The organism is Microbacterium sp. (assembly GCF_046295495.1).
Lineage (GTDB): Bacteria > Actinomycetota > Actinomycetes > Actinomycetales > Microbacteriaceae > Microbacterium.
On the sequence record NZ_JBKBNC010000020.1, the window covers coordinates 1 to 49,533 of the forward strand.

General features: G+C 71.7%; 40 protein-coding genes and 1 riboswitch. Of the genes, 23 read left to right on the forward strand and 17 right to left on the reverse strand.

What is annotated here, in order from left to right:
- The 12 genes from cobA to ACK4LS_RS09310 all read left to right on the forward strand — a co-directional run.
- A partial coding sequence (gene cobA, locus ACK4LS_RS09255) for a uroporphyrinogen-III C-methyltransferase (RefSeq protein WP_409716375.1) occupies positions 1–779 on the forward strand: 779 nt, incomplete at its 5' end.
- Positions 776–1,915: a uroporphyrinogen-III synthase gene (locus ACK4LS_RS09260; protein ID WP_409716377.1), complete on the forward strand. Its 1,140-nt coding sequence runs from the start codon at positions 776–778 to the stop codon at positions 1,913–1,915. The genes cobA and ACK4LS_RS09260, both read left to right, overlap by 4 nt.
- On the forward strand, positions 1,912–2,616 hold the full coding sequence (locus tag ACK4LS_RS09265; RefSeq protein ID WP_409716379.1) for a sirohydrochlorin chelatase: 705 nt from the start codon (positions 1,912–1,914) through the stop codon (positions 2,614–2,616). Before ACK4LS_RS09260 ends, ACK4LS_RS09265 begins: the two co-directional genes overlap by 4 nt.
- 73 nt (positions 2,617–2,689) lie before the next feature.
- Positions 2,690–3,706, forward strand: coding sequence for a LacI family DNA-binding transcriptional regulator (locus tag ACK4LS_RS09270; RefSeq protein WP_409716381.1), 1,017 nt, complete (start codon positions 2,690–2,692; stop codon positions 3,704–3,706).
- Positions 3,707–3,874: 168 nt separating this feature from the next.
- A complete protein-coding gene (locus tag ACK4LS_RS09275) occupies positions 3,875–5,209 on the forward strand; it encodes an ABC transporter substrate-binding protein (RefSeq protein WP_409716383.1) in 1,335 nt (444 codons plus the stop codon).
- Positions 5,210–5,282: 73 nt separating this feature from the next.
- Positions 5,283–6,203: a carbohydrate ABC transporter permease gene (locus ACK4LS_RS09280; protein WP_409716385.1), complete on the forward strand. Its 921-nt coding sequence runs from the start codon at positions 5,283–5,285 to the stop codon at positions 6,201–6,203.
- Positions 6,203–7,156, forward strand: a complete 954-nt coding sequence (locus ACK4LS_RS09285) for a carbohydrate ABC transporter permease (RefSeq protein ID WP_409716387.1) — start codon at positions 6,203–6,205, stop codon at positions 7,154–7,156. Before ACK4LS_RS09280 ends, ACK4LS_RS09285 begins: the two co-directional genes overlap by 1 nt.
- Before the next feature lie 63 nt (positions 7,157–7,219).
- Positions 7,220–8,731, forward strand: coding sequence for an alpha-N-arabinofuranosidase (locus ACK4LS_RS09290; RefSeq protein WP_409716389.1), 1,512 nt, complete (start codon positions 7,220–7,222; stop codon positions 8,729–8,731).
- Between the two features lie 176 nt (positions 8,732–8,907).
- Positions 8,908–10,401, forward strand: coding sequence for a DUF6350 family protein (locus tag ACK4LS_RS09295; protein ID WP_409716391.1), 1,494 nt, complete (start codon positions 8,908–8,910; stop codon positions 10,399–10,401).
- A 60-nt stretch (positions 10,402–10,461) separates the two neighbouring features.
- The gene (purN, locus tag ACK4LS_RS09300; RefSeq protein WP_409716394.1) at positions 10,462–11,061 is read left to right on the forward strand and encodes a phosphoribosylglycinamide formyltransferase; all 600 of its coding nucleotides are present in this window, start codon (positions 10,462–10,464) and stop codon (positions 11,059–11,061) included.
- A 61-nt stretch (positions 11,062–11,122) separates the two neighbouring features.
- Positions 11,123–12,733 carry a bifunctional phosphoribosylaminoimidazolecarboxamide formyltransferase/IMP cyclohydrolase gene (gene purH, locus ACK4LS_RS09305; RefSeq protein ID WP_409716396.1) on the forward strand — a complete coding sequence of 537 codons (1,611 nt, stop codon included), beginning with the start codon at positions 11,123–11,125 and terminating at the stop codon, positions 12,731–12,733.
- Between the two features lie 312 nt (positions 12,734–13,045).
- Positions 13,046–14,020, forward strand: a complete 975-nt coding sequence (locus ACK4LS_RS09310; RefSeq protein WP_409716397.1) for a DMT family transporter — start codon at positions 13,046–13,048, stop codon at positions 14,018–14,020.
- Here the strand turns inward: ACK4LS_RS09310 and ACK4LS_RS09315 are convergent.
- Positions 14,001–14,522, reverse strand: a complete 522-nt coding sequence (locus ACK4LS_RS09315; RefSeq protein ID WP_409716399.1) for a DUF1697 domain-containing protein — start codon at positions 14,520–14,522, stop codon at positions 14,001–14,003. The genes ACK4LS_RS09310 and ACK4LS_RS09315 overlap by 20 nt on opposite strands.
- 170 nt (positions 14,523–14,692) lie before the next feature.
- Positions 14,693–16,120, reverse strand: a complete 1,428-nt coding sequence (locus ACK4LS_RS09320; protein ID WP_409716401.1) for a dihydrolipoyl dehydrogenase family protein — start codon at positions 16,118–16,120, stop codon at positions 14,693–14,695.
- Positions 16,121–16,312: 192 nt separating this feature from the next.
- Here ACK4LS_RS09320 and ACK4LS_RS09325 point away from each other — a divergent pair, with 192 nt between their 5' ends.
- From ACK4LS_RS09325 to ACK4LS_RS09340, 4 genes are all read left to right on the forward strand, one after another.
- Positions 16,313–17,974, forward strand: a complete 1,662-nt coding sequence (locus ACK4LS_RS09325) for an AlkA N-terminal domain-containing protein (RefSeq protein ID WP_409716403.1) — start codon at positions 16,313–16,315, stop codon at positions 17,972–17,974.
- Positions 17,971–18,468, forward strand: a complete 498-nt coding sequence (locus tag ACK4LS_RS09330; protein WP_409716405.1) for a methylated-DNA--[protein]-cysteine S-methyltransferase — start codon at positions 17,971–17,973, stop codon at positions 18,466–18,468. Before ACK4LS_RS09325 ends, ACK4LS_RS09330 begins: the two co-directional genes overlap by 4 nt.
- 296 nt (positions 18,469–18,764) lie before the next feature.
- The gene (locus ACK4LS_RS09335) at positions 18,765–20,627 is read left to right on the forward strand and encodes an ABC transporter ATP-binding protein (RefSeq protein ID WP_409716407.1); all 1,863 of its coding nucleotides are present in this window, start codon (positions 18,765–18,767) and stop codon (positions 20,625–20,627) included.
- Positions 20,624–22,441, forward strand: coding sequence for an ABC transporter ATP-binding protein (locus ACK4LS_RS09340; protein WP_409716409.1), 1,818 nt, complete (start codon positions 20,624–20,626; stop codon positions 22,439–22,441). The genes ACK4LS_RS09335 and ACK4LS_RS09340 overlap by 4 nt, the downstream gene beginning before the upstream one ends.
- 161 nt (positions 22,442–22,602) lie before the next feature.
- Here the strand turns inward: ACK4LS_RS09340 and ACK4LS_RS09345 are convergent, their stop codons facing one another.
- The gene (locus ACK4LS_RS09345; RefSeq protein WP_409716411.1) at positions 22,603–23,055 is read right to left on the reverse strand and encodes a GNAT family N-acetyltransferase; all 453 of its coding nucleotides are present in this window, start codon (positions 23,053–23,055) and stop codon (positions 22,603–22,605) included.
- 218 nt (positions 23,056–23,273) lie between these two features.
- On the opposite strand from ACK4LS_RS09345, the gene ACK4LS_RS09350 reads away from it, so the two are divergent.
- Positions 23,274–25,493, forward strand: a complete 2,220-nt coding sequence (locus ACK4LS_RS09350; protein ID WP_409716413.1) for an NADP-dependent isocitrate dehydrogenase — start codon at positions 23,274–23,276, stop codon at positions 25,491–25,493.
- Between the two features lie 97 nt (positions 25,494–25,590).
- On the opposite strand, the gene ACK4LS_RS09355 is transcribed toward ACK4LS_RS09350, so the two are convergent.
- From ACK4LS_RS09355 to ACK4LS_RS09370, 4 genes are all read right to left on the reverse strand, one after another.
- Positions 25,591–26,886: a hypothetical protein gene (locus tag ACK4LS_RS09355; protein ID WP_409716415.1), complete on the reverse strand. Its 1,296-nt coding sequence runs from the start codon at positions 26,884–26,886 to the stop codon at positions 25,591–25,593.
- Between the two features lie 328 nt (positions 26,887–27,214).
- Entirely contained in the window at positions 27,215–28,615 is a 1,401-nt protein-coding gene (locus ACK4LS_RS09360; protein ID WP_409716417.1) for a L,D-transpeptidase family protein, read from the reverse strand.
- A 128-nt stretch (positions 28,616–28,743) separates the two neighbouring features.
- Entirely contained in the window at positions 28,744–30,108 is a 1,365-nt protein-coding gene (locus ACK4LS_RS09365) for an FAD-binding oxidoreductase (RefSeq protein WP_409716419.1), read from the reverse strand.
- The gene (locus ACK4LS_RS09370) at positions 30,105–30,491 is read right to left on the reverse strand and encodes a YrdB family protein (RefSeq protein WP_409716421.1); all 387 of its coding nucleotides are present in this window, start codon (positions 30,489–30,491) and stop codon (positions 30,105–30,107) included. Before ACK4LS_RS09370 ends, ACK4LS_RS09365 begins: the two co-directional genes overlap by 4 nt.
- Positions 30,492–30,648: 157 nt before the next feature.
- A riboswitch (ZMP/ZTP riboswitch) is annotated at positions 30,649–30,734 on the forward strand.
- Between the two features lie 57 nt (positions 30,735–30,791).
- On the opposite strand from ACK4LS_RS09370, the gene glyA reads away from it, so the two are divergent.
- The 3 genes from glyA (at position 30,792) to ACK4LS_RS09385 (ending at position 33,944) form a co-directional block, all read left to right on the forward strand.
- Positions 30,792–32,066 carry a serine hydroxymethyltransferase gene (glyA, locus tag ACK4LS_RS09375; protein ID WP_409716423.1) on the forward strand — a complete coding sequence of 425 codons (1,275 nt, stop codon included), beginning with the start codon at positions 30,792–30,794 and terminating at the stop codon, positions 32,064–32,066.
- A gap of 366 nt (positions 32,067–32,432) precedes the next feature.
- Entirely contained in the window at positions 32,433–33,317 is an 885-nt protein-coding gene (locus tag ACK4LS_RS09380; protein ID WP_409716425.1) for a bifunctional methylenetetrahydrofolate dehydrogenase/methenyltetrahydrofolate cyclohydrolase, read from the forward strand.
- A 141-nt stretch (positions 33,318–33,458) separates the two neighbouring features.
- The gene (locus ACK4LS_RS09385; protein ID WP_409716427.1) at positions 33,459–33,944 is read left to right on the forward strand and encodes a cytochrome C5; all 486 of its coding nucleotides are present in this window, start codon (positions 33,459–33,461) and stop codon (positions 33,942–33,944) included.
- Between the two features lie 92 nt (positions 33,945–34,036).
- Here ACK4LS_RS09385 and hxlA read toward each other — a convergent pair whose 3' ends face one another.
- Positions 34,037–34,660 carry a 3-hexulose-6-phosphate synthase gene (hxlA, locus tag ACK4LS_RS09390; RefSeq protein ID WP_409716429.1) on the reverse strand — a complete coding sequence of 208 codons (624 nt, stop codon included), beginning with the start codon at positions 34,658–34,660 and terminating at the stop codon, positions 34,037–34,039.
- 34 nt (positions 34,661–34,694) lie between these two features.
- A complete protein-coding gene (gene hxlB / locus ACK4LS_RS09395) occupies positions 34,695–35,273 on the reverse strand; it encodes a 6-phospho-3-hexuloisomerase (RefSeq protein WP_409716431.1) in 579 nt (192 codons plus the stop codon).
- Positions 35,274–35,373: 100 nt separating this feature from the next.
- On the opposite strand from hxlB, the gene ACK4LS_RS09400 reads away from it, so the two are divergent.
- Positions 35,374–36,207 (forward strand): LuxR C-terminal-related transcriptional regulator, encoded by an 834-nt coding sequence (locus ACK4LS_RS09400; protein WP_409716433.1) that lies wholly within the window; start codon positions 35,374–35,376, stop codon positions 36,205–36,207.
- A gap of 59 nt (positions 36,208–36,266) precedes the next feature.
- On the opposite strand, the gene ACK4LS_RS09405 is transcribed toward ACK4LS_RS09400, so the two are convergent.
- The 6 genes from ACK4LS_RS09405 to ACK4LS_RS09430 form a co-directional block, all read right to left on the reverse strand.
- On the reverse strand, positions 36,267–37,079 hold the full coding sequence (locus tag ACK4LS_RS09405; protein ID WP_409716435.1) for an aldolase/citrate lyase family protein: 813 nt from the start codon (positions 37,077–37,079) through the stop codon (positions 36,267–36,269).
- On the reverse strand, positions 37,064–37,849 hold the full coding sequence (locus ACK4LS_RS09410; RefSeq protein WP_409716437.1) for a fumarylacetoacetate hydrolase family protein: 786 nt from the start codon (positions 37,847–37,849) through the stop codon (positions 37,064–37,066). The genes ACK4LS_RS09405 and ACK4LS_RS09410 overlap by 16 nt, the downstream gene beginning before the upstream one ends.
- A gap of 130 nt (positions 37,850–37,979) precedes the next feature.
- Positions 37,980–39,155, reverse strand: coding sequence for a 3,4-dihydroxyphenylacetate 2,3-dioxygenase (hpaD, locus tag ACK4LS_RS09415; protein WP_409716439.1), 1,176 nt, complete (start codon positions 39,153–39,155; stop codon positions 37,980–37,982).
- A 47-nt stretch (positions 39,156–39,202) separates the two neighbouring features.
- Positions 39,203–40,723, reverse strand: a complete 1,521-nt coding sequence (gene hpaE, locus ACK4LS_RS09420) for a 5-carboxymethyl-2-hydroxymuconate semialdehyde dehydrogenase (RefSeq protein ID WP_409716452.1) — start codon at positions 40,721–40,723, stop codon at positions 39,203–39,205.
- A 90-nt stretch (positions 40,724–40,813) separates the two neighbouring features.
- Positions 40,814–41,593, reverse strand: a complete 780-nt coding sequence (locus ACK4LS_RS09425; protein ID WP_409716441.1) for a GntR family transcriptional regulator — start codon at positions 41,591–41,593, stop codon at positions 40,814–40,816.
- Positions 41,593–43,329: a fumarylacetoacetate hydrolase family protein gene (locus ACK4LS_RS09430; RefSeq protein WP_409716443.1), complete on the reverse strand. Its 1,737-nt coding sequence runs from the start codon at positions 43,327–43,329 to the stop codon at positions 41,593–41,595. Before ACK4LS_RS09430 ends, ACK4LS_RS09425 begins: the two co-directional genes overlap by 1 nt.
- Positions 43,330–43,449: 120 nt before the next feature.
- Between ACK4LS_RS09430 and ACK4LS_RS09435 the strand changes: the two genes are divergently transcribed.
- Entirely contained in the window at positions 43,450–44,832 is a 1,383-nt protein-coding gene (locus tag ACK4LS_RS09435; protein WP_409716445.1) for an MFS transporter, read from the forward strand.
- A 66-nt stretch (positions 44,833–44,898) separates the two neighbouring features.
- Here the strand turns inward: ACK4LS_RS09435 and ACK4LS_RS09440 are convergent, their stop codons facing one another.
- Both ACK4LS_RS09440 and ACK4LS_RS09445 read right to left on the reverse strand, forming a co-directional pair.
- Positions 44,899–46,557 (reverse strand): thiamine pyrophosphate-binding protein, encoded by a 1,659-nt coding sequence (locus tag ACK4LS_RS09440; RefSeq protein ID WP_409716447.1) that lies wholly within the window; start codon positions 46,555–46,557, stop codon positions 44,899–44,901.
- A 204-nt stretch (positions 46,558–46,761) separates the two neighbouring features.
- Positions 46,762–47,466, reverse strand: coding sequence for an IclR family transcriptional regulator (locus ACK4LS_RS09445; protein ID WP_409716448.1), 705 nt, complete (start codon positions 47,464–47,466; stop codon positions 46,762–46,764).
- Between the two features lie 97 nt (positions 47,467–47,563).
- Here ACK4LS_RS09445 and ACK4LS_RS09450 point away from each other — a divergent pair, with 97 nt between their 5' ends.
- Positions 47,564–49,408, forward strand: coding sequence for an FAD-dependent monooxygenase (locus ACK4LS_RS09450; RefSeq protein WP_409716450.1), 1,845 nt, complete (start codon positions 47,564–47,566; stop codon positions 49,406–49,408).
- The last annotated feature ends 125 nt before the right edge of the window (positions 49,409–49,533 follow it).

Below are 49,533 nucleotides of genomic sequence, written 5' to 3' on the forward strand. Positions count from 1 at the left end.
CGACCGACCTGATGACCGTGCGCGCCCGCGCCCTGCTGGCCGAGGCCGACGTCGTGGTGCACGACCGGCTCGGCCCCACCGGCGTGCTCACGGAGTTGGGCGACGACGTCGAGCTCGTCGACGTCGGCAAGCGCCCGCAGCACCACCCCGTGCCGCAGCACGAGATCAACGCGATCCTCGTCGACCGGGCCGCGAGAGGCCTGCGGGTCGTGCGGCTGAAGGGCGGTGACCCCTTCGTCTACGGTCGCGGCGGCGAGGAGGTGCTCGCGTGCCGGGCCGCCGGCATCCCGGTCGAGGTCGTTCCGGGCATCTCGAGCGCGATCGCCGTGCCCTCCGCCGCGGGCGTCCCCGTCACGCACCGGGGCGTGGCCGGTACTCTGCACGTTGTGAACGGTCAGGAGACGCCCAGCGAAGCGACCCTCGCCGCGCTGCGCGACGACACGGCCACGGTGGTCGCCCTGATGGGCGTGAGCGCGCTGCCCCGCTTCGTCGCCGCCGCCCGCGCGGCCGGCGCCCCCGGTGCCCGCCCGGTGGCGTTCGTCGAGAACGGCCACACGCCGGCTCAGCGCACCATCCGCACGACACTGGCGACGGCGATCCAGGATGCCGAGACCCACGGCCTCGCCAACCCGGCGGTGCTCGTGTTCGGCGAAGTCGCGCGCGCCGATCTGCTGCTCCCGGGCGAGGGGACGGTCTCGGCGGGGATCGGCACCCCGGTCGGCGGGCCGGTGGCGATCGGCGGGCCGCTCGCGGTGCCCCGCGGCGAGGGCATCGGGTGACGGCACCCGCGCGGACGATCAGCACGGTGCTCCAGGGGTGCACCGTGCTGCTTCCCGTCGACCGGCGGTCGGGGGAGCTGTCGGCCGCGCTCGAGCGTCACGGCGCGCGCGTGCGGGTCGCCCCGGCGCTGACGATCGTGCCGCACATCGACGACGAGGAGTTGATCGCCCGGACACGCCTGCTCGTGGCCGATCCCCCCGACGTGGTGGTGGCCACCACCGGCGTGGGCTACCGCGGCTGGATGGAGACGGCCGACGAGGCCGGGCTGCACGACGAGCTCAGCGCCGTGCTCGGGCGTGCGCGGATCGTCGCGCGCGGACCCAAGGCGCGCGGCGCGATCCAGCAGGCCGGGTTCGAGGCCGACTGGGTGGCCGAGAGCGAGACCTCGGCCGAACTGCGCGACTTCCTCGTCGCCGAGGGCGTCGCGGGCCTGCACGTCGCCGTGCAGCATCACGGGTCGGGTGCCGACGGTCTCGACGAGGCGTTCGAGGCGGCCGGCGCGCGTGTGACGAGCCTGACGATCTACCGCTGGGGCCCGCCGCCGGACGCCGAGGTGGTCGCCGCCTCCACCCGGCAGGTCGCGCGCGGCGAGATCGACGCCGTGCTGTTCACCTCGGCGCCGGCCGCGCGCGAGTGGATCCTGGCCGCCGAGCGCGCCGACGCGCTCGACGCGGTGGCCTCCCGGGCCGGCGACGGACGCGTGCTCGTGGCGGCGGTCGGCCCGATCACCGCTGCCCCCCTGCGCGACGCCGGCATCGAACCGCTCGTGCCCGATCGCGGTCGCCTGGGCGCCCTCGTGCGCGCCGTCGTCACGCACTACGGCGGGTCCGACGCCCCGGTGATCCGCACGACGTCGGGGGAGCTCGGCATCCGATCGGCGGGCATCGTGCTCGACGGCGCATTCACCCCGCTGCCGCGCACCGGTGTCGAGATCCTGCGCGCGCTCTCCCGCCAGCCCGGGGCGGTGGTGTCGCGCTCCGACCTGGGCGCGACGCTGTCGAGCGCCGAGGCGAGCGGGCACGCGGTCGAGGTGGCCGTGGCCCGCACGCGCGAGGCGCTCGGCGGCATCGATCTCATCCGCACCGTGTACAAGCGCGGATATCGACTCGACGTGATCGACGAGGAGGACCTATGACGGCCGCGCTCATCGCCTGCGCCCACGGCACCCGGTTCGAGGAGGGTCGCGTGGTCGTGCGCGAACTGCTCGAGGTGCTGCGGGCGACCGCACCCGCCGGGGTGGAGGTGTACGAGGCCTACGTCGACGTGCACGGCCCCTACGTCACCGACGTGGTGGCGCAGGCACGACGACGCACGGACGACATCGTGATCGTGCCGCTGCTGCTGTCGACCGGCTACCACACCGAGGTCGACCTCGTGGAGGCGGCCGACGGCCTGCCGGTGGCCCCCGCGCTCGGCCCCCACCCCCTGCTCGCGGAGATCCTCGCCGACCGCGTCCGGGCGACGGGGGCGGGCCCCGACGACACCGTCGTGCTGGCCGCCGCCGGTTCCACCCGCCCCGGCGCGGTCGTCGACGTCGAGCGCATGGCGCAGCTGATGACGGATGCCGGGATCGACGGCCCCATCGTGACGGCGTACGCCGCGGCATCCGAGCCCCGCATCCCGGATGCCGTGCACGCGGCACGCGGCGCCGGGCACCGCACCGTGGCCGCGAGCTACGTGCTCGCGCCCGGGCACTTCTCGCGCGTGATCGAGAAGGCGGACGCCGACCTGACCTCGGCGCCGATCGGCGCCGATCCCCGCCTCGCGGAGATCGTGTGGGAGAGGTGGGGGCAGGCGCGCCGGGCTTCCGCGGAGCAGGAGCCCGCGCGCGGGTGACCGCGGGTGCGCGACGCGGCCTCGCGCCCGTCGAGGCGAGTACAACGTTGTACAGTGAGCGCATGGAGGCACGATGACGGCCACGCTGCACGACGTCGCGCGGTTGGCGTCGGTTTCGATCAAGACCGTCTCGAACGTGATCAACGACCGCCCCAACATCCGCGCGACCACACGGGAGCGGGTGGAGAAGGCGATCGCCGAGCTGGGATACACCCCCAATCTCACGGCCCGCAACCTGCGCAGCGGGCGCACCGGGGCCATCGCCCTGGCCGTGCCCGATCTGGCGTTGAGCTACTTCGCCGAACTCGCCGCGATCGTGATCGCCGAGGCGGAGCGTCGCGGGGTCGTCGTGCTGGTCGAGCAGACGGGCGGTGACCGCGAGCGGGAGATCGACCTGCTGCGTTCGCCACGGCTGAAGCTCACCGACGGTCTCATCTTCAGCCCGCTCGGCATGGGGCAGGACGACGTGGGCCGCCTGTCGGTGTCGTACCCGATGGTGCTGCTGGGCGAGCGCATCTTCGACGGACCGACCGATCACGTCACGATGCAGAACGTCGAAGCGGCCCGGGATGCGACCGCGTACCTGCTGGCGAACGGCCGCCGTCGCATCGCCCTCGTCGGCGCGCACGACGGGGAGATCATCGGATCGGCGGGGCTGCGCATGCGGGGCTACCGCGAGGCCCTCTCGGCCGCGGGGATCCCCTATGACGACGACATCGTGGGCTACACGACCATGTGGCACCGCGCCAACGGTGCGGACTCGATGCGCGAGCTGCTGCGCCGCGGCGTCGAGTTCGACGCCGTGCTGGGGCTGAACGACACCCTCGCCCTCGGTGCCATGCGCGCGCTGCAGGAGTCGGGGCGCCGCGTGCCCGACGACGTGTGGGTGGTCGGCTTCGACGACCTCGACGAGGCGCAGTACTCGATCCCCTCGCTGACCACCATCGATCCGGGCCAGGAGTGGATCGCGCGCACGGCCGTGGAGACCCTTCTCTCGCGCATCGCCGGGGAGGCCGCCGAGGTGGCCCCGCGGTTGCTGCTGGCCGACTACCGCCTGGTCGAGCGGGAATCCGCTCCCGCTGCGCGCTGAGGTCGCGACGACCTCTTGACAGGTCGCGGGCCGCAGGGCACCATTCATTTACAACGTTTACTTCCAACGTTGTAAATTGTGCAGTGCGGCACTCGAGTGGCGCCGGGCTGCGCCCATCCATCTCCGAGAGACACCGGTGTTTCGCCCCGCGAGAGGAACACACAGCCCATGAAGACGACGGACATCGCCGCCGCCGGCATCGCCGTCGTGGCGGCCGCCACACTGACGGGGTGCGGCGCATCCGGTGCAGCCGAGGCCTCGTGCACCAACGAGATCCTGCAGCCCGACGCCACGCAGGTGAGCGTGTGGGCCTGGTATCCCGCGTTCGAGCAGGTCGTCGACCTGTTCAACCAGACCCACGACGACGTGCAGATCTGCTGGACCAACGCCGGTCAGGGCAACGACGAGTACACGAAGTTCTCCACCTCGATCGAGTCGGGCTCGGGCGCACCCGACGTCATCATGCTCGAGGCCGAGGTGCTCTCGAGCTTCTCGATCCGCGACGCTCTGGTGAACCTGTCCGAGTACGGCGCCGGTGAGGTCGAGGCGAACTACACCGACGGCGCGTGGAAAGACGTCTCCAGCGGAGACGCCGTCTACGCCATCCCGGTCGACGGCGGCCCCATGGGCATGCTCTACCGCCAGGACATCCTCGACCAGTACGGCATCCTCCCTCCCACCACGTGGGCGGAGTTCGCCGACGCCGCCCAGAAACTGAAGGATGCCGGGGCCCCGGGCGTGCTCGCCAACTTCCCGCCGAACGGCCGGGCCTTCACGCAGGCCCTCTTCGCGCAGGCGGGCTCGAAGCCGTTCACCTACGACAACTCCGCCCCCACCGAGGTCGGCATCGACGTCGACGACGAGGGTTCGAAGGACGTGCTGGCCTACTGGCAGGACCTGACCTCGAAGGGGCTGGTCGCCACCGACGAGGCCTTCACCGCCGACTACAACACCAAGCTCGTCGACGGCACCTACGCCATCTACGTCGCCGCGGCCTGGGGGCCCGGCTACCTGCAGGGGCTCGAGGGCAGCGACGAGGGTGCGCGGTGGCGCGCGGCGCCCATCCCGCAGTGGGACACGGCGAACCCCGTCCAGGTGAACTGGGGCGGCTCGACGTTCGCCGTCACCAGCCAGGCCGAGGACAAGGAGGCCGCCGCCACCGTGGCCAAGGAGGTGTTCGGCACCGAGGAGGCGTGGAAGATCGGCATCGAGGAAGCGGCGCTCTTCCCGCTGTGGAAGCCGGTCCTCGAATCGGACTACTTCCGCGACCTGGAGGCGCCGTTCTTCGGCGGGCAGCAGATCAACAAAGAGGTCTTCCTCCCGGCGGCATCCGGATACAGCGGCTTCACCTTCAGCCCGTTCCAGAACTACGCCTACGACCAGCTCCAGCAGCAGGTGACCGCCGTGACGGTCGACGGCTCGAAGGACGCGTCGACGGCGCTGGACGACCTGCAGGCCACGCTCGAGCAGTACGCCACCGAGCAGGGCTTCACGCTCAAGTGACCGACGGGCGGGCCGGCTCCCCCCGGCCCGCCCCCTCCTTCACCTCTCCACCTTCGTCCCCACGGGAGAACCCATGGTCACGCACACCCTCGCTGCGCCCACCCGGCGCCGCGCCGACAGTCACTCGCGCCGACAGCGGGTGGGATGGCTGTTCATCACGCCGTTCCTCGTGGTCTTCGCCGCGTTCCTGATCTTCCCCCTCATCTACGCGTTCGGAATGAGCCTGTTCAGTTCGACGCTGGCGACCGGCACGAAGTTCGTCGGCATCGACAACTACCTCAAGGCCTTCACCGACCCGCTCTTCCTCGGCGGTCTCGGCCGCGTGGCGCTCTACGCCGTCGTCATGATCCCCGCCCAGCTGCTGGTCGCCCTCGTGGCGGCTCTCGTGCTCGACTCCCTGGGCACGTGGATGGCGAAGGCCTCGCGACTGCTGATCTTCGCCCCGTACGCCATCCCGGTGGTCATCGGAGCGCTCATGTGGAGCTTCCTCTACAGCCCCCGCTTCGGTCCGGCCGGGTCGCTCTTCGGCCTGTTCGGCCTCGAGGCGCCGAACTTCCTCGCCAGCGACGCCATCTTCGGCAGCCTCGTCAACATCGTGACCTGGCAGTGGTCGGGGTACTACATGATCGTGATCTACGCCGCGCTGCGTTCGATCGACCCCGCCATCTACGAGGCCGCCCGCGTCGACGGCGCGAACGGCTGGCACATCGCCACTCGGATCAAGGTCCCGATGATCTCTTCGTCGATGGTCATGGTCATCACCTTCGCCCTCATCGGCACCCTGCAGTTCTTCACCGAACCGACGGTGCTGCGCTCCATCGCCTCGGGGGCGCTGCCTGCGGAGTACACGCCCAACATGTACGCCTACGCCCTCGCGTTCAGCTACAGCCAGTTCAACTACGCCTCCACGATCGCCTTCTCTCTCGCGATCGTCGTGTTCATCGGATCGTTCGGGTTCCTTTTCCTGACCCGCAAGAAGAACGGACTCGCCTGATGGCCGCTCTCATCGCGCGCGACGACCGCACGCGCACCCTCGTCACCGCGGATTCCGGCCGTCTCGACCGCGCCGCCCGGCGCGACGCCCGTCGCTCGAACCGTCGGGCGCAGGGCGGGCGCCGCATCGGCTCGCACGTGCTGCTGCTGATCCTGGCGGTCTACTTCCTCATCCCGATCTGGTGGCTCTTCGTCTCGGCGACCAAGAGCACGGGCGGGCTCTTCTCGAGTCCGGCGTTCTGGTTCGACGACCCCGCGCAGTTCTTCGCCAACGTGGCCGGGCTGTTCGAGCACCAGGGCGGCATCTACTGGACCTGGCTCGGCAACTCCTTCGTGTACTCCTTCGTCTCCGGCCTCGGTGCGACGGTGGTCGCCGTGCTCGCCGGGTACGGTTTCGCCAAGTACCGCTTCCGTGGCCGCGGATTCGTGTTCGGAATGATCCTCGGCTCGGTGATGGTGCCGCTCACCGCGCTGGTCATCCCGCAGTTCATGCTGCTGAGCCAGTACGGCCTGGTGAACACCGGATGGGCCGTCATCCTGCCGTCGTTGCTCAACCCGTTCGCGGTCTACCTCATGCGCGTCTACACGCAGGACACCGTGCCCGACGAACTGCTCGAAGCCGCCCGCATCGACGGGGCGGGGGAGTGGCGCACCTTCACCACGATCGTCGTGCCGCTGCTGCGCCCCGCCATCGTCACCGTGCTGCTGCTGTCGGTGGTGGGCACGTGGAACAACTTCTTCCTGCCGCTGGCGATGCTGACGAACCCCGAGACGCTGCCGGTCACCGTCGGCCTCAACCGCTGGCTCGCGCTGTCGAACGCCGGTGCCGGCGGCGAGCAGGTCTGGAACCTCATCACCTCCGGCGCCTTCATCTCGGTGCTGCCGCTGCTGCTGTCGTTCCTCCTCCTCCAGCGGTACTGGCAGGGCGGGCTCACGCTCGGCAGCGTCAAGTGACGCGCTCCCGCCTTCCCCGACCCCCACTTCTCACGCACGCACGCACAGACAGAAAGCACACCCATGCCTGACGCACGCCTCACCGTCGATCCCGGATCCGCGATCGGCCCGATCCGTCGAAAGATCTTCGGCGGCTTCGTCGAACATCTCGGACGCCACATCTACACCGGCATCTTCGAGCCCGGACACCCGACGGCGGATGCCGAGGGCTTCCGCGGCGACGTCATCGAGCTCGTCAAGGAGCTCGGCGTCGACACCATCCGCTACCCCGGCGGGAACTTCGTCTCGGGTTTCCGCTGGGAGGACTCCGTCGGACCGGTCGACCAGCGCCCGCGCCGCATCGACCTCGCCTGGCACTCGACCGAGACCAACGAGATCGGCCTGCACGAGTTCTCGTCGTGGCTGGAGAAGGTCGGCTCCGATCTCATGATGGCCGTCAACCTCGGCACGCGCGGAACCCTCGAGGCGATCGACCTGCTCGAGTACTCCAACGCCCACGGGGGCACGGCCCTGAGCGACCGACGCATCGCGAACGGACGCACCGCGCCCTTCGACGTGCGCATGTGGTGCTTGGGCAACGAGATGGACGGGCCGTGGCAGCTGGGGCACCGCTCCGCCGACGACTACGGCAAGACCGCCTCGCAGGCGGCGAAGGGGATGCGCATGTTCGATCCCGACCTGCAGCTCGTCGTGTGCGGATCCTCGAGCGCCCACATGCCGACCTTCGGCGAGTGGGAGCGGGTGGTGCTCACGCACACCTACGACGACGTCGACCTCATCTCGTGCCACGCCTACTACGAAGAGCGCGGCGGCGATGTCGACAGCTTCCTCGCCTCGGCCGTCGACATGGACGGCTTCATCGAGAAGGTCGTCGCCACCGCCGACCACGTCGGTGCGGTGAAGGGCTCCGACAAGCGCATCGACATCTCGTTCGACGAGTGGAACGTCTGGTACATCGACCGCTACCACGAGGTCGACAAGCTCGCCGGCGTCGACAACTTCCCCGTCGCACCCCGCCTGCTCGAGGACTCGTACTCGGTGCTGGACGCCGTGGTGTTCGGCAACCTCCTCATCTCGCTCCTCAAGCACGCCGACCGCGTCGCGTCGGCATCCCTGGCGCAGCTGGTCAACGTGATCGCACCGATCATGACGGAGCCCGGCGGCATCGCCTGGAAGCAGACGACGTTCTTCCCGTTCTCGATCACCTCTCGCCTCGCGCGCGGTGAGGCGCTCCGGCTGAACCTCGACGCCCCGACCTACCGCACGGAGGTCTACGGAGAGGTTCCGCTGGTCGACGCCGTCGCCACGCACGACGCCGAGAGCGGGCGGAGCGCCGTCTTCCTCGTCAACCGCTCGACGACCGAGCCCGTCACCATGACGGTCGACGTCTCGGCGCTCGGCGAGGTGGGGGTGCTCGAGACGCACACGCTCGCCGATGACGACCGATCGGCCGCGAACACGCTCGACGACCCCGAGCGCGTCGCGCCGGCGCCCAACGACTCCGCGACGGTGGAGGGCGGCACGCTCACCGTGACCCTCCCCCCGGTGTCGTGGACGGCGATCTCGCTCGGATGAGCCTGCCCGCGCGGGCGCCCGCCACGGCGGCGTCCGCGCGGCGGGGCGCGCGTTCGGCGTCGAGGGGGGAAGAACGGCACGGCGACGGCGGGAGGTCTCCACGCGCGACGGACTCGGGTCGCGCCGCCGCGCCTGGAAGGCGAGCCGAGCCGGCGCGGGTAGGGTCTCTCTCGCCCATGCATCGCCTCCTCGTCGCCCTCCTGGCCGCCCTCGACGCCCTCCTGGCCGCCGCGGGCGGGATCGCCGTCGTGCTCGCGCCCCTCGCGCTGCTGTGGGTGTTCGGGGTCGGCGACCCCGACTGGGGTGCGCTGTGGCCGGCCTCGGCCGCGGTCTGGCACCTCGGTCATCTCGTGCCGGTGACCGTGTCGCTCCCCGACGCCTACCTCGCGGCCACGGGCATCGACCCGTCGTTCGCCACCTTCACCCTCTCGCTCGCGCCGCTGGCGTTCGCCGCCTTCACCGCCCTGTTCGCGGCACGCTCGGGCGTCCGCGCGGGTGAGGCGGGTGCGGCGCTCACCGGATGGCTCTCGGGCTCGCTCGTGTTCGCGGCCATCGCCGTGCTCGTCGCGCTCACCTCGAACGCCGCCCTCGTGGCATCCGAGACCGGGCCGGCGATCCTCCTGCCCTCGCTGCTGTTCCTCGTGCCGTCGTTCGTCGGCGCCGTCATCGGGGCCTGGCGCGTCGGTGACGACGGCCCCGTCGACGCCGTGCGCGGCTGGGTCGAACGGATGCCCACGGTCTGGGCGCCCGTGCCGGGCCTCGTGCTGCGGGGCCTCGCCCTGACCACCCTCGGCCTCGTCGCCGTCGGCGGCGTCATCGTGGTGGCCGGTCTGATCGCGCGATCGAGCCAGGTGATCGGTCTGTACCAGGCCAGCAACGCCGACGCCATCGGCGCCACGGTCATCGCGCTCGGTCAGCTCATGTACCTCCCGACGCTCGTGCTGTGGGCCCTCGCCTTCACCGCCGGCCCGGGCTTCGCCCTCGGCACCGACACCGCGGTCACGCCCGCCGCGACACAGGTCGGCGCACTCCCCGGCATCCCGGTCCTCGGCGCCGTCCCCGACTCCACGTCGTCGTGGCTGCTGCTGCTCGCACTGCTGCCGGTCGGAGTCGGGGCGCTGACGGGGTGGATCCTGCGCTCCCGGATGCCGGTCACCGCCGACTCCGAGCCCCTCGCCCCCCGCCTGGTGGTCGCCGTGGCCGTCGCGGCGCTCACCGGAGGCGTCGGTGCGCTCGCCGCCGTCGCCTCGTCGGGTGCGATCGGCCCCGGCCGCCTCGCCGACACCGGCCCCCAGCCCGGCCCGCTCGCCCTCGCCCTCGGACTCGAGGTGCTCGTGGGATCGGCGATCCTGCTGCTGAGCCCGCGCTTCGGCGCGGCGGTCGACGACGACGTGCGCCCGGTGTTCGACGAGCAGCGCGAGCCCGCGCCCGCATTCTCGCCCGGCCCGCGCGCGCAGACACCGTTCGATCGCGACGAGCACGCCACCGGCCCCGCCCCGACCGTGTCCGCTCCCGGGACGGGGATCGCCTCCGACGTGTGGCCGCGCTCGTACCGCGACCCCGACGACACCGGCTCCGCCTCGGCGCAGCTGGGCGACGACGAGGTGCGCGCGCGCATCCGCGCGGCCTGGTCGGAACCGGGCGACGACGACTCCTCCCCAGGGCGCTGAGCGGCGCGGACCGCGTCCGAGCGCTCGGCGGGCTCCGGTGCACCTGCGTAGACTGAGCGCGTGCTCACGGTCGCCGTCCTCATCTCCGGCACCGGCTCCAACCTCCGCGCCCTGCTCGAGGCGGCCGCCGCCCCCGACTTCCCGGCGCGCGTGGTCGCGGTCGGTGCGGATCGCGAGGCCGACGGCTTCGCCCACGCCGAGCACTTCGGCATCCCCACCTTCCTCGTGCCGTTCGGCGCCTTCGCCTCGCGCGAGGAGTGGGGCGCCGAACTGGGGGCGCAGCTGAGCGTCTGGAAGCCCGACCTCGTCGTCCTGAGCGGTCTCATGCGTCTGCTGCCCGCCGACCTCGTCGCCGCGTGGGAGCCGCGCCTCATCAACACCCATCCCGCGTACCTGCCCGAGTTCCCCGGAGCGCACGGTGTGCGCGACGCCCTCGCCGCGGGAGTCACGCAGACCGGAGCGAGCGTCATCGTCGTCGACTCCGGGGTCGACACCGGGCCGATCCTCGCGCAGGAGCGGATCCCCGTCCTCCCCGGCGACGACGAAGACGCCCTGCACGAGCGCATCAAGCCCGTCGAGCGACGTCTGCTGATCGACGTCGTGCGGCGAATCGCCGAGGGCGAGCTCGACCTCGCCGCCACGGCATCCCGAACCGCCTGACCGCGCGGCGGGCGCTCGCCCGCTGCGTTCGAACCCGACTCGAGACACAGGAGCCGCAGCCATGGCCGGACCCCGCCACGACCCCGCCGACTACCGTCCCCGCGACGTCGTCCCGATCCGCCGCGCGCTGGTGTCGGTGAGCGACAAGACGGGCCTGCTCCAGCTCGGCGAGGCGCTGGCCGCCGCCGGCGTCGAGATCGTCTCGACCGGAGGCTCGGCCACGCTGCTGCGCGACGCCGGCTACGCCGTGACCGACGTCTCGGCCGTCACCGGCTTCCCGGAGTCGCTCGACGGTCGCGTGAAGACCCTGCACCCGAACGTGCACGCGGGCCTTCTCGCCGACCTGCGGCTGGCCGGCCACGAGGAGCAGCTCGCCGAGCTCGGCATCCAGCCCTTCGAGCTGGTGGTCGTGAACCTCTACCCGTTCGTGGAGACCGTGGCATCCGGAGCCGAGGGCGACGACGTGGTCGAGCAGATCGACATCGGCGGCCCCGCCATGGTACGCGCCTCGGCGAAGAACCACGCCAACGTCGCGATCGTCGTCTCGCCCGAGTCGTACCCCGCGATCATCGACGCCGTGCAGACGCAGGGCGGCACCTCGCTCGTACAGCGGCGCGAGCTCGCCGCCCGCGCCTTCTCGCACACCGCCGCCTACGACACCGCCGTGTCGACGTGGTTCGCCGAGGGCACGCTCGGCGACGACATCGACCTGCCCGCGCACCTGACGATCCAGGCCGAGCGCCTGTCGACCCTGCGCTACGGCGAGAACTCGCACCAGCGCGCCGCGATCTACTCGCGCGTCGGCGGCCACGGCATCGCCCAGGCCACGCAGCTGCAGGGCAAGGAGATGTCGTACAACAACTACGTCGACGCCGATGCAGCCCTCCGCGCCGCCTTCGACATGGTCAAGCCGGCCGTGGCGATCATCAAGCACGCGAACCCCTGCGGCATCGCCGTCGCCGCACCCAACGCGCTCGACCCCATCGCCTCGGCGCACCTGCGCGCCCACGAGTGCGACCCCGTGTCGGCGTTCGGGGGCGTGATCGCGGCCAACCGCACCGTGACGCTGAAGATGGCCGAGAACCTCCGCGACATCTTCACCGAGGTCATCATCGCCCCCGACTTCGAGCCCGAGGCGCTCGAGGTGTTCAAGCTCAAGAAGAACCTGCGCGTGCTGCGGCTCCCGGCCGACTGGACGCAGGAGCCCATGGACGTTCGGCTCGTCTCGGGCGGCCTCCTGCTGCAGGACGCCGACCGCTTCCCCGACGACATCGAGTCGGTCGCGAAGAACTGGGAGCTCGTCTCCGGTGAGCGTCCCGCCGAGGCCGACATGGAGAGCCTGATCTTCGCGTGGAAGTCCTGCCGCGCCGTGAAGTCGAACGCGATCGTGCTCGCCAAGGGCTCGGCCACCGTCGGCATCGGCATGGGCCAGGTCAACCGCGTCGACTCGTGCCGTCTGGCCGTGGAGCGGGCGGGCGACCGCGCGGCCGGTTCGGTCGCGGCATCCGATGCCTTCTTCCCCTTCGCCGACGGCCCCCAGGTGCTCATCGACGCGGGCATCTCGGCGATCATCCAGCCCGGCGGGTCGGTGCGGGATGCCGAGGTGGTGGACGCCGCGCGTGCCGCCGGCGTGACGATGTTCTTCACGGGAGAGCGCCACTTCTTCCACTGACACGCGCTCCTCGACGCCGTCGCAGCCTCGGCTGCGGCGGCGTCGTCGCGTTCGCCGCGGGGGCGGTCGTCGCCGCGGCGGTCGTCGCCGTGGCGGGAAAGGCGGCGGCGGGTTGTGCGGCTCCGCGCCCGGGTTCGCGGGGCGGTTCCGTGCGCCGCTCCGGTTCGGGGCGCGATCAGCCGACGGGGGCGGGAGATCTGCGCCCCAGACCGCGGCGCACGCCCCGCACCGGCGTGCGGGGTCTGCGCGGCGAGGCCACGCGGGGCCGAGTGGACCGCGCGGGCCCGGCGCCCGATCTCGCAGGGTGGGGGAATGCAGGCATCGACCGGATCCGTCTCGCGCGGGGGCCTCGTGTGGGGAGGCCTCGGCGTGATCGCCTTCTCGTTCACCGTGATCTTCACCCGCGTCGCCGTCGCGCAGCTCGATCCGCTCTTCGTCGGCGCCGGGCGCGCGGTGGTCGCCGCCGCGATCGCCGGGGTCGTCCTGGCGGTCACCCGGTCGCAGCGGCCCACACCGGCTCAGGCGGCGCGACTGGCGATCGTCGGCGGCGGTGTCGTGCTGGGCTTCCCGCTGCTGACCTCGTTCGCCCTGACCTCCGCGCCGGCCGGTCACGGCGCGGTCGTCATCGCCGTCCTGCCGGCGGCCACGGCGGTGGCCGCGGTCGTGCGCACGCGCGAGAGACCGGGCCGTGGATTCTGGATCGCCGCTGCGGTGGGGGCGGTCGTCGCCGTGGGGTTCGCCCTCGCCGGAGGCTCCGGCGGCCTGCACGCCTCGGACCTGCTGCTGCTCGGCGCCGTCGTGGCGGCCGCGATCGGGTACGCCGAGGGGGGTGTGCTCTCGCGAGAGCTCGGCGCGTGGCAGACGATCTCGTGGGCGCTCGTGCTGTCGAGCCCCGTGATGGTCGGTCTCACCGTCTTCTCGGCGACGCAGGCACCCGTCACCGCGGATCCCGCGGCGTGGGCCGCCTTCGGTTACCTCGCGGTCGTGAGCATGTTCCTCGGTTTCGTCGCGTGGTACCGGGGGCTCGCCGTCGGCCCGATGGCGAGGGTCAGCCAGCTGCAGCTCGCGCAGCCGGTGCTCTCGCTCGTGTGGGCCGCGCTCGTGCTGGGAGAGCGGCTGACGGTGGTCACCGTCGTGGGTGGCCTCGCGGTGATCGCGTGCGCGGCGGTCGCCGTGACGATCCGTCGACGTGGGAGCGCGGGGAGCGCGGGGAGCGCGGGGGAGACCGCGGGGAAGCCGCTCGTCGACGTGGTGGGGACGGCCGGTCTCAGGCGCTCATCTCGATGAGCTTCGCCACGGTGTTCGCATTGCGCGCGGTCCCGGTGACGCCGAGGCGCTTCTCGAACCATCCGGCCTGCAGCTTCGATCCGCCGATGCCCTCGGGATAACGCACGAACACCTCCGACCCGTCGAGCACCGCCTCCTCGGGGGCGTCGGCGGGCACCTCGATTGTCGTGCCCGCGGCCGGCGCCTCGAGGAGGAACACCGTCTGCACCCATCGGCCCTCGGCGGCGGTGGCGAAGGGGTTGCGGGCGCGGGCGTCGACGAGCTCGTCGTGCGTGCGCACGACCACGGGGAGATCGAAACCGAAGGCCTCACGCACCGCGTCGCGGATCGTGCTCGTGAGCGTGCCGGGGGAGCGCCCGCCGTCATCGAGCACGATGTTGCCGGCGACCTGCAGCGTCTCGACCTCGCCCAGACCCGCGGATGCCAGCACCTCGCGCAGCGCGGGCATTCTCAGGGCGGTGGGGCCGCCGACCCCGCGGAGGAGGGCGATGGTGCGGGGCATGGTGCGACCCTACGCCGCATTAGGCGTGCGGTGACGAACGCTGCGCTCGTGACCCGCTCGAGCGGGTGTTCCGGGCACCGCGACCGGCGCATCGGAGGGTTCGCCGCGCGGGCGGGCCGCTGGCGAGCAGGGGCACCGGCCGCCGCAGAGCGGCCGCCGGTGCCCGCGCATCAGGCCGAGTCGCGACCGAGCGTCTCGAGCAGCCGCAGCCACACCTCGCTGACGGTCGGGTACGAGGGCACCGCGTGCCAGAGCCGCGTGATCGGCACCTCGCCGACGATGGCGATCGTGGCGGAGTGCAGCAGTTCGGCGATGTCGGGGCCGACGAACGTCGCGCCCACGAGCACGCCGCGGTCGAGGTCGACGATCGCACGGGCCTTTCCAACGTACGCGTCGGATTGTTCGCTCGACCCGGCGATGCTCGCGAGGTCGTAGTCGAGCACCTTGACGTTCACACCCTTCTCCTCCGCCTTCGCGGCGGTCAGGCCGACCGACGCCACCTCGGGATCGGTGAACGTCACCTGCGGCACGGCGTCGTGATCGGCGGTCGCGACGTGGGCGCCCCACGGGGCGTCGTCGACCTCGTCACCCTTCGCGCGGGCGGCGATCACGTCGCCCGCGGCACGGGCCTGGTACTTGCCCTGGTGGGTGAGGAGGGCCCGGTGATTGACGTCTCCGACCGCGTAGAGCCAGTCGAAGCCGCGCACGAGCAGGGTGTCGTCGACCTCGAGCCAGTCGCCGGCCGTGAGGCCCACGGCATCCAGGCCCAGATCGTGCGTGCGGGGCGTGCGCCCGATCGCGACGAGCACCTCGTCGGCGGTCACGCTAGTGCCGTCGGAGAGTTCGAGCACGGCGCGGCCGTCGTCGTCGCGGCGCGCGGCCGTGGTGTCGGCGCCCGTCTTGACGGTGACGCCCCGGTCGCGGAGCGAGGCCGTCACCAGCTCTCCGGCGAAGGGCTCGTTTCCGCCGAGCAGACCGGAGCGGGCGATGATCGTGACCTGGCTGCCGAGGCTCTGGAACGCCGTCGCCATCTCGGCGCCGACCACGCCGCCGCCGATGATCGCGAGGGAGCCGGGGATCTGCTCCACGGCGGTGGCCTCGCGGCTGGTCCACGGCGCGATGTCGGCGAGGCCCGGAATGTCGGGGAGCAGGGCCGCCGACCCCGTGCAGACGGCGACCGCGTGCCGGGCGACGAGGTCGGTGGTGGAGCCGTCGGCGGCCGTGACGCGCACGGTCTTCTCGCCGGTGAGTGCGCCGTGGCCGCGAACGAGGTCGATGCCCGCCCCCTGCAGCCACTGCACCTGACCGGAGTCGTCGTAGTTGCTGGTCATCGTGTCGCGGCGGCGCAGCACGGCGGCGACGTCGAGGCCGCCGGTGACCGCCTGCTTCGCGCCGTCGACGTCGCGCGCCGCGCGCAGGGCGGCGGCGCTGCGCAGCAGGGCCTTCGACGGCATGCACGCCCAGTACGAGCACTCGCCGCCGACGAGTTCTGACTCGACGATGGCGGCGGTGAGACCGGCCTGCACGGCACGGTCGGCCACGTTCTCGCCGACGGGGCCGGCGCCGATGACGATGAGGTCGTATTCGCGTTCGCTCATGCCCTCACGTTAGTGACGACCGCCGACATCGGGCAGGGGTTGCGGTGGCGGGCCCGATGGTCGGTGGCCCCGGGCGTGCGCGGTGGGCCCGGGGCCACTCCCGCCACCCCGCGCGCGTGGGGTCGGACCGGCGCCACGGCCGTGTCCGATTTCCGCCAGCCGATGTCGGAGGGGGGTGGCAGGGTGGATGGCATGACCCCCACCCCCGTCGACGCCCCGGGCTTCACCGAGCGCTACCGCGTCATCCAGTCGCGCGACCGCCGCTTCGACGGGCAGTTCGTCACGGCGGTGCGCTCGACCGGCATCTACTGCCGCCCGAGCTGCCCGGCACGCACGCCGAAAGAAGAGAACGTCACGTTCTACGCCACCTCGGCCGCCGCGCACGAGGCCGGGTACCGCGCGTGCAAGAGGTGCCTTCCCGAGGCCGCCCCCGGCTCCCCGCTGTGGGACCTGCGCGGAGACGTCGTGGCCCGTGCGATGCGCCTCATCGCCGACGGAGTCGTCGATCGCGAGGGTGTGCCCGGCCTGGCGCGGCGCCTGGGCTATTCGTCGCGGCACCTCACGCGTCTCCTCGCCGCCGAACTCGGAGCCGGGCCCCTCGCCCTCGCGAGGGCGCATCGCGCGCACACCGCCCGGGCGCTGCTCGTCGGCACCGACCTCTCGTCGGCCGACGTCGCCTTCTCGGCCGGGTTCTCCAGCGTCCGCCAGTTCACCGACGCCATCGGCGAGGTGTTCGGGATGCCGCCGCGCGAGCTGCGGGCGCGCCGATCCGCCGCCGCAGGGGTCGAGGCCGCCGCGGGCGAGATCGACCTCGCCCTGCCGGTACGCGGGCCCCTCGACACGGTCGGTCTGTTCGGATGGATGCGCGCCCACGCCATCCCCGGGGTCGAGGTGGGGGAGGAGCGCTCGTTCGCGCGCGTCGTCCGTCTCCCGGGCGGACCGGGGTGGTTCGAGGTGCGTCTCGCCGACGACGGGCGGCTCCGGCTGCGCGCGCGGCTCACCGCCCTCGCCGATCTCGGCACGCTCATCTCGCGCGTGCGGCGGCTGTTCGACCTCGACGCCGATCCCTCGGCGATCGACGACGAGCTCGCGCGGCATCCCGAACTCGCGCCGGCCGTCGCGGCGATTCCCGGCGTCCGCGTGCCCGGCGCCGTCGACGCCGACGAGATGCTGCTGCGCGCCATGATCGGTCAGCAGATCAGCGTCGCCTCCGCCCGCACCATGCAGGGTCGACTGACCGCGGCGCTCGGGGCGGTCGTCGAGGTCGGTCCCGAGCCCATGACGCTGTTCCCCGAGCCCGGGGTGATCGCCGCGCGCGGCCTCGAGGTGCTGCGCGGCCCCGCCGCACGCATGCGCGCGATCGTCGAGGCCGCCGGGGCGCTCGCCGACGGATCGCTGACGATCGGGCCGGGCGACGACGGCGCCGAGCAACGGGAGCGCTTGCTCGCGATGCGGGGGATCGGCCCGTGGACGGCCGACTACGTCCGCATGCGCGTGCTCGGCGACCCCGACGTCCTGCTGCCCGGCGACGTCGCCGCCCGCGCCGGCGCGGCACAGCTCGGCCTGCCCTCCGACCCCGCGGGGTTCACGGGGTGGTCCGAGCGGCTGAAGCCCTGGCGCAGTTATGCGATGGCGCACTACTGGTACGCCGCGCCCGTCACGCGCGCGTGGCGCTCCCCGGCCGAGACCGTCGCCGCCGCGGCCGTCACCCGTCCGGGGCGTTCGACCCGACGTCGGCGCGTCGACGTCGGGCACGCCGACGTGGCGACCGCCGACGTCGACGTCACCCCCGACGCCACCCCCGTCCCGACCGTGCCACCCGTCCCCGAAACCGGAAGCGAGACTCCCGAATGACCACCGCGACCCTCCAGATCCTCGACACCGCCGACGGGCCGTTCGCGATCCTCTCCGATGAGCGCGATCGCGTGCTGGTGTCGGGATGGACCGACGACGCCGAAGCGGTCCTCGCGCGCTTGCGCCCCGATCGGCGCCCCACCGAGGTCGTTCCCGGCGAGACAGCGGCGGCCGAGGCCGTACGCGCGTACTACGCCGGAGACGTCACCGCGATCGACGCCGTCACGGTCGCCCAGTACGGCACGGCGATGCAGCTCGCGGGGTGGGAGGCCCTGCGCCGCGTCGCCCCCGGCGCCCCGCTCACCTACACGGGCTTCGCGGCGGCGCTGGGCTCACCGGCGGCGGTGCGGGCGGCGGCATCCATCTGTGCCCGCAACGCCCCCGCGCTGTTCGTCCCGTGTCATCGCGTCCTGCGCGGCGACGGCACCATGGGAGGCTTCGCCTGGGGGGTCGAGATCAAGCGGAGACTGCTCGCGCGCGAGGTCGCCGCATGAGCGGCGGTCGCGGCGCGAAGAAATCCTTGCCCCCAGCGTTCTCACAGGGATAGTCTGGAGGGCTGCCGTCCCCCCGCGGAAGCTTCAACCGATCACGGAGGATGCCATGCACCAGACCGACGCCCCCGTCGCCGCGGTCGCCGCACCCTCCGTCGCTGCGCGCCCCGGCCGACGCTCGTAGGGCACTCGCGTGCGCCCCCGGGCGCATCCGCTCCACCCCGGCCGACGATTCCGTCGCGCCCCCGGCCTCCCTGTCCGCGCCCGATCCCGGCGCCCGCTTCGACCCCACGAGGATCATGACCACCTCCACACCCTCCCCCCGCCTCTCCACGCCCCGCGCTCTCGCGCGGCTGCTGCCCATCGCGCGCCCGGTGCTGCCGCGCCTGATCGCGGGTGCCGTCAGCGCCCTCGTCGCGAGCCTGCTGGCCCTGGCCATCCCGCTCGTGCTCGAGCAGATCGTGGCCGGACCCATCGCCTCGCTCGACCCTGCGGCCCTCGTGTGGGGATCGCTCGCCGTCCTCGCGCTGGGACTCGCCGAGGCCGCGATGGTGTGGCTGCGTCGGTGGTTCGTGCTCGCTCCGGCCACCAAGGTGGAGTACGACCTCCGGCAGTCGTTCTACTCGCGTCTGCAGCGCCTGCCCGTCGCCTTCCACGACCGGTGGCAGTCGGGCCAGTTGCTCTCGCGCATGATGCAGGACATCAGCATGCTGCGGCGCTGGCTCGCCTTCGGCGTCATCCTGCTCGTGGTCAACATGCTCACGATCGCCATCGGCGCGGTGCTGCTGTTCCGCTGGCACTGGCTGCTCGGAGCGCTGTTCCTCGTCACCTCGGCCCCGGTCGTCTACGTCGGCTTCCGCTTCGAGAAGCGCTACGGCGCGCTCACTCGGCAGAGCCAAGACCAGGCGGGCGACCTCGCCACCTCGGTCGAAGAGAGCGTGCACGGCATCCGGGTGCTCAAGGCTTTCGGGCGGGGAACGCACGCCCTGCAGAAGTTCACGCGTCAGGCCGAGTCGCTGCGCGAGACCGAGATCGACAAGGCGCGCGCCGTCGGCTGGATCTGGTTCTGGCTCGTGCTGCTGCCCGAGATCGCCTTCGCCGTGTGCCTGGGGGCGGGCATCGTGCTGACGCAGCTCGGCCAGCTGCAGGTCGCCGAGCTCGTGGCGTTCTTCGCCATGGCGACGGTGCTGCGGTGGCCGATGGAGTCGATCGGGTTCCTCTTCTCGTTCCTCCTCGACGCGCGCACCGCGACGGACCGCATCTTCGAGGTCTTCGACGAGCAGAACACGATCGGCGATCCCGAGCACCCGCGCTCGATCGCCGGGCCCCGCGGCGAGCTCGTCTTCGAGGACGCGCACTTCCGCTACCAGGATGCCGCCGCCACCGAGCCCGACCTGCTCGACGGCGTCGACCTCGTGTTGCGCCCCGGAGAGACCATGGCGCTCGTGGGCCTCACCGGCTCCGGCAAGACGACGCTGACCACCCTGCCCGGCCGCCTCTACGACGTGACGGGTGGTCGCGTGCTCATCGACGGTGTCGACGTGCGCGACCTCACCCTCGCCGAACTCCGCCGCCACGTCGGCATGGCCTTCGAAGACGCGACCCTGTTCTCGCAGACCGTGCGCGACAACGTGCTCCTCGGGCGGGAAGACCTCGCCCCGGGCTCGCCCGAGGCCGAGGAGATCCTGCGCGAAGCGGTGCAGGTCGCCCAAGCGCACTTCGTCTACGACCTGCCCGACGGCCTCGACACCGTCATCGGCGAGGAGGGCCTGAGCCTCTCGGGCGGCCAACGCCAGCGTCTCGCCCTGGCCCGTGCCGTCGCCGCGCGCCCGGCCGTGCTCGTGCTCGACGACCCGCTGTCGGCTCTCGACGTCGACACCGAGGCGCTGGTGGAGGACGCCCTGCGCGAGGTGCTCAGTGAGACCACCGCCCTCATCGTGGCGCACCGCCCGTCGACCGTCACGCTCGCCGACCGTGTCGCTCTGCTCGAGAACGGGCGCATCACCGCCGTCGGCACCCATTCCGACCTGCTCCGCGAGAGCGACCACTACCGCTACGTCATCTCGAGCCTCGAAGAGGCCGAGCGGGAGGCGCGCACCGGCGCCATCCCCGTCATCGCGTCCGACGACGCCACCCGCGCCCAAGAGGAGGCGACCCGATGACCACCGCGACCGTCTCCGGAACCAGCGGCGAAGACCGCTCCGACTACACGCGCGACGAGAGCCGCGCGATCCGTCAGCGTTCCCTGCGCCTGCTCGGCTCGCTCGTCTCGCCGCTGCGGTGGCAACTGGTGCTCGCCGCCGCCGTGCTGGTGGTCTCGACGGCACTGCGCGTCGCGGGGCCCGCACTGATCGCCTACGGCATCGACAACGCCCTGCCGGCCGTCATCGAGCGCAGCGACTGGATGCCGACCTACGGTGTCGTCGGCGTGTACCTGCTCGCCGGGATCGGCGGGGCGGTGCTCATCGGCTGGTACGTCGTCGTCGCCGCGCGGCTGACCCAGGCGGTGATGCTCGACCTGCGCAAGCGCATCTTCCTCCACACGCAGCGCCTGAGCCTGGAGTTCCACGAGTCGTACACCTCGGGCCGCATCATCTCGCGGCAGACGAGCGACCTCGACACGATCCGCGAACTGCTCGACGGGGGGCTCAACGAGCTCGTCTCGGGCGTGCTCTACGGTCTGTTCACGCTCGCGGCGCTGTTCCTCATCGACTGGCAGTCGGGTCTCATCCTGACCGTCATGGGTATCCCGATGTACCTGCTCATGCGCTGGTTCTACTCGCGCTCGCAGATCATCTATCGCGAGTCCCGCGTCATCAGCGCGCAGGTCATCGTGAAGTTCGTCGAGACCATGACGGGCATCCGCGCGGTCAAGGCGTTCCGGAAGGAACCCCGCAACGACGAGGAGTTCGGCACGCTCGCCGGTGACTACCGCGACGTCAACATGCGTTCGATCCGCCTGTTCGGAACGTTCGAGCCGGGCATCATGGCCGTCGCCGCAGTGTCGGTCGCGCTGGTGCTGCTCTGGGGCGGAGGCCGCGTCATCGCCGGCCCCCTCGAGATCGGTGTGCTGACGGCCGCGGTCCTCTACGTGCGCAACTTCTTCTCGCCCCTGCAGGAGGTCGCGTTCTTCCTGAACTCGTACCAGTCGGCCACGGCGGCGCTCGAGAAGGTCTCGGGAGTGCTCGAGGAGGAGCCGACGGTTCCCGACCCCACCGACCCCGTCGACCTGTGGAGCGCGCGCGGACACGTCCGCTTCGACGAGGTCACCTTCGGGTACACCGAGGGCCGCGTCATCCTGCCGAACTTCACGCTCGACATCCCCGCGGGGCAGACGATCGCCCTCGTCGGCACGACCGGCGCGGGCAAGACGACGCTCGCCAAGCTCATCTCGCGCTTCTACGACCCCACCGCCGGAGCCGTGACGCTCGACGACGTCGACCTCCGCCGCCTGCACCCGAAAGACCTGCGTCGCGCGATCGTCATGGTCACGCAGGAGGCCTACCTGTTCAGCGGCACGGTGGCCGACAACATCGCGCTCGGCAAGCCCGACGCCACGATGGACGAGATCCGCGCGGCCGCCCGCGCGGTGGGCGCCGACGGCTTCATCCAGAAGCTGCCCGACGGCTACGACACCGACGTGAACAAGCGCGGCGGCCGCGTCTCGGCGGGTCAGCGCCAGCTGATCTCGTTCGCGCGCGCGTTCCTCGCCGACCCCGCCGTGCTCATCCTCGACGAAGCGACGGCGTCGCTCGACATCCCGAGTGAGCGTCTCATCCAGGACGCCCTGCAGACCCTGCTGGCCGACCGCACGGCGATCATCATCGCCCACCGCCTGTCGACGGTGGCGATCGCCGACCGCGTGCTGGTCATGGAGCACGGCCGCATCATCGAGGACGACACCCCCGCCGCCCTCATCGCGGGCACGGGCAAGTTCGCGCAGCTGCACGCCGCCTGGCGGGAGTCGCTCGTCTGAGCCGCGAATGACGGATGCCATGCCCTCGCTCCACGAGGGGTGCATGGCATCCGTCGTTCAATCGCGACCGTCGGGTCGACGACGGCGGGCCGCCAGGACATCGAGCACACCGCGAGAGCGGAAGGTGATCGCGACGGCCCGGCTCCGCACCGTCGGTCGCCTCAGACGCGCACGCGCGCGATGACCTCGCCGTACTCCGTCTCGTCGACGGGCTCGAAGCCCACGCGCTGGAAGAACGCCTCGGGGCCGCCGACGCCGGGTTCGTAGATGACATCGACGTGGTCCATGCCGCGGCCGCGTGCCTCTTCGAGCACGGCGGCGATGGCGTAGCTGCCGACGCCGCGGCCCTGCTCGTCAGCGTCGACGTTGATGCGCCAGAGCACCGACCGGAAGTGCTCCTCGTGCGCCTCGGGGTCGAAGTTCGCGCTGACGAATCCGACCACCTCGTCACCGTCGAGCACCACGCGCTGCCACGACGTCGAGGGGTTCATCACGGTGGCGGCGATGCCGTAGCTCACCGGGGCGAGGAACTGCTCCTGCCCGGGCTTGAGCGACAGGGTGTTCACGGCCACGATCGTGGCGGCGGACAGTTCGACGAGACGCAGGTCAGCCATGCGCCCAGGCTAGCGGCACGGTGAGCGAGTCCCAAGGTCGCATGTCGCCCCGGAGGTTCGCGGCCACCCTCGCGTCGGCGACGCGCCTGCGCGCGTTCACACCCGGGTGCGGGCTCGCACGCACGTGACCCCACCAGAACTATCTCGACATCAAGAGACTTTGCCGTCGTGCGATAGGCTGGGGCGCAACCCTGGCCGCCTCTACGGAGAGATCTGACGTGCCCGATTCCACCATCATCTACACGTACACCGACGAGGCGCCGGCTCTCGCCACCGCGTCGTTCCTGCCCATCGTGCAGGCCGTCACGAAGCAGGCGGGCGTCGACGTCGAGACCCGCGACATCTCGCTCGCCGGCCGCATCCTCGCGGCCTTCCCGCAGCGCCTTGCGCCCGAGCAGCAGGTGGGCGACGCCCTCGCCGAGCTCGGCGGCCTGGCGACGCTCCCCGAGGCGAACATCATCAAGCTGCCGAACATCTCGGCCTCCATCCCCCAGCTCAAGGCCGCTATCGCCGAGCTGCAGTCGCAGGGCTTCGACATCCCCGACTACCCCGACGAGGCCTCGACGGTCGAAGACAAAGACGTGCGCGCCCGCTACGACCGCATCAAGGGGTCGGCCGTCAACCCGGTGCTCCGCGAGGGCAACAGCGATCGCCGCGCGCCCTTGGCCGTGAAGAACTACGCCAAGAAGCACCCGCACCGCAACAAGGCGTTCGCCGAGGGTTCGAAGACGCGCGTGGCGACCCTCGGTCACGACGACTTCCGCTCGAACGAGAAGTCCGTCGTCCTCGCCGACGACGACGTCCTGTCGATCCAGCACGTTGCCGCCGACGGCACCACCACCACCCTCAAGGACGGCCTGAAGGTCCTGCAGGGCGAGATCGTGGATGCCACGTTCCTCTCGGCCGCGGCCCTCGACGCGTTCCTCGCCGACACCCTCGCCGAGGCCAAGGCCGACGACGTGCTCTACTCGGTGCACCTCAAGGCCACGATGATGAAGGTCAGCGACCCCATCATCTTCGGCCACGTCGTGAAGGCGTTCTTCGCCGACGTGTTCGACCGCCACGGCGATGCCCTCGCCGCTGCGGGACTCACCCCGAACGACGGCCTCGGCTCGATCCTCGCCGGCCTGTCGAACGTCGAGGGCGGCGACGCGATCGCCGCCGAGATCCGCGAGGCCCTGGCATCCGGTCCCCGCCTGTCGTACGTCAACAGCGACAAGGGCATCACGAACCTCCACGTGCCCTCCGACGTGATCGTCGACGCCTCCATGCCCGCGCTCATCCGCAACGGCGGCAAGCTGTGGGGCGTCGACGGGGGAGAGGACGACACCCTCGCCGTCATCCCCGACTCCTCGTACGCCGGTGTGTACCAGGCGACGATCGAAGACGTCATCGCGAACGGTCCTCTCGACCCGGCCACCATCGGTTCGGTGCCGAACGTCGGCCTCATGGCGCAGGCCGCCGAGGAGTACGGCAGCCACGACAAGACGTTCGAGATCCCCGCTCCCGGCCGCGTCCAGGTCATCGCGTCGAACGGCGATGTGCTCATCGAGCACGAGGTGCAGACGGGCGACATCTGGCGCGCGACGCAGACCAAAGACGTCGCCGTGCGCGACTGGGTGAAGCTCGCGGTCACGCGCGCCCGCGCCACCGGCGTCCCCGCCGTGTTCTGGCTCGACGAGACCCGCGCGCACGACGCCAACCTCATCGCCAAGGTGAACGAGTACCTCGCCGGCCACGACACCGAGGGCCTCACGCTCGAGATCCTCGCGCCGGCCGAGGCCACGCGCTACTCGCTGGAGCGCATCCGCCGCGGCGAGGACACCATCTCGGTCACCGGCAACGTGCTGCGCGACTACCTCACCGACCTGTTCCCGATCCTCGAGGTCGGCACGAGCGCCAAGATGCTCTCGATCGTCCCGCTGCTCGCGGGTGGCGGACTGTTCGAGACCGGTGCCGGCGGTTCGGCGCCGAAGCACGTGCAGCAGCTCGTCGAGGAGGACTACCTCCGCTGGGACTCCCTGGGCGAGTTCTTCGCCCTCGCGGCCTCGCTCGAGCACCTCGCCGACACCACGGGCAATGAGCGTGCCCGCGTGCTCGCGCAGACGCTCGACGCCGCGACCGGCACGTTCCTCGAGAACGACAAGTCGCCCGGCCGCGCCCTCGGCACGATCGACAACCGCGGCAGCCACTTCTACCTCGCGCTCTACTGGGCGCAGGAGCTGGCGCAGCAGTCGACGGATGCCGACCTGGCCGCCGTCTTCGCCCCGGTCGCCGAGAAGCTCGAAGCCTCGGAGCAGACGATCGTCTCCGAGCTCAACGCCGTCCAGGGCAACCACGCCGAGATCGGCGGTTACTACCGCCCCGACGCCGCACTCGTCGAGAAGATCATGCGCCCCTCGGCCACGCTGAACGCGGTGGTCGACGGCTTGCGCTGAGCCCGAACCCAAGAAGGGGCGGATGCCGTTCGGCATCCGCCCCTTCTTCTTTCCGGCGGTCTGCCTGCGAACGTGGGCGACGCGACCGACGGTCGTCTCAGCAGGAGCTGGAGTAGTTGACGTGGTCGACGCGCTCGTCGCGACCGTTCACGAGATACGCGGCGGCGGACACCACGTTGTCTCCGGGCGCCGCGACCGCTCCTCGGTAGAAGAGCGTGCTTCCGGAAAGGTAGTAACCGTTCCCGATGCAGACGTCATCGAGCTGGCAGTTCACGCCGGCCACTCGGGTGACGTGGCGGAACGAGATCATCCCTTGACCTCCGATGACGGCGTCGCACGCTCGGTCTCCGGAGGTGTCCTCGTAAGCGCGCGCGCTCTGCACGCCGGTGGCGATGTCGATGCGCACCGTGCTGTCGGCGAAGCTCAGGGTGTGGCCACTGAGGGTGTACCCGTACCCCAGTACCGTGTCGGGGGGAGAGGCGATCGCGTTGAAGCCGTTGCGGCCGCTCTCCTCCCAGTACTGCGACACGCTGCCGTTGGTCAGCAGCACATCGACGGCATCCAAGGTCCCTTCGGACCCGAGGTTCGTGTACCCCCGCCCGGTGATGACTCCGGAGGGGATCAGCGTGCGGCCCTGGTAGAACAGCGCGTCTCCGGTGATGGTGTAGCCGTTTCCGAGCATTCTCGTCCCGGTGGTGGCCGAGTACCCGGTGAGGCCCCTCGACCCGGCGTATTGGACGACGACCCCATCCGCCCGGAGGGCATCGATGCGGGTGCCGTCGACGCGGTTGGTGTACGGAACAGCCGCGAGGATGGGAGCCGCCTCGGTGATCGCCGAGCCCCCGGCGTAGAGCACGCCGGTCGAGGTGAGCGCGTATCCGTGGCCGAGGGGTGTGGCGTTGTCGGCGGCGCCGGTGCCCGACACCGACGAGGTTCCGCTCTTGGTCCAGATCGTGTTCGTGCTGTGCCGCGCGGTCGAGGACAGGCCGGCGGTCGCGGCGGAGACGCCGGAGGAGGTGGCGGTGAGCGTCCCGCTTCCGCCGGCGGCGGGCACCGTGATCGTCGGGATGGCCAGGCTTCCACCCGATCCGGTGGTGCCGGTGTAGGAGGTGCCGCCGCCCGCGTAGCGGTAGCCCCCCGACAGTGAGACGGTGACCACGACGCCCGCGACGCCGACGCCGCTGGCCGTCGCGGTCACTTTGGCCTCGGTGATGGAGTCGCAACCCGCGCCGCGGAAAGAGGCGGCGTTGAAGGTGAGAACCGTCCCGGACACGGCGAGAGCCGGCGAAGCGGTGGCGAGGACGATCGCGGGGACGGTCCATGCCGCCCCGTGGATGAGGGTTCGTCGTTCGAGGGGCGCTGCACGTCGCGCGGACGGGGAGGAGGCAGGCAACAGAAGACACCTTTCATGCCTCGACGTCGTTGCCGCGAGATCCGCTCTCGGCACTCGTCGGGCGGTCGATTGTCATCGATGATCCGGCCCCGAGGAGGTGAGCCTGACGGCACGCTGGTGGGGAGCGAGAGGTGAAGACCTCGGCAAGCGCCTCTCCGCTACGGGGGTGCCCGCCGGAGCCGCCCCGGGGCGCACGGCGGCTGTTCACCCTTGGGCTCACCTGGCGCGGAGGGCGGCGGGAGGGCGGGAGTGGCACCTCGCCCGCATCAGACCGAAACGGGCGAGGGGCGGATGCCGATGGCATCCGCCCCTCGAGAGAGATCCGATCTCAGTAGTGGACCGAGACCTCCGTGCCGCGGTAGGCCCAGTCGTAGAGCTCCTTGGCCTGCGGGATGGTCATGTTGATGCAGCCGTGGCTCATCGGGGTGCCGAAGTTGTTGTGCCAGTACGTGCCGTGGAAGCCCTCGTCGCCGTTGAAGTACGCGACCCAGGGGACGTCCTTCGTGCAGTAGTCGTAGCCCGGGACGCAGCCCATGTCCTGCATGGCGGTCTTCCAGCCGATGCGGAACTCGCCGGTGTGGGTGGCGTGATCGCCCGCGCCCGAAGAGATTGTATACGTGCGGTACACTTCGCCGTTCTGCCAGAGCGTCGTCGTCTGGGAGCTGAGGTTGACGTCGATGCGGCGCTCGGTCTTGACGGTCTCGAACGGCGCCTCGGCCACATCGAGCGCGTAGCGGCCGTTGCCCTCGGCCAGCTGCGCGGCGAACGCCGCGGCGATGCCGCCGGTGTCGGCGAGCGTGCGGCCGGTCTGGCCCTCGGTGATGGTGTGGATGACCTCTCCGCCGGTGTCGACGATGACGTCGGCCGTGACCGCGTCGCGGTTCACGGCGCCGGTGAGACCGTCGACGACGCCCTGGATGGCGGACTGGTCGGCCGAGATCGCGAAGTCCCCCGTGCCGTCGGGCGTGACGGTGAGCCAGGCGGCGGCGGTCGCGCGGTCGACGGGGACGGTGCGCTCCTCGCCGACGTAGAAGCCGACCGAATCGAGGATGCCGTTCAGGCTCGCGACAGCGGCATCGGCCTCTTCGGTCGAGACCGGGGCCTCGACGGGGACGAGGCCGGCTTCGACGGTGGTGGCCGCGGCGCCGTCGTCGAACGCGGACTGCAGGGCGGCGGTGACGACGGCGACGTCGATGCCCTCGCCGGCCTCGGCCGGGGTGGTGACGTACGCCTGCGAGCCGGCGTCGTAGGCCACGGTGGCGTCGACGGGTGCGCGGTAGGTGCCGGGGGCGAGGTCGCGCAGCGCGGCGGCCGCCTCGGCGGCGTCGACCTGCACCGCGACACCCGTGCCCTCGGGGAACCACGAGGCGGGCTTCCACATCGGGTTCTCGGCGAACGCCTTGTCGGCGAGGGCGGCGGCGTCGACCGTGGCGCCGAGCTCGGCTCCGGTGACGGTCACCTCGCCCGCGGGGCTGGCGACGGTGATCGCGGTCTGCGCGAGGCGCGTGTCGATGGCCTGCGCGGCGGCGCCCGCGGTGAGGCCGCCGATCTGCACGCCGGCGACCGAGGCGCCCGGGGCGATGAGCACGAGGGAGGCCGCGATGAGGGCTACGGCCGTGGCGCCGGCGGGGATGCCGATCCACAGGCCGGAGCGGTTCTTGCGCGTCGTGGGCTCGGGCGGAGCCCAGGCGTACGTCGCGCCGTCGGTGCCAGGTGCGCCGTCGGTCATGGTCAAACCCCCCGGGAAAGTCAGTCTTCCCATGCTAAAGGCGGAGGGTGCGAGACGGCCGAGAGCTGTATCACGGTCTGATCACGCCGCTGTCGCGTGGCGGCCGGGATGGCCGGGAACCGCGGGGGTCAGGGCGCGAAGACCTTGCCCGGGTTCAGGATGCCGAGCGGGTCGAACACGCGCGCAATGTCGCGCTGCAGACGCCACTGGTCGTCGCCGAGTTCGTCCGCCAGCCAGCGGCGCTTCAGGACGCCGATGCCGTGCTCGCCGGTGAGCGTGCCCCCGAGGGCGATCGCCGCGCGGAACAGCTCCTCGGCCGCCTGCCACACCACGGGCGGAACGTCGGGGCCGTCGAAGACGAAGTTCGGGTGCAGGTTGCCGTCTCCCGCGTGGGCGACGGCGGGGATGACGAGGCCGAACTCCCGCTCGATGCGCGCGATCTCGTCGAACATGTCGGGCAGCGCGCTGCGGGGCACCGAGACGTCTTCGATGAGGGTCGTGCCCAGGGTCTCCATCGCGGGGTGCATCGCGCGACGGACGGCGAGGAGGCCCTCGCCCTCGGCCGCGTCGGCGGCCACGGTCACGGACCCGCCCACGCCGCGGAGCACGTCGGCGATCGCGCGCGCCTCGTCGGCGGCGACCGGGCCGTCGGTCTGGATCGTCAGCTGCGCGGCACCGGGCGGGGGAGCGGGGAGGGAGAGCAGGCGGTGCGCGGCCGCGAGGCTCGTGGCATCCATCAGCTCCATGATCGCGGGCTGCACCCCGGATGCCGTCACGGCGGCGGAGGCGACCGCGGCGGCGCGCACGCCGTCGAAGAGCGCCGTGAGCGTGACGCGTTCGCCCTCGACCAGCCGGCGCAGCTTGAGCGTCGCGCCCACGACCACGCCCAGCGTGCCCTCGGAGCCGATCACGAGCGAGGTGAGGTCGAGCCCGGTGACGCCCTTGACGCTGCGGTGGCCGAGACGAAGGAGGCGTCCGTCGGCCAGCACCAGGTCGACCCCCAGCACCGCGTCGCGCACGACACCGTACTTCGCGCACAGCAGACCACCGGCGCCGGTGGCGATGTTGCCACCGACCGTCGAGATCGCGCGACTCGCGGGGTCGGGCGCCCACCACACCCCGTGCGGCTCGAGCTGCGCGTTGAGATCGGCGTTGAGGATGCCCGGCTCGACGACCGCGAGCAGGTCGTCGGCCCGTACCTCGACGAGGCGGTCCATCGCGCGTACCGACAGGCTGATCTCGCCGCCGCCGGTGTTGGCCCCGCCGGCGAGGCCCGTTCCGGCCCCTCGGGGGACGACGGGGGTCCGGGTGGACGTGGCGATGCGCAGGACGGCCTGCACGTCGGCGACGGACGCCGCATGCACCACCGCGAGCGGCCGGCCGTCGGCGGCGTGCCCGGATTTGTCGGCGCGGGCGGCGTCGAGGGAGGCGGGCGACGTGTCGACGCGCGCGCCGAGCTCCGCCCGGAGAAGCGCGACGACGTCGGTGCTCACGCCAGGCGCCGACGGCCGTTCAGGGCGCCGAAGGTGACGGCGATGACGGCGAAGCCCAGGCCGATCCACGCCTGGCCCATGCTCCACCAGGCGATGGTGGCCGCGGCGTAGACGAAGAGCTCGACGATCGCGCGGATGAAGGGGTGCACCGCGAGCACCGCGCGCGGCGAGACGAACAGCGCCCACACCAGGATCGCGAGGGCGGGGGCGCCGATGCCGGCGACGATGTTCCACGGCAGCGGCCACGCGGTGAAGCCCCAGATCGCCAGGGTGACGAAGGCGAAGAGGCCGCAGACGACGCTGCCGATCTCGACCGCCGACGGCCGCGGGCGCATACCGGGAGCGAGGGGCGCCTGCGCGCTGACGTTGGGGGAGTCGGTCACCCCGTCATTTTACGCGGGCCCCGCGCGTCGGCATCCGGTATCCCTCGGCGTCGAGCCGAGTGGGGAGGCCGCATCGCCGTCCGCCCCGGGTCTTCACCCTGTGGAGGACCTCCGGATGCCGGGACACGCGGGGCAGCGGCGGCTTTTCCCGCTACAGTGGCAGCGTCGCGACTGGCGTTGAGGTGGGCCACCACCGGGGAGCGACCGCTTGACGGTATTCGACCGCACGCCTGGGTCGATGCGGTATCTCCGCGGACTCGCCGAGTCCGCGGCATCCGGAACCATCGTCAAGGAGATCGCATGACCGATCCGTACTTCAACGCCCCCCTCTCCGAGGTCGACCCCGAGATCGCCGAGGTGCTCGAGCGCGAGCTGAACCGTCAGCGCGGATTCCTCGAGATGATCGCCTCGGAGAACTTCGTCCCCGTCTCGGTGCTGCAGTCGCAGGGCTCGGTGCTCACGAACAAGTACGCCGAGGGCTACCCCGGCCGTCGCTACTACGGGGGCTGCGAAGAGGTCGACGTCGCCGAGTCGCTCGCCATCGAGCGGGCCAAGGAGCTCTTCGGCGCCGGGTTCGCCAACGTGCAGCCCCACTCGGGAGCCTCGGCGAACGCCGCCGTGCTGCACGCGATCGCCCGCCCCGGCGACACCCTCCTCGGCCTCGCCCTCGACCAGGGTGGTCACCTGACCCACGGCATGAAGATCAACTTCTCGGGCCGCCTGTACGACATCGTCGCGTACGGCGTCGACCCCGAGACGAGCATCATCGACATGGACGAGGTGCGTCGCCTCGCCCTCGAGCACAAGCCGAAGGTCATCATCGCCGGCTGGTCGGCGTACCCGCGTCAGCTCGACTTCGCCGCCTTCCGCGCGATCGCCGACGAGGTGGGCGCTCTGCTGTGGGTCGACATGGCGCACTTCGCCGGTCTCGTCGCCGCGGGCGTGCACCCGAGCCCGATCCCGCACGCGCACGTCGTGTCGACCACGGTCCACAAGACGATCGGCGGCCCCCGCTCGGGCCTCATCCTCACCAACGACGCCGATCTGGCCAAGAAGATCAACACCGCGGTCTTCCCCGGCCAGCAGGGCGGACCGCTCATGCACGTCATCGCGGCGAAGGCGACCGCCTTCAAGCTCGCGATGACGCCGGAGTTCAAGGAGCGCCAGGAGCGCACGCTTCGCGGCGCCTCGATCCTCGCCGAGCGCCTCACCCAGGACGACGTCAGAAACGCCGGCATCGCCGTGCGTTCGGGCGGCACCGACGTGCACCTCGTGCTCGTCGACCTGCGCGAGGCCGAGATCGACGGCAAGCAGGCCGAAGACCTGCTGCACGAGATCCACATCACGGTCAACCGCAACGCGGTCCCCAACGACCCGCGCCCGCCGATGGTGACCTCGGGGCTGCGCATCGGAACCCCGGCGCTCGCGACCCGCGGCTTCGGCGACGCGGAGTTCACCGAGGTGGCCGACGTCATCGCCCTCGCGCTGATCCCCGGCGCCGACGTCGAGGCCCTGCGGGCGCGCGTCGCGAAGCTGACCGACGCCTTCCCGCTGTACCCCGACCTGAAGCAGTGAGTCGTGGCCGGGGCGGGGGTGCGCATGCGGCCTCGTCCCGGCATCCGGCACCGGGCGCGGCATCCGGATCGAGCGCGGTGATGCCGTTGCCGACGGAGACACGCATAAACGCGATTCGCGCGTGGAAACGCGGGGAGAGCGCGTTTATACGTGCGCACGGCGTTTTTGCGTGCCGGAATGCCCCGCCCCGGCATCCGGGGTCGGCGTCCCGATGGCGTCGACCGGGCTCCCGGCCCACCACCCACCTCGCATAAACGCGATTCGCTCGCAAAAAACGCGCGGAGAGCGCGTTTATGCGCGCGCACAGCGTTTATGCGTGCGGGGACGACCCCGCACAACCCGATCAACACCCAGGAAAGGGATGCCATGACGGCGATGATTCTCGACGGTAAGGCCGCGTCGGCGGCGATCAAGGACGAGCTCGCCGAGCGCGTGGCCGCACTGCGCGAGCGGGGGGTCGTCCCCGGCATCGCCACGGTGCTCGTGGGCGCCGATCCCGCCTCGCAGCTGTACGTCGGCATGAAGCACAAGCAGTCCGAGGCGATCGGCATGAACTCGATCCAGGTGGAGCTGCCGGACGAGGCGACGCAGGAGGAGGTCGAGACCGTCATCGACCGCCTCAACGCCGACCCCGCGTGCCACGGCTACATCGTGCAGCTGCCGCTGCCGAAGCACATCGACACCGACGCGGTCCTCGAGCGCATCGATCCCGCGAAGGATGCCGACGGCCTGCATCCCACGAACCTCGGGCGACTCGTGCTCAACGTCAACGCCCCCATCACCACGCCGCTGCCCTGCACGCCGCGCGGCGTGATCGAGCTGCTGCTGCGCAACGACTACGACCTGAAGGGCAAGGAGGTCGTGGTCGTGGGCCGCGGTGTCACGATCGGCCGCTCGATCGGCCTGCTGCTGACGCGCCGCGACATCAACGCGACCGTGACCCTCACGCACACCGGCACCGCCGACCTGTCGACGCACCTGCGCCAGGCCGACGTGATCGTCGCCGCCGCGGGCGTGAAGCACATCGTGCGCGCGGAAGACGTCAAGCCCGGCGCGGCGGTGCTCGACGTGGGCGTCACGCGCGAGATCGACCCCGAGACCGGCAAGGCCCGCGTCTACGGCGACGTGCACCCCGACGTCGCGGAGGTGGCCGGTTTCGTCTCACCCAACCCCGGCGGCGTGGGGCCGATGACCGTGGCGCTGCTCATGACGAATGTGGTCGAGGCGGCGGAGCGCGCGGCATCCGTCTGAGCCCGCGTCGGGTCTCCCGCGAGGCGGGGGCGGCGTTGCGCCACCGTCTGGCGGTGAACCAGGGCGTGCCGCCGGTTGAACAGACGGAGCGTCGCGCGCAATGGGGAGGCGCTCATCCGCTCGACGTGGGAAAGTTTGATCATGACTGAGTCCGTGCTGAACGATCTCCTCCGCCGCGTCACCGAGAGCGGCCTCCTCGACGACGCCCAGATCGACGAAGACAGCGTCATCGGCGCGGGTCATTTGGATGCCGCCGGCGTCGAGGTCGAGGTCGACCTCGACCCCGAGATCGACGACGAGGACGAGCCGGACCTCGACGCGATCATGGCCAACCTGAAAGACGTTCTCTCGGTGAGCGAGGATCGCTGGCGCGCGATCGTCGAAGAGGTCGCGAGCGACATCGAGGACGCCCTCGATGACGGCGAGCTCGACGCCGACGTGGATCTGCGCACCGACCTCGAGGCCATCGGCGTGGGTGTGTTCGCCGACGCCATCATCGTGGTGTTCGCGGGGCAGACGTCGTTCCCCGACGCCCTCGTGCACGTGCAGCTCACCCCCGAGCTCGACATCGAGGACATCGAGATCGTCGGCGACGACGATGAGGACGAGGACGACGACGAGGACTGACCCTCCCGACGACGAAAGGGGCCGAGCCGGATGGCTCGGCCCCTTTCGCGTTCCGCGGGGACTGGACCGGGCGACCGGTCAGGCGAGGGCGGTCAGACGATTGCGGCGCGGAGGGCGGCGGCGGCCGCGCCCACGTCGGGTGCGCTGTAGATCGCGCTGCCCGCGACGGCGACCTGCGCGCCCGCCTTCTGCACGTCGGCGATGCTGTCGACGTTCACACCGCCGGCGACCGAGAACGGCACGCCTGCCGCTTCTCCGTCGCGCAGCAGCGTCGCGAAGGTGAAGCCCTCCTCGGCCTGCTCGTCCAGACCCGCGTGCATCTCGACGAACTCGGCGCCGAGGGCGACGACCTCCTTCGCGCGCGCCGGCTTGTCGGCGACGCCGATGAGGTCGACGACGATGCCCTTGCCGTGCTCCTTCGCCGCGGTGACGGCGCCGGAGATCGTGCTGTCACCGGCGGAGCCGAGCACGGTGACGAGGTCGGCGCCGGCGCGGAAGGCCATGTCGGCCTCGAGCTCTCCGGCATCCATCGTCTTCAGGTCGGCGAAGACGATCTTGTCGGGGTGCGCCTGCTTGATCGCGGTGATCGCGGAGACGCCCGCGCTCTTGATGAGGGGCGTGCCGAGTTCGAGGATGTCGACGTGCGGGGCCGCGGCGGCGGCGAGCTCGAGAGCGGCCTCGGTGGAGAGGGTGTCCATGGCGAATTGAAGCTTCATGCGGGTGTGTCCTTACTTCTGGGGGAGGGGGAGGTCATTCGAGGTTCGCGTGGCGGGGCCACAGGTCGTCGGCTGAGAGCCCGGAGCGGCGCCAGAGGGCGTCGAAGATCGCGTCGCCGACCAGCACCACGCCCTGCTCGAACAGCCCGCCCGCGTACTGGGTCGAGGCCGTCGCCGAGCGGTCGAGCTTCGCCGCGGCCGGAACGATGACGAGGGCGTCGGTCGCGCGGGCGAGGGGCGAATCGGGAGCGGTGGTGATCCCCACGACGCGGGCCCCGACCTCGGCGGCCGTGTCGGCTGCCCGCACGATGCTGCTCGTGGTGCCGGATCCGCTCGCCGTGAGCAGCGCGTCGCCCGCGCGGATCGCCGGGGTGGTGGTCTCGCCGACGACGTGCACGTCCAGGCCGAGGTGCATGAGGCGCATCGCCGTCATGCGCAGCGCCAGGCCCGAGCGGCCGGCGCCGAAGACGAAGACGCGATCGGCGGCGGTGAGCACGTCGAGCACGGGATCGAGGGCACCGGGCCGCGTCGCGAGGTGCTCGACGACCGCGGTCAGCTCCCCGGCGATGCGGGTCAGGGAGGTCTCGACCGTGGGGGTCTCGTCTGCGCTCATCCCCCTATGCTGCGCCCGCACGGCGTCGATCGTCGCCGGTCCACGGCACGGGCGTACCTACCCGAACGGGTAGGTAGAGGGTGTCGACTAGGGTGGGCGGATGACCGAGCCACTCGACCCGTCGTCGGCCGCCTCGCGCGCACTGGCGACCGAACACGAGCGCGTCGTCGCCGAGCAGGCCGACCGGCACGCCGTGACGCTGGAGTCGGTGCTCGCGATCCTGCGCTCGTCTCGGCTCGACGACCGCGCGGCGCGCACCCTCGCGACCGAGACGGCCGCGGCGGCGCTGGTGGTGCTGCGCACCTCGACCGACCGTCAGCGCAGCAGCCTGCTGGAACCGGTGACCGGAGCGTTCGCGCGGCTGCGCAGCGATCTGCGGCCCCTGGTGCGGCACAGCGACCTCGACGTGCAGTTCGTGGAGCCGCCGACCACGGGTCGAGCCCTACCCGGAGAGGTGGCGCACGAGGCGCGCGCGATCGTGCGCAGCGCCGTCCTGGCCCTGCTCGATCGGGGGACGCCGCAGCGCGTCCGCATCCAGTGGGACTGCGACGGCCTCAACCTGCTCATCGGCATCCGCGACGACGGGGAGGGACGACTCACGACCCACGATGACTCGCTCCGGCCCATCGTGGAGCGGGTGAGTGCCCTGAACGGGGCTTTCGACGTCGACTCGACGCCGGGGTGGGGCTCCCAGCTCACGGTGACCCTGCCGTTGGATCCGCCCCCGCGACCCGAGGTGCTCGACGAGGCGGTCGACCTCAGCCCCCGCGAGAGCGAGGTGCTGAGCCTGATCATCACCGGTTCGCGCAATCGCGCGATCGCCCAGCAGCTGGGGATCAGCGAGAACACCGCGAAGTTCCACGTGTCGAACCTGCTGCGCAAGGCCGGGGTGTCCACGCGCGCGGAGCTCGTGGCGCGCGGAACGGCGCGCTGACCACGCCCGCGAGCGCGGAGCCGCGCACGCTCGGCGTGGTCCGCGCGTGTGCGCGACGCTCAGTAGCTGTCGCGCCGCGGGGCGTCGCTCTCGACGCGCGCGGTGACGAAGCGCGACGCCAGCGCCTCCGATGCGCGGGCGAGCAGGGCGACGTCGGCGCCCACCGCGACGAAGTCCGCGCCGGCGTCGAGGTAGGCCTCGGCCACCGCGGGATCGAAGGCGTTCACGCCGACCGGGGTGCCGGCATCCTTCGCCGCGGCGAAGACGGCGTGCACGGCGGCGACGACGTCGGGATGCGACTGCTGACCCAGGAGTCCCATCGACGCCGACAGATCGGACGGGCCGACGAAGACGGCATCCACCCCCTCGACGGCGGCGATGTCTGCGGCGGCGGCGACGCCGGCCGCGGTCTCGATCTGCACGGTGAGCGAGACGTGATCCGCGGCGGCGGCGAGGTAGTCGTCGACACGATTCCAGCGGGCGCTGCGGGCCAGGGCGCTGCCCACGCCGCGCACGCCCGCGGGCGGGTAGCGGGTGGCCGCGACGGCGGCGCGCGCCTCGTCGGCGGAGGAGACCATGGGCACGATGAGGTTCTGCGCGCCGAGGTCGAGCACCCGCTTGATCGTCACCGGATCGTTCCCCGGCACGCGCACGACCGGGGCGACCGGGTACGCCGCGGCCACCTGCAGCTGCAGGAGCACGGTCTCGAGCGAGGTGGCCGAGTGCTCCATGTCGATGAGCAGCCAGTCCAGCCCCGAGCCCGCGGCGATCTCGGTGGCGACGGCGCTGCCGGAGCACACCCACATGCCAGCGAGAGGACGATCGGATGCCGCCAGCGCGGCCCGGAAGGTCGGGGTCAGACGAAGCGGCACGAGATCGTTCCCATCGGTCCGTAGTCGCAGAGCACGTCGTCGCCCTGCGACACCCACATCGGGCGCGTGAACGATCCTGCCAGGATGACCTCGCCCGCCTCCAGGCGCGCGCCGTGCTGGGCGAACTTGTTCGCGAGCCACGCGACGCCGGTGGCGGGGTGGCCGAGCACGCCCGCGGCGACGCCGGTCTCCTCGATCTCGCCGTTGCGGCTGAGCACGCCCGGCACCCAGCGTAGGTCGATCTCGTCGGGGCGCCGGCGCTGGTCACCGAGCACCATCGCCCCGTAGGCGGCGTTGTCGCTGATGGTGTCGACGATCGTGCGCCCCTCGAGCTCGATGTGCGAGTTCAGCACCTCGAGGGCGGGCGCGGCGTAGTCGATCGCGGCGAGGGCGTCGTCCAGCGTGCAATCGGGTCCCTCCAGCGGTGTGCGCAGCACGAAGGCCAGCTCGACCTCGACGCGCACGTTCGAGAAGAGCGCGACGGGGATCTCATCGCCCGAGCGGTAGACGGTGTCGTCGAACATGACGCCGTAGTCGGGTTCGGTGATGCCCGTCGCCTGCTGCATCGCCTTGGAGGTCAGGCCGATCTTCCGCCCCACCAGCGTGCGACCCGCGGCGAGCTGCGTGTCGCGCCAGCGGCCCTGGATGCGGTACGAGTCGTCGACCGTGGCATCCGGGTACCGCGCGGTGATGCGCGGGATGACCGCGTGCGTGCGGTCGGCCTCGGCGAGCTCGGCCGCGATCGCGTCGATCTGTTCGTCGGTGAGCATGGGTGTCCTTTCGGGTTGCGGCGGTCCGTGCGGACATGACGCAGGAGATCTGCTGCGGGGCAGAGGTACCGATGACGTCTCCCGCGGGGGCGTGGTCGGATTTCCTGCGTTGTGTCCGGCGGGGCGGCGGTCAGAGCTGGTTGCCGAGCTTGAACTCGCCGGAACCGGATGCCGCAGCACCGGCGCCGGCGGCGGCCTCTTCCGGGGCGCGGGTGTAGCTGAAGCCGTCGGCGCCGATCGTGACCGCCATCTCACTGGAGTCCTCGCGGGCGCGGACCGGCTGCGGGATGCCGTCGAGATCGAGGACGAGCGAGCCCTCGGTGTACCAGCTGGGAACCACCGGGTTGCCCCACCAGTCGCGGCGCTGGTTGTCGTGCACGTCCCAGGTGATGACGGGGTTGTCGGGGTCGCCGGTGTAGTAGTCCTGCGTGTAGATCTCGACGCGGTGGCCGTCGGGGTCGCGCAGGTACAGGTAGAACGCGTTCGAGACGCCGTGACGGCCGGGGCCGCGCTCGATGGCATCCGATCGGCGGAGGGCGCCGAGCTTGTCGCAGATGGCGAGGATGTTGTGCTTCTCGTGCGTGGCGAAGCACACGTGGTGCATGCGCGGACCGTCGCCGCCGGTCATGGCGGTGTCGTGCACGGTGGGCTTGCGGCGCATCCACGCGGCGTAGACGGTGCCCTCCTCGTCTTGGATGTCCTCGGTGACGCGGAAGCCGAGCGCCTGCATGAAGTTCACCGCGCGGGGCACGTCGGGGGTGATCTGGTTGAAGTGGTCGAGGCGCACGAGCTCACCGGGGGAGTGCAGGTCGTAGCGCCACGACAGGCGCTCCTGGTGCTCGGTGTCGAAGAAGAACTCGTAGGGGAAGCCGAGCGGGTCGACCACGCGCACCGAGTCGCCGATGCCCTTCGTGAAGCCGCCCGGCTCTCGGCGCACGTCGCAACCGAGCTCGGTGTAGAACGCCACGGCCCTGTCGAGGTCGTCGGCCGAGCGCACGCGGTACGAGAACGCCGCGACGGCGGCCACCGCTCCCTGGCGCAGCACGAGGTTGTGGTGGATGAACTCCTCCGTGGAGCGGAGGTAGATCGCCTCGTCGTCCTCCTCGGTGACGTGAAGTCCCAGCACGTCGACGTAGAAGACACGGGATGCCGCCAGGTCGGTGACCACGAGCTCCATGTAGGCGCAGCGCAGGATGTCGGGCGCGGGGGAGGAGGGCGTCGGGATCGGGTTCTCGGAGACGATGGGGGCCTCCTGGGTCACCCAGAATCCGGACGAGGTCTTCTGTTCTTCGGTGTGCTGTGCCATGCGTTCGCGTCCTTGCGTGTGTGTCGGCGTCGGTGGGTCGGGCGGGCTCAGTGGGCCTGGGCCTTGCCGAAGGTGGGGTTGTGGGCACCGCCGAGCGTGATGTGCACGGCCTGCTGGTCGGTGTAGAAGTCGATCGAGCGGTAGCCGCCCTCGTGGCCGAGGCCCGAGGCCTTGACCCCGCCGAAGGGGGTGCGCAGGTCGCGGACGTTGTTGGAGTTCAGCCACACCATCCCGGCCTCGACGTTCTGGGCGAACAGGTGAGCGCGCTTCAGGTCGTTCGTCCAGACGTAGGCGGCGAGGCCGTATCGGGTGTCGTTCGCGAGGGCGAGCGCCTCGGCATCCGTGTCGAAGGGCGTGATCGCCACGACCGGGCCGAAGATCTCCTCCTGGAAGATGCGGGCGTCGGGGGCGACGTCGGCGAACACGGTGGGCCGCACGAAGTTGCCCTCGTCGAAGCCCTCGGGGCGGCCGCCGCCGGCGACCAGACGCCCCTCGGTCTTGCCGAGCTCGACGTACGACATGACCTTGGCGTAGTGCTCGGGGTGCACGAGCGCACCGACCTCGGTCGCGGGGTCGTCGGGGAAGCCGACGCTCACGCGGTCGGCCTGGGCGGCGTAGCGCGCGACGAAGTCGTCGTAGACCGACCGCTCCACGAGGATGCGGCTGCCCGCCGTGCAGCGCTCGCCGTTGAGCGAGAAGACGCCGAAGATGGTCGCGTCGATCGCGGCGTCGAGGTCGGCGTCGGCGAAGACGATCGCGGGGCTCTTGCCGCCGAGCTCCATCGACAGGCCCTTCAAGAAGGGCGCGGCGTTGGCGAAGATCAGCTGCCCGGTCGAGCTCTCTCCGGTGAAGGAGATGAGCGGCACGTCGGGGTGCTTCACGAGCGCGTCGCCGGCGTCTTCGCCGAGGCCGTTGACGAGGTTGAACACGCCCTCGGGCAGCCCCGCCTCCTCGAAGATCCCGGCCCAGAGCGACGCCGACAGCGGAGTGAACTCGGCGGGCTTGAGCACGACGGTGTTGCCGGTGGCCAGAGCCGGGCCCAGCTTCCACGACTCGAGCATGAACGGGGTGTTCCACGGCGTGATGAGACCCGCGACCCCGATGGGCTTGCGGTTGACGTAGTTGAGCTGGCGGCCGGGCACCTTGAAGGCGTCGTCGGTCTGGGCCACGATCAGGTCGGCGAAGAACCGGAAGTTCTCGGCCGCGCGCCGGGCCTGACCCAGCGCCTGGGTGATGGGCAGCCCGGAGTCGAACGACTCGAGCTCGGCGAGGCGCTCGTCGCGCGACTCGACGAGGTCGGCGATGCGGTGCAGCACCCGCGAGCGCTCGCGGGGGAGCATGCGCGGCCACGGGCCCTCGGTGAACGCCTTCCGGGCCGCGGCGACGGCCAGGTCGACGTCGGCCTTCTTGCCGGCGGCCGCGCGCAGGTAGGTCCGGTTCGTGACCGGATCGAGCACGTCGAACGTGTCGCCGTCGACCGAGTCGACGAACGCGCCGCCGATGTAGTGCTGGATGCGATCGGGCAGATCGGCCGGGATGCGGCGGGCGGTGCTGAGCGGGGTGGTCATGCGGGCTCCTTCGGTGGAGGGGATGGATGCCGGTTCCCAGCGCGCGAGGACGGCGACGTCGTCGGCGCGCGGGGTGGATGGCATCCGGAATCAGAAAGCGGGGAGGCCGAGCACCTGGTCGGGGTGCTCGTGGATCATGTAGGCGTCGAGGGTGGCGGAGCGGTGGCGGCGCGAGACCTTCTCGATCTCGGCGAGCGGAGCCCCGGTCTCGATGAGCACGAGGATGTTCTCGTGCTCGCGCACCGACTCGGCGGCGCGACCGGGGACGAAGCTGAACGTGGAGTCGCGCAGGTGCCCGAGGCGGGCCCACTCGGCTCGCACCAGCTCGAGCATGCGCGGGTTCGCGCACTTCTCGAACAGGATCGCGTGGAATTCCTGGTTCAACGCCGTGAAGGCCCGCGGGTCGAAGTGCTCGAGGGTCTCGACCATCAGGTCGTTGACCTGGCGGGCGCGGCGCACGTCGTCGGTGGTGAGCGCGCGCGCCGACAGGGCGGTGGCCGCCCCCTCGAGCAGGCTCAGGGCCTGCATGCTGAAGCGGTAGGCCGTGTCGTCGACCATCGACACGCGGGCACCCACGTTGCGCTCGAACATCACCAGGCCCTCGGCCTCGAGCTGGCGGATCGCCTCGCGCACGGGCACGACGCTCATGTCGAGCTCACCGGCGATCGTGCCGAGCACGAGGCGGTAGCCGGGGGTGAACTCCTGCGAGGCGATGCGGTCCTTGATCCAGCGGTACGCCTGCTGCGACTTGCTCTGGCTCGTCGCGGGCGCGGTCGCGGGTGCAATTGCGGTTGCGGTTGCGGGGGCGGGGCGGGCGGCGGACGGCGCGACGGGGGATCCGGTCGCGGTCACCGGGGTCTCGGCATCCATCACGCGTTCCTCTCGCTCTCGAAGCGGGCGCGCCAGGCGGCGTTCATCGGGAAGAGGCCCTCGACGGGGTGACCGGATGCCACCTGGCGGGCGACCCAGGCGTCCTCCTCCTCCTGCGCGAGGGCGGCGTCGGCCACCTCCACGGCCAGGGCCGGCGGCAGGACGATCACGCCGTCGCCGTCGCCCACGAGGATGTCGCCGGGCTCGACGGTGGTGCCGCCGCAGCCCACGGCCACGTCGGTCTCCCACGGCACGTGTCGGCGGCCGAGGACGGCCGGGTGCGGGCCCGCGGTGAACACCGGGATGCCGACCGCGGCCACGGCCTCGGCGTCGCGGACGCCGCCGTCGGTGACGATCGCCGCGGCCCCCCGCGCGTGGGCGCGGATCGCGAGGATGTCGCCGAGCGTTCCCGAGCCGCGCTCGCCGCGGGCCTCTATGACCAGGACTTCACCCTCCTCCACCGCGTCGAAGGCGCGTTTCTGGGCGTTCTGGCCGCCGCCGCGCGCGGCGAAGAGGTCTTCGCGGTGGGGGAGGAAGCGGAGCGTGCGGGCGGTGCCGACGAAGCGGCTGCCGGGGGTGAGGGCGTGCACGCCGTCGACGGTCACGTCGTTCAGGCCGCGCTTGCGGAGCTGCCCGCTGAGGGCGGCGACGGGGACGCGCGAGAGCTTGTCGCGCAGCTCGGGCGTGAGGGCCGAGCCGGCGGCATCCGCCGCGAGGACAGGGGATCCGGCGAGAACAGGGCGTTCTGTGTCGGGGCGTCCTGTTTCGGCGTGATCGCCTGTTTTCGGCGCCGCGTGCGGTGCGGTGCTCGGCGTGAGGTGCGGCGCGGCCGGGCGGGCGGCATCCGCCGCGAGGACAGGGGATCCGGCGAGAACAGGGGGTTCTGCGGCGGGGCGTCCTGTTTCGGCGTGATCGCCTGTTTTCGGCGCGGCGTGCGGCGCCGCGTGCGGTGCGGTGCGCGGCGCGGACGGGGCAGCCGGGGCGACTGCGGCGGCCTCCGGCGAGCCCCACGCCTCGACGCGCTGGGTGTCGTCGGCCGCGGGGAGCGAGCCGACCTCGGGGTCGAACGACCGGTGGCCCTGGGTCACCGTGGTGCGCAGGCGACCGGTCGAGAGGGTGCCGACATCCACCTGCACCTCGACGACCTGGCCGGGGGTGACCACGGAGGAACCCGCGGGGGTGCCGGTGAGGATGACGTCGCCCGTCTCGAGGGTGAAGTGCTGGGAGAGGTCGGCGACGATCTGCGCGAGGGGGAAGAGCAGACCCGCGGTGGTGTCGTCCTGCACCAGCTCGCCGTCGACCCACGTGCGCAGGCGCAGGGCCGCGGGGTCGACCGCGCGCGCGTCGAGAAGCGCGGGGCCGAGGGGTGTGTAGCCGTCGCCGCCCTTGGAGCGCACGTTCGAGCCCTTGTCGTTCGCGCGGAGGTCGTAGAGACCGAAGTCGTTCGCGGCGGTGACGGATGCCACGTGGGCCCACGCGGCATCCGGGGTCACCCACCGGGCGGGCTCGCCGATGACGAGCGCGATCTCTCCCTCGAACGCCAGGAGTTCGGTGCCCGCGGGGCGCACGATCTCAGCGCCGGAGGGGGCGAGCGAGCTCGACGGCTTGAAGAAGTACGAGGGGGCCGCGGGGCGGCGACCGCGCTGGTCGGCGCGGGAACCGTAGGAGAGGTGGACGGCCACGATCTTGCCGGGCCGCGTGCCGAGGGCGGCGAACCGGGGGTCGGTGTCGGTCATGGATGCTCCCTTGCGTCGTATTTGAAATCGTATACGATGACGAACGGCCCGGCAACACGCGCTTCGTCACCGACGACGACGTCCGGGGCCACGACGATGACGTCTCGAAGGAGCCCCCCCATGTCCCGTTCCCAACCGTCGGGTTTCACGCCGACCGGCACCATCTCGACCTCCGCCGATCGCCGCCGCGTGGTCTTCGCCACGGTGGTCGGCACCACCGTCGAGTGGTACGACTTCTTCCTCTACGCCTCCGCCGCCGGTCTGGTGTTCGGGCAGCTGTTCTTCGCCCCGGCCGGCCCCGGTATCGCGCAGATCCTGTCGTTCCTGACGGTGGGTCTGAGCTTCCTGTTCCGGCCCCTCGGTGCGTTCCTGGCCGGCCACCTCGGCGACAAGTACGGCCGCCGCGTCGTGCTGATGATCACGCTGATCTTGATGGGCGCCTCGACGACCCTGATCGGCGTGCTGCCGACCTACGAGGTGATCGGCGTCGCGGCTCCCGTGCTGCTGATCCTGCTGCGCGTGCTGCAGGGCATCTCGGCCGGTGGGGAGTGGGGAGGTGCGGTGCTCATGGCCGTCGAGCACGCCCCCAAGACCAAGCGCAGCCTCTTCGGCGCCTCGCCGCAGCTCGGCGTGCCCCTGGGCCTGCTGCTCGCGAGCGGCATGCTCGGCCTCATGGCCGTGGTCGCCCCCGGTGACGCCTTCCTCGCGTGGGGCTGGCGGGTGCCGTTCCTGCTGTCGTTCGTGCTGATCCTCATCGGCTTCTATGTGCGGCGCAAGGTCGAGGAGAGCCCGGTGTTCGTCGAGCTCGCCGAGCGCAAGGAGAAGACGCGGATGCCGATCGTGCAGCTGTTCCGCACGCACGCGCTGCTCGTGCTCATCGCCGCGTTCGTGTTCGCCGGCAACAACGCCGTCGGGTACATGACCACCGGCGGGTACATCCAGCGCTACGCGACCAACCCCGACGGCCCGGTGGGCCTGGCGACCGCTGACGTGCTCGGCGCCGTGACGATCTCGGCGGTGTCGTGGCTCGTCTTCACGTGGATCGGCGGGTGGATCGGCGACGTCATCGGCCGACGCACCACCTACCTCGTCGGCTGGGCGGCGCTGCTGGTGGGCGTGTTCCTGTTGTTCCCGCTCGTGAACACCGCGAACATCGCCCTGCTCACCCTCGGCCTCGTCGTGCTGACCGTGGGCCTCGGTCTCACCTACGGACCCCAGGCCGCGCTGTACGCCGAGCTGTTCCCGGCATCCATCCGCTTCTCGGGGGTGTCGATCTCGTACGCGCTCGGCGCGATCCTGGGCGGCGCGTTCGCCCCGACGATCGCCGAGGCGCTGGTCAAGGCGACCGGGTCGACGACCGCGGTCACCTGGTACCTCGCGGGCATGGTCGTGCTCGGCGCGATCGCCACTCTGCTGCTGCGCGACCGCAGCGGCATCCCGCTCGGTCCCGACCACGAGGCCGAGCAGACGGTCAGCCCGGTGCGGGGACTGTCGAAGGTCTGAGTCGCGGGTTGAGCGGCCCCGTCGCACTCTGGTGCGGCGGGGCCGTTCGTCTACGCTCACGCGCGATCAGCGGGCGGCGATCTCCTCCCAGAACGGCGCCACCACGGCCGCGCTCACGCGCAGGTCGAGCATGAGGAACCGCCGGTCCTCCACCCCGCGGGCGACCCAGGATGCCAGGGCCTCGAGGTCGTCGACGGACTCGACCACCACGCCCTCGGCGCCGAATCCGCGCGCGACGGCGGCGAAGTCGACCTGGGGGATGAGCATGGGGTCGGGGTGCAGACCCTTCACACCGTAGTTGAGCACCTCGGCGCCGTACTGCGCGTCGTTCCAGACCACGGCGATGCCGCGGCCCCCGGCGACCCGGATCGCCGTCTCGAGGTCGGCGAGGGCCATCAGGCCGCCGCCGTCCCCGGTTGTGAGCACGATCGTCGAGTCGGGGCGGGCGACCGCGGCGCCCGGGACGCTTGGGAAGCCGAGGCCGATCGACTGGTAGGCCGTCCCGACCATGATCATGCGGTCGGGCGAGGCCACCGGCCAGTACATGTTCGACCAGCCGAGGAAGTGCCCGCCGTCGGAGACGACGACCCGGTCCTCCGGCAGCAGCTCCGCGATGCGCGCGGCCGCCGTGCGCGGATCGAGGCGTCCGTCGGGGCCGTGGCCGTGCCCCTCGGGCTGGCGCCGTGCCGCGACGAGGTCGAGGCCGCGTCCCCACGACGAGGGGGTCGCCCCGCGATCGCGCAGACGGCGCCCGATCTCGGCGGCGACGTCGGCGGCATCGCCTCGCACGTACCCGCCTATGTGCGGGTGCGTCGCGGTCGGCGCGAGGTCGACCTGGAAGACGCGCGTGCCGGGGGCGAAGAGCTCGCCGAAGCGCATCGTGAACTGGTTCAGTCCCGCACCGAAGACGACGGCGACATCGGCCCGACGCACGAGCTCCATCGCGCCGGGCGCGCCGAAGCCGCCCGCCACGCCGAGGTCGCGTGCGGGGTCGGAGAACAGGCCGCGGCCCAGGGCGCTGGTGGTGGTGAGGGCGCCGGTCAGAGCGGCGATGTCGTCGAGGGCGGCGCCCGCCCCGGAGAGCCACGCGCCGCGTCCGCCGAGCAGCAGCGGCCGCTCCGCGGTGGCCAAGGCGTGGGCGATCTGGTCGATGACCGCGTCGGCGTAGGCGCCGAGAGGCGGGTGCTCCGGCGTCACCTGAGGCTCGGCGCCGGGGGCCGTGGCATCCGGGATCGGTCCGGCCTCACGGGTCGCGACGTCGTACGGGATGCCGATGACCACGGGAAGGCGATAGGTGAGGGCGTGCTCGATCGCGATGACGATCGTCGCCGCCGCGTCGCGGTGGCCGACCGTGTAGGTACGCGCGCCGACCGCCGCGGCGAGGGCGATCTGATCGACGCCCCACGGCCGGGGGCCCGAGGTCGGCTCATCGCCCACGATCAGCACGAGCGGCGTGCGCGCCTGCACGGCCTCCGCCAGCGCGGTGAGGGTGTTGGTGAAGCCCGCGCCGTAGGTCGCGGTGGCGGCGGCGAGGCGTCCGCAGGCGCGATAGTGCGCGTCGGCGGCGACGACCCCGGCCGCTTCGTGCCGCACGGCGACGAAGCCCGAGCCGGTGTCGCGCCCGAGCGCGTCGAGGAAGTAGGCGTTGCCGTTGCCCATGACGCCGAAGACGGTGTCGATGTGGCGGGCGAGGGTGTGCGCGACGTGCGCGGAGACGGTGGGCATGACGAAGAGGGCCTTTCGAGACGAACGGGATGGATGCCGTATGTGTCTCGCGGTGGACTCCGCTACGTGCCCTTTTTTCGAGCAGCGACGCACGACCTCGTGCGCCTGACGGGATTGAGTATAGGGGCGCGAGTCGCCACTTTTCGTCGCTTCCGCGGATGGTGACGCGACGAATTCCGACGACTCGCGCGGGGGAGGCGGTGGTCAGAGCGCCCGGCTGATCGCCGTAGCCGCAGCCGCAAGCCGCTCCGCGATCACGGCGTCGTCCAGATCGCTGCTCACGTGAACCGCCGCCACCGCCGCGGGCTCGCGACCCTGCACCGACAACGGCACGGCGACCGCGCGCAGCGACGGGACGACCTCGTCGTGACTCGTCGCCCACCCGCGTTCGGCGGTCTCGGCAACCTCGGCGGCGAGCCGGGCGTCGACGTCGTCGGCCCACCTCCGCGGCGGCAGTTGCGCGAGGATCGCGCGTCCCGGGGCTCCCCGGGTGACCGGATGCCGCGCCCCCGGCCGTTGCGCCACGGTGGTCACCGCGTGTCGCGGCTCGACGCTCGTGAGCGTCACGCACTCCTCGTGGTCCAGGACCACGAGGAAGCACGTCATGCCGAGGTCGTTCGCCGCCGCGGTGAGTTCGGGAAGGGCCTCGGCCTGGAGGTCGGCCGCCACGCCGGCGGCGAGGGCGGCGAGGCCCGTGCCCAGGCGCACGGCGCCCGCGGCATCCCGCGAGACGAGACCGTGGTCTTCGAGCGTGCGCAGCAGGCGATAGGCGACCGAGCGGTGCAGCCCGACGCGGGCGGCGAGGTCGTCGATCGAGAGGGAGGTGCGGGCGTGGGCGAGCTCTTCGAGCAGGCGGATGCCGCGGCTCAGCGTCTGCGAGGCGGGGGAGGAGTCTTGCCGTGCGGGCATGGAGCGGCTAGCCTCTCGTTCGATAGCAGAACGCTGTGTTCGAATATAGAATAACAAGTCTGCCTAGGCAACCCCGACATCGACGTCAGGAGAAACGATGCAGTTCCACCACCACGGCTACGTCTCGGGCGATCCGCGCGTGCAGAACGCCGCGGGCACCGGCCTCGACCGGCCCGAGCGTCTTCCCGACGAGGTCGACGTGCTCATCGTCGGCTCGGGACCCGCCGGCATGCTGCTGGCCGCGCAGATGTCGCAATTCCCCCAGCTCACCACGCGCCTCATCGAGAAGCGCGAGGGGCGTCTGCCGCTGGGTCAGGCCGACGGCATCCAGCCCCGCAGCGTCGAGACGTTCCAGGCGTTCGGCTTCGCCGACCGCATCACCGCCGAGGCCTACAACATCGGCTGGATGAACTTCTGGGCGCCCGACCCCGAGGACCCCGACCGGATCGTGCGCACGACCCGCACGGAGGACTACGGCCTCAAGATCAGCGAGTTCCCGCACCTCATCGTCAACCAGGCGCGCGTGCTCGACTACTTCGCCGAGGCGGCGGCCCATGGACCCGCCCGCATCGCTCCCGACTACGGCGTCGAGTTCCTCGGGCTCACGGTGCACGACGATGACGTCGAGGTGCGCGTGGCGGATGCCACGGGGGAGCGCACCATCCGCGCACGGTACGTGGTGGGATGCGACGGTGCCCGCAGCGGCGTGCGCCAGGCGATCGGCCGCACGCACGTCGGCGCCGCCGCCCGCCACGCGTGGGGCGTGATGGACGTGCTGGTGGAGACCGACTTCCCCGACTGGCGCATCAAGTGCGCGATCAATGCGGCGGCGGGAAACATTCTGCACATCCCGCGCGAGGGCGGGTACCTCAGCCGCATGTACATCGACCTGGGCGAGGTGGCGGCGGACGACGACCACCGCGTGCGACAGACCCCGATCGAGGAGGTCATCCGGCGGGCGAACGAGATCCTGCGCCCGTACTCGATCGACGTGAAGCAGGTCGCCTGGCACAGCGTCTACGAGGTGGGGCACCGGGTGACCGACCAGTTCGTCGACGACCTCGACAGCCCGCGGGTCTTCCTCACCGGAGACGCGTGCCACACCCACAGCGCGAAGGCCGGGCAGGGCATGAACGTCTCGATGCAGGACGGCTTCAACCTCGGCTGGAAGCTGGGCCACGTGCTCACCGGTCTCGCGCCCGCCACGCTCCTGCGCACCTACGACGACGAGCGTCGTCCGGTCGCCCAGCAACTCATCGACTTCGACCGCGAGTGGTCGTCGCTCATGGCGCGAAAGCCCGGCGAGATCACCGACCCCGACGAACTCGCGACGTACTACCTCGCCACCGCGGAGTTCCCCTCCGGCTTCGGGACGCGGTACGCGCCCTCGGCCCTGATCTCCGACGCGCCCGCGCAGGAGCTGGCATCCGGCTTCCCCGTCGGGCGGCGCTTCCACAGCGTCGAGGTGGTGCGGGTGTGCGACGGCAACGCCGTGCACCTCGGTCATCACGCGAAGGCCGACGGGCGCTGGAGGATCTACGCCTTCGCGGATGCCGACGGCTCGGCGCTGCGGGAGTGGGCCGACGCCGCGCTCCCGATCGTCGAGCGCTTCACTCCCGCCGGGGCCGACCTCGACGCGGTGTTCGATGCGAAGGCGATCTTCCCCGGACGCTGGGAGGACGTCGTCGACGTGCCCGCGCTCTTCCGCCCGCGCTCGGGACCGCTGGGGCTCACCGACCTCGAGAAGGTGTTCGCCGCCGCGCCCTCGGCGTGGACGAGCGCCGACATCTTCGCCGAGCGCGGCATCGGGGCCGAGGGGGCGGTGGTGCTCGTGCGCCCTGACCAGTACGTGGCGCACGTGCTGCCGCTGACCGACCCGGCCGGCCTCGAGCGCTTCCTCGCCGGAACGATGGCCGACCCGGTCGCCGCCGCGGCGCGATGAGCTCCCCCCCGCGGCCCTGCCCGGCCCGGCCGGCGCGGCCCTGTTCGGCGCGGCCTTGCCTTGCGCGGCTTCGGCCGACGCGGCCTGCGCGGCCTTGCCTTGCGCGGCTTCGACCGGTGGGGCCG

What these genes read in the sequence shown, in the direction of transcription:
- hpaD (WP_409716439.1), bottom strand. Translation starts at nt 39,155, where the DNA reads ATGGCACAGCACACCGAAGAACAGAAGACCTCGTCCGGATTCTGGGTG.
- ACK4LS_RS09320 (WP_409716401.1), bottom strand. Translation starts at nt 16,120, where the DNA reads ATGAGCGAACGCGAATACGACCTCATCGTCATCGGCGCCGGCCCCGTC.
- ACK4LS_RS09400 (WP_409716433.1), top strand. Translation starts at nt 35,374, where the DNA reads ATGACCGAGCCACTCGACCCGTCGTCGGCCGCCTCGCGCGCACTGGCG.
- purH (WP_409716396.1), top strand. Translation starts at nt 11,123, where the DNA reads ATGGCCGGACCCCGCCACGACCCCGCCGACTACCGTCCCCGCGACGTC.
- hxlB (WP_409716431.1), bottom strand. Translation starts at nt 35,273, where the DNA reads ATGAGCGCAGACGAGACCCCCACGGTCGAGACCTCCCTGACCCGCATC.
- ACK4LS_RS09275 (WP_409716383.1), top strand. Translation starts at nt 3,875, where the DNA reads ATGAAGACGACGGACATCGCCGCCGCCGGCATCGCCGTCGTGGCGGCC.
- ACK4LS_RS09290 (WP_409716389.1), top strand. Translation starts at nt 7,220, where the DNA reads ATGCCTGACGCACGCCTCACCGTCGATCCCGGATCCGCGATCGGCCCG.
- glyA (WP_409716423.1), top strand. Translation starts at nt 30,792, where the DNA reads ATGACCGATCCGTACTTCAACGCCCCCCTCTCCGAGGTCGACCCCGAG.
- ACK4LS_RS09410 (WP_409716437.1), bottom strand. Translation starts at nt 37,849, where the DNA reads ATGCTCACCGACGAACAGATCGACGCGATCGCGGCCGAGCTCGCCGAG.
- ACK4LS_RS09425 (WP_409716441.1), bottom strand. Translation starts at nt 41,593, where the DNA reads ATGGATGCCGAGACCCCGGTGACCGCGACCGGATCCCCCGTCGCGCCG.
- ACK4LS_RS09265 (WP_409716379.1), top strand. Translation starts at nt 1,912, where the DNA reads ATGACGGCCGCGCTCATCGCCTGCGCCCACGGCACCCGGTTCGAGGAG.
- ACK4LS_RS09295 (WP_409716391.1), top strand. Translation starts at nt 8,908, where the DNA reads ATGCATCGCCTCCTCGTCGCCCTCCTGGCCGCCCTCGACGCCCTCCTG.
- ACK4LS_RS09340 (WP_409716409.1), top strand. Translation starts at nt 20,624, where the DNA reads ATGACCACCGCGACCGTCTCCGGAACCAGCGGCGAAGACCGCTCCGAC.
- ACK4LS_RS09315 (WP_409716399.1), bottom strand. Translation starts at nt 14,522, where the DNA reads ATGCCCCGCACCATCGCCCTCCTCCGCGGGGTCGGCGGCCCCACCGCC.
- ACK4LS_RS09450 (WP_409716450.1), top strand. Translation starts at nt 47,564, where the DNA reads ATGCAGTTCCACCACCACGGCTACGTCTCGGGCGATCCGCGCGTGCAG.
- ACK4LS_RS09280 (WP_409716385.1), top strand. Translation starts at nt 5,283, where the DNA reads ATGGTCACGCACACCCTCGCTGCGCCCACCCGGCGCCGCGCCGACAGT.
- ACK4LS_RS09435 (WP_409716445.1), top strand. Translation starts at nt 43,450, where the DNA reads ATGTCCCGTTCCCAACCGTCGGGTTTCACGCCGACCGGCACCATCTCG.
- ACK4LS_RS09385 (WP_409716427.1), top strand. Translation starts at nt 33,459, where the DNA reads ATGACTGAGTCCGTGCTGAACGATCTCCTCCGCCGCGTCACCGAGAGC.
- ACK4LS_RS09430 (WP_409716443.1), bottom strand. Translation starts at nt 43,329, where the DNA reads ATGACCGACACCGACCCCCGGTTCGCCGCCCTCGGCACGCGGCCCGGC.
- hpaE (WP_409716452.1), bottom strand. Translation starts at nt 40,723, where the DNA reads ATGACCACCCCGCTCAGCACCGCCCGCCGCATCCCGGCCGATCTGCCC.
- ACK4LS_RS09445 (WP_409716448.1), bottom strand. Translation starts at nt 47,466, where the DNA reads ATGCCCGCACGGCAAGACTCCTCCCCCGCCTCGCAGACGCTGAGCCGC.
- ACK4LS_RS09285 (WP_409716387.1), top strand. Translation starts at nt 6,203, where the DNA reads ATGGCCGCTCTCATCGCGCGCGACGACCGCACGCGCACCCTCGTCACC.
- ACK4LS_RS09360 (WP_409716417.1), bottom strand. Translation starts at nt 28,615, where the DNA reads ATGACCGACGGCGCACCTGGCACCGACGGCGCGACGTACGCCTGGGCT.
- hxlA (WP_409716429.1), bottom strand. Translation starts at nt 34,660, where the DNA reads ATGAAGCTTCAATTCGCCATGGACACCCTCTCCACCGAGGCCGCTCTC.
- ACK4LS_RS09345 (WP_409716411.1), bottom strand. Translation starts at nt 23,055, where the DNA reads ATGGCTGACCTGCGTCTCGTCGAACTGTCCGCCGCCACGATCGTGGCC.
- ACK4LS_RS09335 (WP_409716407.1), top strand. Translation starts at nt 18,765, where the DNA reads ATGACCACCTCCACACCCTCCCCCCGCCTCTCCACGCCCCGCGCTCTC.
- ACK4LS_RS09440 (WP_409716447.1), bottom strand. Translation starts at nt 46,557, where the DNA reads ATGCCCACCGTCTCCGCGCACGTCGCGCACACCCTCGCCCGCCACATC.
- ACK4LS_RS09380 (WP_409716425.1), top strand. Translation starts at nt 32,433, where the DNA reads ATGACGGCGATGATTCTCGACGGTAAGGCCGCGTCGGCGGCGATCAAG.
- ACK4LS_RS09270 (WP_409716381.1), top strand. Translation starts at nt 2,690, where the DNA reads ATGACGGCCACGCTGCACGACGTCGCGCGGTTGGCGTCGGTTTCGATC.
- ACK4LS_RS09325 (WP_409716403.1), top strand. Translation starts at nt 16,313, where the DNA reads ATGACCCCCACCCCCGTCGACGCCCCGGGCTTCACCGAGCGCTACCGC.
- ACK4LS_RS09330 (WP_409716405.1), top strand. Translation starts at nt 17,971, where the DNA reads ATGACCACCGCGACCCTCCAGATCCTCGACACCGCCGACGGGCCGTTC.
- ACK4LS_RS09310 (WP_409716397.1), top strand. Translation starts at nt 13,046, where the DNA reads ATGCAGGCATCGACCGGATCCGTCTCGCGCGGGGGCCTCGTGTGGGGA.